The 57058-nt window shown below is 56.0% G+C and carries 53 protein-coding genes (1 of these 53 cut by a window edge); 29 read left to right on the plus strand and 24 right to left on the minus strand.

All coding sequences use genetic code 11. From position 1 onward, the window contains the following. The 9 genes from LOS15_RS16610 to glp form a co-directional block, all read left to right on the plus strand. Positions 1-745: the final stretch of a 4Fe-4S binding protein gene (locus LOS15_RS16610; RefSeq protein ID WP_263067177.1), read on the plus strand. The gene continues 980 nt to the left of window position 1, outside the view; 745 of the gene's 1725 nt are visible here — the last part of the coding sequence; the start codon falls outside the window, past its left edge; the stop codon is at positions 743-745. Positions 746-749: 4 nt separating this feature from the next. After that, positions 750-1364 (plus strand): molecular chaperone, encoded by a 615-nt coding sequence (locus LOS15_RS16615; RefSeq protein WP_263067179.1) that lies wholly within the window; start codon positions 750-752, stop codon positions 1362-1364. A gap of 30 nt (positions 1365-1394) precedes the next feature. After that, positions 1395-1598, plus strand: a complete 204-nt coding sequence (locus tag LOS15_RS16620) for a twin-arginine translocation signal domain-containing protein (protein WP_263067181.1) — start codon at positions 1395-1397, stop codon at positions 1596-1598. A gap of 24 nt (positions 1599-1622) precedes the next feature. After that, entirely contained in the window at positions 1623-4475 is a 2853-nt protein-coding gene (locus LOS15_RS16625; RefSeq protein WP_263067183.1) for a molybdopterin-dependent oxidoreductase, read from the plus strand. A gap of 64 nt (positions 4476-4539) precedes the next feature. Next, positions 4540-5154 carry a formate dehydrogenase FDH3 subunit beta gene (gene fdh3B, locus LOS15_RS16630; RefSeq protein ID WP_263067185.1) on the plus strand — a complete coding sequence of 205 codons (615 nt, stop codon included), beginning with the start codon at positions 4540-4542 and terminating at the stop codon, positions 5152-5154. An 11-nt stretch (positions 5155-5165) separates the two neighbouring features. Continuing rightward, on the plus strand, positions 5166-6266 hold the full coding sequence (locus tag LOS15_RS16635; protein WP_263067186.1) for a formate dehydrogenase subunit gamma: 1101 nt from the start codon (positions 5166-5168) through the stop codon (positions 6264-6266). An 86-nt stretch (positions 6267-6352) separates the two neighbouring features. Further along, complete coding sequence (locus LOS15_RS16640) at positions 6353-6679, plus strand: DUF1244 domain-containing protein (protein WP_263067187.1); 327 nt, start codon at positions 6353-6355, stop codon at positions 6677-6679. 3 nt (positions 6680-6682) lie between these two features. Then, the gene (gene moaB, locus LOS15_RS16645; RefSeq protein WP_263067188.1) at positions 6683-7201 is read left to right on the plus strand and encodes a molybdenum cofactor biosynthesis protein B; all 519 of its coding nucleotides are present in this window, start codon (positions 6683-6685) and stop codon (positions 7199-7201) included. Then, complete coding sequence (glp, locus tag LOS15_RS16650) at positions 7194-8399, plus strand: gephyrin-like molybdotransferase Glp (protein WP_263067189.1); 1206 nt, start codon at positions 7194-7196, stop codon at positions 8397-8399. Before moaB ends, glp begins: the two co-directional genes overlap by 8 nt. Here the strand turns inward: glp and LOS15_RS16655 are convergent. From LOS15_RS16655 to LOS15_RS16705, 11 genes are all read right to left on the minus strand, one after another. Then, on the minus strand, positions 8382-8819 hold the full coding sequence (locus LOS15_RS16655) for a hypothetical protein (RefSeq protein WP_263067190.1): 438 nt from the start codon (positions 8817-8819) through the stop codon (positions 8382-8384). The genes glp and LOS15_RS16655 overlap by 18 nt on opposite strands. A 1-nt stretch (position 8820) precedes the next feature. Further along, positions 8821-9354 carry a chemotaxis protein CheW gene (locus LOS15_RS16660; RefSeq protein WP_263067191.1) on the minus strand — a complete coding sequence of 178 codons (534 nt, stop codon included), beginning with the start codon at positions 9352-9354 and terminating at the stop codon, positions 8821-8823. Beyond that, positions 9344-11023: a diguanylate cyclase gene (locus LOS15_RS16665; RefSeq protein ID WP_263067193.1), complete on the minus strand. Its 1680-nt coding sequence runs from the start codon at positions 11021-11023 to the stop codon at positions 9344-9346. Before LOS15_RS16665 ends, LOS15_RS16660 begins: the two co-directional genes overlap by 11 nt. Positions 11024-11108: 85 nt before the next feature. Next, positions 11109-11465: a response regulator gene (locus LOS15_RS16670; protein WP_263067195.1), complete on the minus strand. Its 357-nt coding sequence runs from the start codon at positions 11463-11465 to the stop codon at positions 11109-11111. A 48-nt stretch (positions 11466-11513) separates the two neighbouring features. Further along, positions 11514-13619 carry a response regulator gene (locus LOS15_RS16675; protein WP_263067197.1) on the minus strand — a complete coding sequence of 702 codons (2106 nt, stop codon included), beginning with the start codon at positions 13617-13619 and terminating at the stop codon, positions 11514-11516. A gap of 1 nt (position 13620) precedes the next feature. Continuing rightward, positions 13621-15051, minus strand: a complete 1431-nt coding sequence (locus tag LOS15_RS16680) for a CheR family methyltransferase (protein ID WP_263067198.1) — start codon at positions 15049-15051, stop codon at positions 13621-13623. Next, positions 15048-16112, minus strand: coding sequence for a chemotaxis-specific protein-glutamate methyltransferase CheB (gene cheB / locus LOS15_RS16685; RefSeq protein ID WP_263067199.1), 1065 nt, complete (start codon positions 16110-16112; stop codon positions 15048-15050). The genes LOS15_RS16680 and cheB overlap by 4 nt, the downstream gene beginning before the upstream one ends. Before the next feature lie 12 nt (positions 16113-16124). Then, positions 16125-18137 carry a methyl-accepting chemotaxis protein gene (locus LOS15_RS16690; RefSeq protein ID WP_263069772.1) on the minus strand — a complete coding sequence of 671 codons (2013 nt, stop codon included), beginning with the start codon at positions 18135-18137 and terminating at the stop codon, positions 16125-16127. Between the two features lie 229 nt (positions 18138-18366). Beyond that, positions 18367-19533 carry a glutathionylspermidine synthase family protein gene (locus LOS15_RS16695; RefSeq protein ID WP_263067201.1) on the minus strand — a complete coding sequence of 389 codons (1167 nt, stop codon included), beginning with the start codon at positions 19531-19533 and terminating at the stop codon, positions 18367-18369. Between the two features lie 20 nt (positions 19534-19553). After that, positions 19554-20159, minus strand: coding sequence for a DUF1190 domain-containing protein (locus LOS15_RS16700; protein ID WP_263067203.1), 606 nt, complete (start codon positions 20157-20159; stop codon positions 19554-19556). A 12-nt stretch (positions 20160-20171) separates the two neighbouring features. Then, positions 20172-20585 carry a DUF350 domain-containing protein gene (locus LOS15_RS16705; protein ID WP_263067204.1) on the minus strand — a complete coding sequence of 138 codons (414 nt, stop codon included), beginning with the start codon at positions 20583-20585 and terminating at the stop codon, positions 20172-20174. Positions 20586-20975: 390 nt separating this feature from the next. Between LOS15_RS16705 and LOS15_RS16710 the strand changes: the two genes are divergently transcribed. From LOS15_RS16710 to mtnK, 8 genes are all read left to right on the plus strand, one after another. Then, a complete protein-coding gene (locus LOS15_RS16710) occupies positions 20976-22265 on the plus strand; it encodes a sensor histidine kinase (protein WP_263067206.1) in 1290 nt (429 codons plus the stop codon). A gap of 46 nt (positions 22266-22311) precedes the next feature. Then, positions 22312-22707 (plus strand): response regulator, encoded by a 396-nt coding sequence (locus tag LOS15_RS16715; protein ID WP_263067207.1) that lies wholly within the window; start codon positions 22312-22314, stop codon positions 22705-22707. 12 nt (positions 22708-22719) lie between these two features. Continuing rightward, complete coding sequence (locus LOS15_RS16720) at positions 22720-23517, plus strand: YaiO family outer membrane beta-barrel protein (RefSeq protein WP_263067209.1); 798 nt, start codon at positions 22720-22722, stop codon at positions 23515-23517. Continuing rightward, the gene (locus LOS15_RS16725; protein WP_263067211.1) at positions 23507-24640 is read left to right on the plus strand and encodes a HEAT repeat domain-containing protein; all 1134 of its coding nucleotides are present in this window, start codon (positions 23507-23509) and stop codon (positions 24638-24640) included. The genes LOS15_RS16720 and LOS15_RS16725 overlap by 11 nt, the downstream gene beginning before the upstream one ends. Beyond that, a complete protein-coding gene (locus LOS15_RS16730; protein ID WP_263067213.1) occupies positions 24640-26064 on the plus strand; it encodes a glycosyltransferase family 2 protein in 1425 nt (474 codons plus the stop codon). Before LOS15_RS16725 ends, LOS15_RS16730 begins: the two co-directional genes overlap by 1 nt. A 42-nt stretch (positions 26065-26106) precedes the next feature. Then, positions 26107-26685 carry a YgjV family protein gene (locus LOS15_RS16735; protein ID WP_263067214.1) on the plus strand — a complete coding sequence of 193 codons (579 nt, stop codon included), beginning with the start codon at positions 26107-26109 and terminating at the stop codon, positions 26683-26685. Positions 26686-26789: 104 nt separating this feature from the next. Next, positions 26790-27056, plus strand: coding sequence for a DksA/TraR family C4-type zinc finger protein (locus LOS15_RS16740; protein WP_263067216.1), 267 nt, complete (start codon positions 26790-26792; stop codon positions 27054-27056). A gap of 126 nt (positions 27057-27182) precedes the next feature. Then, a complete protein-coding gene (gene mtnK, locus LOS15_RS16745; protein WP_263067217.1) occupies positions 27183-28442 on the plus strand; it encodes an S-methyl-5-thioribose kinase in 1260 nt (419 codons plus the stop codon). Positions 28443-28506: 64 nt separating this feature from the next. Here mtnK and LOS15_RS16750 read toward each other — a convergent pair whose 3' ends face one another. Genes LOS15_RS16750 through mtnB form a run of 3 tightly spaced genes read right to left on the minus strand, consistent with a single transcriptional unit; the run spans position 28507 to position 30394 of the window. Further along, on the minus strand, positions 28507-29055 hold the full coding sequence (locus LOS15_RS16750) for a 1,2-dihydroxy-3-keto-5-methylthiopentene dioxygenase (RefSeq protein WP_263067218.1): 549 nt from the start codon (positions 29053-29055) through the stop codon (positions 28507-28509). Positions 29056-29091: 36 nt separating this feature from the next. Then, positions 29092-29778, minus strand: a complete 687-nt coding sequence (gene mtnC, locus LOS15_RS16755; RefSeq protein ID WP_263067219.1) for an acireductone synthase — start codon at positions 29776-29778, stop codon at positions 29092-29094. 34 nt (positions 29779-29812) lie between these two features. Beyond that, positions 29813-30394 carry a methylthioribulose 1-phosphate dehydratase gene (mtnB, locus tag LOS15_RS16760; protein WP_263067220.1) on the minus strand — a complete coding sequence of 194 codons (582 nt, stop codon included), beginning with the start codon at positions 30392-30394 and terminating at the stop codon, positions 29813-29815. A gap of 112 nt (positions 30395-30506) precedes the next feature. On the opposite strand from mtnB, the gene mtnA reads away from it, so the two are divergent. After that, on the plus strand, positions 30507-31526 hold the full coding sequence (gene mtnA, locus LOS15_RS16765) for an S-methyl-5-thioribose-1-phosphate isomerase (RefSeq protein WP_263067221.1): 1020 nt from the start codon (positions 30507-30509) through the stop codon (positions 31524-31526). A 143-nt stretch (positions 31527-31669) separates the two neighbouring features. Here the strand turns inward: mtnA and recQ are convergent, their stop codons facing one another. From recQ to LOS15_RS16795, 6 genes are all read right to left on the minus strand, one after another. Next, positions 31670-33487, minus strand: coding sequence for a DNA helicase RecQ (gene recQ, locus LOS15_RS16770; RefSeq protein ID WP_263067223.1), 1818 nt, complete (start codon positions 33485-33487; stop codon positions 31670-31672). Between the two features lie 62 nt (positions 33488-33549). Further along, on the minus strand, positions 33550-34392 hold the full coding sequence (locus tag LOS15_RS16775; RefSeq protein ID WP_263067224.1) for a carbohydrate ABC transporter permease: 843 nt from the start codon (positions 34390-34392) through the stop codon (positions 33550-33552). Next, complete coding sequence (locus LOS15_RS16780; protein ID WP_038478503.1) at positions 34389-35273, minus strand: carbohydrate ABC transporter permease; 885 nt, start codon at positions 35271-35273, stop codon at positions 34389-34391. Before LOS15_RS16780 ends, LOS15_RS16775 begins: the two co-directional genes overlap by 4 nt. 63 nt (positions 35274-35336) lie before the next feature. Continuing rightward, positions 35337-36620 carry an ABC transporter substrate-binding protein gene (locus LOS15_RS16785; RefSeq protein ID WP_263067227.1) on the minus strand — a complete coding sequence of 428 codons (1284 nt, stop codon included), beginning with the start codon at positions 36618-36620 and terminating at the stop codon, positions 35337-35339. A 10-nt stretch (positions 36621-36630) separates the two neighbouring features. Then, on the minus strand, positions 36631-37770 hold the full coding sequence (locus tag LOS15_RS16790; protein ID WP_263067228.1) for an ABC transporter ATP-binding protein: 1140 nt from the start codon (positions 37768-37770) through the stop codon (positions 36631-36633). 113 nt (positions 37771-37883) lie between these two features. Beyond that, positions 37884-39302: a sigma-54 interaction domain-containing protein gene (locus tag LOS15_RS16795; protein ID WP_263067229.1), complete on the minus strand. Its 1419-nt coding sequence runs from the start codon at positions 39300-39302 to the stop codon at positions 37884-37886. A 316-nt stretch (positions 39303-39618) separates the two neighbouring features. Between LOS15_RS16795 and speB the strand changes: the two genes are divergently transcribed. The 6 genes from speB to LOS15_RS16825 all read left to right on the plus strand — a co-directional run bounded on the left by speB (position 39619) and on the right by LOS15_RS16825 (position 47228). Continuing rightward, entirely contained in the window at positions 39619-40569 is a 951-nt protein-coding gene (gene speB / locus LOS15_RS16800) for an agmatinase (RefSeq protein WP_263067230.1), read from the plus strand. A 105-nt stretch (positions 40570-40674) separates the two neighbouring features. Continuing rightward, positions 40675-42057 (plus strand): YjiH family protein, encoded by a 1383-nt coding sequence (locus LOS15_RS16805; RefSeq protein ID WP_263067231.1) that lies wholly within the window; start codon positions 40675-40677, stop codon positions 42055-42057. Between the two features lie 10 nt (positions 42058-42067). Beyond that, on the plus strand, positions 42068-43711 hold the full coding sequence (locus LOS15_RS16810) for a 5-guanidino-2-oxopentanoate decarboxylase (protein ID WP_263067233.1): 1644 nt from the start codon (positions 42068-42070) through the stop codon (positions 43709-43711). Then, on the plus strand, positions 43701-45011 hold the full coding sequence (locus LOS15_RS16815) for a purine-cytosine permease family protein (protein ID WP_263067235.1): 1311 nt from the start codon (positions 43701-43703) through the stop codon (positions 45009-45011). The genes LOS15_RS16810 and LOS15_RS16815 overlap by 11 nt, the downstream gene beginning before the upstream one ends. Further along, positions 45008-45742 (plus strand): MBL fold metallo-hydrolase, encoded by a 735-nt coding sequence (locus LOS15_RS16820; RefSeq protein ID WP_263067237.1) that lies wholly within the window; start codon positions 45008-45010, stop codon positions 45740-45742. Before LOS15_RS16815 ends, LOS15_RS16820 begins: the two co-directional genes overlap by 4 nt. Before the next feature lie 13 nt (positions 45743-45755). Continuing rightward, positions 45756-47228 carry an aldehyde dehydrogenase family protein gene (locus LOS15_RS16825; protein ID WP_263067239.1) on the plus strand — a complete coding sequence of 491 codons (1473 nt, stop codon included), beginning with the start codon at positions 45756-45758 and terminating at the stop codon, positions 47226-47228. 20 nt (positions 47229-47248) lie between these two features. Here the strand turns inward: LOS15_RS16825 and LOS15_RS16830 are convergent, their stop codons facing one another. Beyond that, positions 47249-48208, minus strand: a complete 960-nt coding sequence (locus tag LOS15_RS16830) for a hydroxymethylglutaryl-CoA lyase (RefSeq protein ID WP_263067240.1) — start codon at positions 48206-48208, stop codon at positions 47249-47251. Between the two features lie 10 nt (positions 48209-48218). After that, complete coding sequence (locus tag LOS15_RS16835) at positions 48219-49424, minus strand: CaiB/BaiF CoA transferase family protein (RefSeq protein ID WP_263067241.1); 1206 nt, start codon at positions 49422-49424, stop codon at positions 48219-48221. A gap of 150 nt (positions 49425-49574) precedes the next feature. Between LOS15_RS16835 and LOS15_RS16840 the strand changes: the two genes are divergently transcribed. Beyond that, a complete protein-coding gene (locus LOS15_RS16840) occupies positions 49575-50489 on the plus strand; it encodes a LysR family transcriptional regulator (protein WP_263067243.1) in 915 nt (304 codons plus the stop codon). On the opposite strand, the gene LOS15_RS16845 is transcribed toward LOS15_RS16840, so the two are convergent. Continuing rightward, complete coding sequence (locus LOS15_RS16845) at positions 50470-51237, minus strand: SDR family NAD(P)-dependent oxidoreductase (RefSeq protein ID WP_263067244.1); 768 nt, start codon at positions 51235-51237, stop codon at positions 50470-50472. The genes LOS15_RS16840 and LOS15_RS16845 overlap by 20 nt on opposite strands. Before the next feature lie 274 nt (positions 51238-51511). Here LOS15_RS16845 and LOS15_RS16850 point away from each other — a divergent pair, with 274 nt between their 5' ends. From LOS15_RS16850 to LOS15_RS16860, 3 genes are all read left to right on the plus strand, one after another. Beyond that, positions 51512-52492, plus strand: coding sequence for a TRAP transporter substrate-binding protein (locus LOS15_RS16850; RefSeq protein WP_263067246.1), 981 nt, complete (start codon positions 51512-51514; stop codon positions 52490-52492). Positions 52493-52572: 80 nt separating this feature from the next. Then, positions 52573-53115 (plus strand): TRAP transporter small permease, encoded by a 543-nt coding sequence (locus tag LOS15_RS16855; RefSeq protein WP_263067248.1) that lies wholly within the window; start codon positions 52573-52575, stop codon positions 53113-53115. Next, positions 53112-54407, plus strand: a complete 1296-nt coding sequence (locus tag LOS15_RS16860) for a TRAP transporter large permease (RefSeq protein ID WP_263067250.1) — start codon at positions 53112-53114, stop codon at positions 54405-54407. The genes LOS15_RS16855 and LOS15_RS16860 overlap by 4 nt, the downstream gene beginning before the upstream one ends. A gap of 144 nt (positions 54408-54551) precedes the next feature. Here LOS15_RS16860 and LOS15_RS16865 read toward each other — a convergent pair whose 3' ends face one another. Then, positions 54552-55493 carry an exopolyphosphatase gene (locus tag LOS15_RS16865; protein WP_263067252.1) on the minus strand — a complete coding sequence of 314 codons (942 nt, stop codon included), beginning with the start codon at positions 55491-55493 and terminating at the stop codon, positions 54552-54554. A gap of 320 nt (positions 55494-55813) precedes the next feature. Between LOS15_RS16865 and LOS15_RS16870 the strand changes: the two genes are divergently transcribed. Further along, entirely contained in the window at positions 55814-56983 is a 1170-nt protein-coding gene (locus LOS15_RS16870; protein WP_263067253.1) for an MFS transporter, read from the plus strand. Positions 56984-57058: the final 75 nt, after the last annotated feature.

Genomic DNA, 57058 nt, shown 5'->3' on the forward strand with positions numbered 1-57058 from the left:
AGCCAACGGGGCTGCGGAAGTGCGCATCCATTTGCACGACGAGATGCCCTCCCGCTTAAGTACGTTTCTAGCTGACCAGCTGGCTCAGGCGCACCGTTTGCTTGAAGCGCTCGGCCATGACACTGCCCGCATTCGATTTATTGCGCCAGACGACCGTGACGCCCGCGATGCGCTACCTGCCTTGATGCCACTGACCGATGCGGCGCTTAGCTTACCGGAACCTGATAAGCGCCTGCGCTTGAATCGGGTGTTGGAGCATTTGGCTGCTCTTGGAACACCTAGCGGCGAGCGCCACACGATGCCAAGCGGTGCAGCCTATGGTGCTATCGAGGTAGATAGTGCGGCCTGCACGCTCTGCTATGCCTGTGTCAGCAACTGTCCGACGCCCGCGTTAAGTGCGGGAGGTGACACTCCCTCGCTTAGCTTCCGCGAAGCGGACTGCGTGCAGTGCGGCTTATGTGAAAAAGCGTGTCCTGAAGACGCCATACGCCTGCTGCCCGGCTTTTTGGCTTCTCCAGAGCGGCAAACGCGGCATATTTGCCATGAAGAAGCGCCGTTTGAGTGCATTAGCTGCGGCAAACCCTTTGCAACGGCCAGTACGGTAGCGGCGATTAAACAAAAGCTTGCCCATCACCCCTACTTTGCGGGGGAGGCGATGGCGCGTTTAGAAATGTGCGAAGACTGCCGAGTGAAGGACGTTTGGAAAACCATGATCCGCGATCCTAACGCGCAATTAAAGGTGTAACGCCATGAGCGATGTAATGCCCACGCTGAGTGACTCAGAGGCACTGCGAGCGGATATTTATCAGCTGGTTGCCCGCTTGTTGCGTCAAGCGCCTGACGCAGAACTGTTGGCGTGGTTGGCAGCGCTTGAGATTGACCCGGATGGTAGCCGCCTCGCGGAGTGTTGGGCCGCGCTGGCCAGTGCTGCTAGTGCCAGTACCTCTGAAGCGCTACAGCGTGCCCATTTTCGCCATTTGGTGGGGGTGATACAGGGCGAAATAGTGCCCTACGGTTCCTGGTACCTCAATGGTGAGTTAATGGAGGCGGCGTTAGTCGCGCTGCGTCGCGACCTGCGCGTACTAGGCTTCGAGCGTCGTGAGTCAATCCGCGAGCCAGAAGATCATTTGGCCGCTGTATGCGAAGTGATGGCCATGCTGGTGGCCTCGCAAAGCCAAGAGCAAGCCTATTTTTTTCAGCAACATATCAAGCCCTGGGCCGGTAGCTGTTTTGCTGACCTTGCCAAGGTAGACACCGTTTTCTATGCAGCGCTTGGGCAGTTAGGTGGCGCTTTTATGGAAAGCGAGCAGGCGAGCTTGAGCGATCAAGCGGCCTATCAGCCGGTTCGTATTGTTGAGCCATAAAAAGAAAGGGCATGAAAGAGGAGAACCCCCATGCAAACGTCACATAACTCTGAGCGCCGCCGGTTTATCAAAACCATAGGATTGGGAACCGCTGCTGCGGGCGCAGCTGCCGCGGTGGGCCATGTAACCTTAGCCCAAGCTGATAACAACAAGCCGGTGGCGCACGAAAAAGCGTCAGTCAATTACCGTGAGACTGACCATATTCGTGCTTACTATGCGTCGCTGCGCGACTGACGGCTCAACGCCAGGAGAATTGCCATGCGTCTAACTCGCAAAACAACATCCCCCAAAGCCTCCGGGCTGGGCATTTCCCGCCGCCAGTTTTTGCAGCGCACCGGCGCCGCCACAGGAGGCGTGGCGGCTGTCGGCTTTATGGGCGCGCCGATGATGCAGCGCGCTGAGTCGGCAGAAAAGACCCCGGTGCTGGATTCGCCGGTGGAAACCAAGCGCACGATTTGCTCGCACTGTTCGGTAGGCTGCGGCGTTTACGCTGAGGTTCAAGAAGGCATCTGGACTAAGCAAGAGCCCGCGTTTGATCACCCGATTAACCGCGGTGCCCACTGTGCCAAAGGGGCGTCGCTACGCCAGCACGGCCACTCCACCCGCCGCTTGAAGTACCCAATGAAGCTGGTGGCCGGTGAGTGGCAGCGCATGAGCTGGGATGACGCGGTCAACGAAATTGGTGACAAGCTACTTGAGCTGCGCGATGAACACGGCCCGGATAGCGTTTACTGGCTAGGCTCGGCGAAGTTCAATAACGAGCAGGCGTATCTGATGCGCAAGCTGGCCTCCATGTGGGGCACCAATAACACTGATCACCAAGCGCGTATCTGTCACTCCACCACGGTAGCGGGTGTGGCCAATACCTGGGGCTATGGAGCGATGACCAACTCGCTCAACGATATGCATAACAGCAAGGCGATTCTGTTCATTGGCTCTAACCCGAGTGAAGCTCACCCGGTGGCGATGCAGCATATCTTAATTGCTAAAGAGCGTAATAATTGCGACATCATTGTTGCCGATCCGCGCTTTACCCGCACGGCGGCCAAAGCTAATAAATATGTACGCCTGCGCCCAGGTTCCGACGTGGCCTACATTTGGGGGCTTTTGTGGCATATCTTTGAAAACGGCTGGGAAGATAGCGAATATATCAGCCAGCGCGTTTATGGCATGGACGAAGTCCGTGCTGAAGTGGCCCAATTTACCCCGAGCGTTGTTGAAGACATCACCGGCGTGCCGGAAGCAGAGATGTTCGATGTGGCCAAGCGTCTGTCGGACAACCGCCCAGGCTGCGTTGTGTGGTGTATGGGTGGCACCCAGCACACTACCGGTAACAACAATACCCGTGCTTACTGTATTTTAGAGCTGGCGCTTGGCAATATTGGTAAAGCCGGTGGCGGAGCTAACATTCTGCGTGGGCATGACAATGTACAAGGTGCCACTGACCTTGGCTTGGGCTGTGATTCCTTACCGGGCTATTACGGTTTGGCTGAAGGCGCTTGGCAGCACTGGACTAGCGTATGGGACGTTGACTATGAGTGGCTGAAAGGGCGCTTTGACGACACCGAATATGCCGACGGTAAACCTATGTATACCAGTGGTATTACGGTATCCCGCTGGGTGGATGGCGTGCTGGAAGAGGATGAAAACATCTCCCAGCGCACGGCGCTAAAAGCCATGTTCTACTGGGGCCACGCGGTTAACTCGCAAACCCGCGGCGTCGAAATGCAACAGGCGATGAAGAAACTTGAGATGATGGTCATTGTTGACCCTTATCCCACAGTTGCCGCCGTTATGCATGACCGTTCCGACGGCGTTTACTTACTGCCTGCAGCAACCCAGTTTGAAACCACGGGTAGCGTAACGGCCACCAACCGCTCTATTCAATGGCGCGATCAGGTCATTGAGCCGCTGTTTGAGTCAAAGCCTGACCACGAAATCATGTACTTGTTCGCCCGCAAACTGGGCTTTGGCAATGAGTTCGTCAAGAACTTCGAGATGAACGGCAACGAGCCGCTGATTGAAGATGTTCTGCGCGAAATCAATCGTGGAATGTGGACGGTGGGTTACACCGGCCAAAGCCCCGAGCGCCTCAAAGAGCACCAGAAAAACTGGCACACCTTCAGCTTTGAAAACCTGCGTGCCCAAGGTGGCCCCGCTGACGGCGACTACTACGGCTTGCCATGGCCCTGCTGGGGAACGCCGGAGTTTAACCATCCAGGCTCGCCCAATCTGTATGACACGAGCGTGCCGGTCATGGAAGGCGGCATGGGTTTCCGCGCCCGCTTTGGTATTGAGCGTGACGGCGTCAACTTGCTAGCTGAAGGCTCTGCACCGGTAGGCGGCGAGATTGACGATGGTTACCCCGAGTTTACCGACCAGCTGCTTAAAGATTTAGGCTGGTGGGACGACTTGACCGACGTCGAGAAACTAGCCGCTGAAGGTAGAAACTGGAAAACCGACCTCTCTGGCGGTATTCAGCGGGTAGCGATTGGCCGAGGGTGTGCGCCGTATGGCAACGCAAAAGCACGCGCCGTGGTGTGGACGTTCCCAGATGCTGTGCCGAAGCATCGCGAGCCGCTTTACACTACGCGACGTGATCTGGTTGAACGCTTCCCCACCTGGGACGATTTCGATTCCATCATGCGTCTTCCTACGCTGTATAAAACCATCCAGGATCGCGATAACAGCGCTGACTATCCGATTATTCTCACGTCGGGCCGATTGGTTGAGTACGAGGGCGGTGGTGAAGAGACGCGCTCCATGTCGTGGCTGGCGGAGCTTCAGCAGGAGATGTTTGTTGAGATCAATCCGGCTAATGCCAACGATCTAAGCATCAAAGATGGCGATGATGTCTGGGTTGAAGGTGCAGAAGGCGGGCGGGTAAAAGTTAAAGCCCTCATCACGCCTCGCGTTGATCGTAACGTTGCGTTTATGCCGTTCCACTTCGGCGGCATGTTCCAGGGTGAAAGCCTGCGCGACCGTTACCCGGACGGCTCTGATCCGTACATCATTGGTGAAGCCGCTAATACCGCCACCACGTATGGCTACGATCCGGTGACACTGATGCAAGAGACCAAGTGCACCATCTGCCGCATTGAGCGGGCTTAAGTCCCGACCGACCTGACAGTACTGCCGGTGTAGGCAAAGCCCACACCGGCAAGAGGAGAAGACCATGGCTCAAATGAAATTTATGTGTGACGCCGAACGCTGCATCGAATGCAACGGCTGCGTCACCGCGTGTAAAAATGCCAACGATGTTGAGTGGGGTATTCAGCGTCGTCGCGTGGTTACGCTGAACGACGGTGAAGCGAGTGAAATGTCTATCTCAGTGGCCTGTATGCACTGCGACGATGCGCCATGTATGGCAGTTTGCCCAACCGACTGCTTCTACAAAACCGATGACGGCATCGTGCTCCACGATAAAGACCTGTGCATCGGCTGTGGCTACTGCCTGTATGCCTGCCCCTTTGGTGCGCCCCAGTTCCCGCAACAAAACGCGTTTGGTGAGCGCGGCAAGATGGATAAATGCACCTTCTGCGCTGGCGGCCCTGCTGAGAGCAAAGAAGAGGAGTATGAGAAGTACGGCTCTAACCGTATTGCCGAAGGCAAGCTGCCCCTCTGTGCAGAGATGTGCTCCACCAAGGCGCTACTGGCGGGCGATGCCCAAGACGTGGCCGACATCTTCCGTCAGCGCGTGGTGCACCGTGGCCATAAAGACGGTGCCTGGTCCAACAACCCTCAGGCCAGTGCCGATAACCTAGCCTACGATGCTGCCCGTAAAGGGTGAGGAGGCGTGTCATGAACCTGTTGACTGCACAGGCACCCGCAGGGGTGCCGCGCTCAGGTAAAGGGCTCGCCCTGGGCATTTGGCGCCTTTTGGTGGTAGCGCTCGTACTGATGCTTAGCCTTGGTTTCACCCAGTTGGCGGTGGCCCAGGCGGATACAGACCGTGAAATGGTGACCGCTGCTCCTGGTATCAGCGCAGATCAGTGGCGTCAGGTGCGCAGTGGAGAAACGGGACCTAACTACCGCGACTCTCGTTTTGACAGTAACTACAATCTGATTAATTCGAGTGGTGAAACCTGGCGGCAGCTCCGTAACCGCTGGGTGTCGCCGTTTGGTTTAATTGCGATCGTTGGAATGATCGCGGTGATTGCGCTGTTCTACTTTATCGTTGGGCGAAAACATCTCGATGAACCGCGTACAGGGCGTAAGCTCTTTCGTTGGTCGCTACTAATGCGTTCGCTTCACTGGACAGTCGCTACCCTGTTTATCACCTTGGCGCTAACAGGGTTGAATCTGCTGTTTGGTAAGTTCGTGTTCCGTACGCTGTTTGGCGACGCCGTTTGGGCGTGGATGATCTCAGCGTCTAAAGTGCTGCATAACTACCTTGGCCCGATATTTGGTGTGCTACTGGTTGTGCTGTTAATCAGCTTGCTGAAAGACAACATTCCCAAGAAACATGACTGGGTATGGTTTAAAAAGGCAGGAGGGCTCACGGGTAAGCACCACCCTGATGCCGGGTTTGCTAACGGTGGTGAGAAAGCATGGTACTGGCTGTTGGCAACCGTCGGTTTGGTGGTGGTGGCGAGCGGTTTTGTCCTCGACTTCCCCAACTACGGCCAGGGCCGCGATACCATGCAGTGGGCAAACATTATCCATGCGGTGGGTGCGCTGGGTTTAACCGCCGTGGCACTTGGCCATATCTATATTGGTACGGTGGGAACCGAAGGGTCGCTTGAAGCTATGACCACGGGTTACGTCGATGAAACCTGGGCGAAAGAGCACCACAACCTATGGTACGAAGAAGTTAAAGACCAGGCGATTAGCGAAGAAGAGGTTGCCGCACGCAAGTCAGGTGACGGTCACGACGAAGCAGCCGCTTCTCGACCAAGCTAAAATGCGCTAAGTAACGCCCTTCGACACCGCCCATGGGCGGTGTCTTTTGTTATGCTGCCCGTAACACGCTTTCAAGAGGAATTGCTATGTCAACGTTTGACGAACTGGATACCGCTACGCGTACTGAGCTTGAAGCCGCCGCGTTTCGTCGCTTGCTGAAGCATCTAGACGACAATAAGGATGTTCAGAATATCGACCTGATGATCCTGGCGGATTTTTGCCGTAACTGTCTCTCTAAATGGCTGGTCACGGCGGCAGAGGAGCAGGGTGAAACGCTGGAGATGGAAGCCGCCCGTGAGTACGTTTATGGCATGCCCTACAGTGAGTGGAAAACGCACTATCAGGGCAAGGCTACGCCCGAACAGCTAGCGGCACTTGAGGCGCGTAACGCTCAGAAAAAAGCGAAGGAGTAGCTGATGGAAAGCATGGTGGGGTTAAACGTAGCGGTGTTGACGGTATCGGATACCCGCACTGAAGCGACCGATCGCAGCGGTCAGGCACTGGTAGAACGACTCACAGCCGCAGGCCACTCGCTGGCTGAAAAGCGCATTGTGCAAGATGACGTATATCAGATTCGTGCAGTGGTTGCTCAGTGGATTGCCGACCCCGACGTGCAGGTAGTGCTGACCACGGGGGGGACTGGCTTTACCGGCCGCGACTCCACCCCTGAAGCTGTCTCGGTGCTGCTCGATAAACGTATCGAAGGCTTTGGCGAACGCTTTCGTCAGCTAAGCGGCGATGAAATCGGCAGCTCCACGATTCAGAGCCGTGCGCTGGGTGGGTTTGCCAACGCCACTGTCGTGTTCTGTTTGCCCGGCTCAACCGGTGCCTGCCGCACGGGCTGGGATGGCATTCTGGCGGAACAGTTAGATAGCCGTCATAAGCCCTGCAACTTTGCTAACTTGGTGATTCCAGGCCGGGGGCAGCATGGCTGATTTACAGCCGATTGAAACGGCTCTTGAAGCGCTGCTAAAAGACGTAAACCCGCTCGACGCAGAGAGTATTGCGTTGGAGGCGGCTGCGGGCCGGGTGCTGGCGGAAGCCGTTACTGCACAGCTGGATGTGCCGCCGTTTGATAATAGCGCCATGGATGGTTATGCCCTGCGCGCTGTGGATGCGGGGCAGTGGCTGCCAGTGAGCCAGCGCATCGCGGCAGGCACCCCGGCACAAGCGCTGGCGCTGGGTAGCTGCGCGCGTATTTTTACCGGTGGCGAGATTCCCCCTGGGGCCGACTGCGTGGTGATGCAAGAGCGCGTCGAGGTGGACGGTGGGCGCGCCTTGATGCCTGCAGATATTCCCGCGGGGGATAATGTGCGCCGCCAAGGGCGCGACGTTAAAAGTGGCGCTGTGCTGCTGAGTGCCGGTGTGCGGCTGGAAGCGGCGGCGCTGGGCCACTTGGCCGGCCAGGGGATAACGCAGGTAAATGTGCGCCGTCGGCCCCGCGTGGCGCTGCTCTCCACCGGCGATGAGATTATTGACCCTGGCACGCCGTTAAAGCCCGGGCAGCTCTATAATTCAAACCGACCGATGCTGAAACGGCTGCTGGAAAATTTCGGCGCTGAGGTGGTTCAGCTGGTTAGCGTGCCGGATAACTACGCTCAAACCGTTGCGCTATTACACCAAGCTGCGGAGGAAGCCGATGTGGTGATTAGTACTGGCGGCGTTAGCGTGGGGGAAGAGGATCACGTTAAAGCGGCGCTTGAGGCGTTAGGCCAGTTGGATATGTGGAAGCTGGCGATTCGCCCTGGTAAGCCGCTGGCGCTGGGTCGTTTACCCCGCAAAGAGGGCAGTCAAGCACGCTTTGTAGGGCTTCCTGGGAACCCTGTGTCTAGTTTTGTGGGGGCATGGCTCTTCTTGCGGCCCTTGCTGGGCGCAATGCTGGTCTGCCCGGCACTGACATCACTGCCAGTGGTGACTGCGAAAGCCGGGTTTGCTACCTCTACAGGCCCACGGGAGCACTATATGCGCGTGACGCTGACATTCGCGCCCAGCGGGGTAACGGCAGCAGCCTTTGAGGATCAGAATTCCGGCGTGCTCTCTTCGTGTATTAACGCGGATGCCTTGGCGGTGATCCCGCCCAACAGCGACATCGCTAAGAATGATGCGATTCGCTGCTTATGGTTGGCGAGCTAAGGGGTAGGAAGGGAGAGGCATCAGCTTGCGCCCGTCCAGTAGCAGCACGAGTTGCTGCTGTTCAAACGTGAAGCCGCATAGTGCCGCTGCAAAACGTCGGGAAAGCAGTAGTTTAGGTAGTGGATAAAGCGTATTGGCTGGCAGTTTTTGCAGCGTGATGTCGCCGCTGACCCCCAATTGCCACGTGCTGTTTGGTTCGCGACCGGCCTGCGTGTGGGGGAGGGTGAGCCAGCAGCTAGGCGGTGGCTGTGGAGCGCTACTTTCATAGAGCAGCGCGTGGGCATTCGTGGTGTGCAAGGCGACTGGATGATCGGTCATGGCGAGCACATGGCACGCTTCTATAGCCGCGCGGTAAGGGCCGACGCAAAATAGCACCATCGCCACCTGGGGCTGTAGGGAGGACTCTTGAGGCTCACGCACCTTAGCCTAACCCCTGCTGGTAAGCACTGAATAAAGTTTCTGGGTTGAGCAGGGCAACGGCTTGTCGATCATCAATCGGCCACAGCGCGCTCACATAGGGGCGTAATGTGCTCGAAAGCGTATCAGGCGGCGTTTGCAGCATACGCTGGATGACGTCGCACACATCGTCTAACTGCTCTATACGCACGCCGCTACTCATGCCCGCTGCGCTGACTAATAAAATCATGCCGTTAGCCGGTTGCTCCGGTGCAGAAAGGCCGAGCAGCTGATGCAGGCTAATCACAGACTCAATGTTGCCTCGCAGGTGCAAGACGCCTTCCGTGGAGGCGGGTAACCCGGGTACGTAATAAACGGGCTGGTCGCTGGGTAAAATTTCGCTGATGGCGCTGCCGGGGAGTGCAAACCGCTGGCCGCTGAGTCGAAATAAGACAAGCTGCTGAGTGGGCTCTTCAACATCGACCACTGTCTTGTCATCGCTTTGTGACGCTAGTGCTTCCTCCAACGAGGCTCGATTGTCTGGGTTATCAGCGCTCATCGGCTGGCTCCGTCGATATCACTATCTGATTACGCCCTTGGTCTTTGGCAAGATAGAGCGCTTGGTCAGCGCTTAAGCGCATCGACTCGGTAGAAGGCTGCTCGGGGAAGCTGCTGATACCTGCGCTGAAGGTGCAACGAAATCGAATGTCACCGGCGTGGAAATCGACCAGCGCAAAGTCTTCGCGCAAACTGTTGATTAACGGGGCGGCTTTTTCTGCGTTGACGCCTTTCAACAGGACAACAAACTCTTCGCCACCGTAACGGCCAATAATGTCGGATAACCGTAGACGGCTTTTTAATAGCCTTGCCAACGTGATGATGACTTGGTCGCCCGCTAAATGACCGTGGGTGTCGTTAACCTGCTTGAAGTGATCGATATCGATCATTGCCATTGCGTGTTCGCTATTTTCCCGGTGCGCCTGGGCAAGGGTTTTATTGATCAGCTCAGTGGTGGTGCTGTGGTTATACAAGCCTGTCATGCTATCGCGGGTCATTAATGAGCGTAGCAGGCGCAGGCGTTCAGCACGCAGGCGTACGGCAGAGACCAGTTCTTCGGGTTGCACAGGTTTAGTGAGAAAAGCTTCAACACCCGCAGACATCGCGGAGATCTGTTTTTGACTGTCGGTTTCACTCGAGAGATAGATGATCGGTAGCCCCAGGTACTCCGGCTGCTGACGAATAATGGTCGCCAGTTCTTCCCCTGAGCACACCGGCATATACACATCGACCAGCAGTAAATCAGGACTAAAGCGCTCCATCGTGGTGAGTGCATCGGCAGGATGATGCACTTGTTGAGCCATCATACCGCCCTCTTCAAGTAGCAAGGCGTGGTAAGCGGCGACTTCAGGCTCGTCATCTACCACAAGCACCTTGAGCGGCTCTTCTACAGCTGGGGCGGTGAGTTCGTCTACCGCCAACATAAGATCCAGTGGTTTGACCGGCTTGATGAAGTAACCATTGCAACCTGCGCGAGCGGCGCTCAGTCGCGAATGAAAATCGCTGTGGGCGGACAGAACGATCGCTGGCAGGGGCTGGTCAGTTAACTTGTTCAGGCTGGCCAGGGTTTCCGTGCCAGCTGTTTGGCCCTGGGGAAACTGCACATCCATAATGACTGCATCAGGGCGACGCGTGAGCACGGCGTTAAAGAACGTTTCTGTATCGAGGAAATGCACCACCTCATGGCCAAAACAGCGCAAGTGATGAATCAGTTGATCGACCTGTTCGGGCTCATCGTCGCAAAGATAAATTAACCGCTGGCGCTTGTTGCGTAATGGCTCAACTGGGTTGGTAAGCTCGAAGCTGTGCACGGCCGCCAGCGCTTTCTGTTGGCCACTGTGTGAACACAGGTGCTGCTGCTCACGCTTTAGCTGAAGCAGCAGTTGGCTAATATAGGTGTCGAGATCCGTGCGAGGCAGCGACGCAGTGAGCGCCTCTTCTGCTTGGTCTGCCAGAAGGGCAAGCCGTTCAAAGCCCAGCGATCTCCCGGTTCCTTTCAGGCTATGAAAGAAGCGGTGCAGCTCCGGGGCAAGTCGCGTTTGCTCTTCCGCCGACGTGCGGCTCTGCTGCCACAACTCAGCGGTTTGCGCTAAGCGGTTCGGAAGCTGCTCAATAAAACGCTCACGCAGCTGATTGAGCTTTTCGTGCAGCGAGGGGGCGGGCTGAGACATCAAACTACCTACGTGATTGGTCGAAAGCGGCGATCCGTTCCATTTTATCCATTCCATCGCAACGAACACTGTTTAGGAGCATGCCTTAGCCATCGAGCGCCTGTTTTACGGCGGCAGCTAAGGTATCTGCCAGCTCGGCATCTTTGCACAAACAGGCCGTTAGGCCCGGCGTTTGCTGTAGTGTTTCACTCGGGGTATCTCCGGTAAGTAAAATAAACGGTAGATGGTTGCCTTGCTCACGCAGCATTGCAAGAAGTTCGGTGCCGCTGACCAAGGGCATGTGCATATCGCTGACAATCAACACGATATCGCTGTGCGTGTCTAGTTGCTCGACGGCGTCCATCGCGTCATGAGCCAGAAGGGTGTTATGCCCCTGAGACTCAAGCAGTGCCGCCGTCATTTCCCCCGCAAGCGGATCGTCGTCTATGACTAGAATATGCATCCGTATCCTCTTGATGGTTATGGATGGTTATGTAAGTGGGGCAGGCCGTTAGCCCAGCAGGGCCTGTAGCGTCTCTACTAAATTGTTTTGATCAAAACTGCCCTTGACGATATAGGCATCAGCACCGACCTCAATACCGCGCCGTCGATCCGTTTCTTTCTCACGGGAGGTAATGATGATAATGGGCCGATAACGATAAATCTCATTTTCGCGCAGTCGGGCAGTCAGCGCAAAGCCATCCATAACCGGCATCTCGATGTCGGTAAGCACCGCGTCAAACGGTTCCGCCAGCGCTTTGGCTAATCCCTCGCGACCGTTTTCGGCCAGGGTGACGTGATAGCCCCACGCTTCCAGCACATCTTTTTCGATTTCGCGGGTATTCAGTGAGTCGTCGACCACTAAAACGCGCTTTGTGAGGGGGGTTAGGCGCTGATCGCTACTCTTGCGTTGGGTATTGTGCTGGCTAGCCTCCAGCAACGCGGGGATGTGAAGTAGGCTCACCAACGCATTTCGCCCTATGGTCACCATACCTGAGACCAGTGGTAAGTGGCGTAGATGCGCAGGCAGCGGCTTGATCACCATATCGCGTTCGTCAATCAGAGCATCAATCATTAAGGCAAGCTTCTGATGGCGAAGGTGGACAACCAGCAGTAGCGTGTTCTCAGTGACGGGCATCGTTTCTGGTAACTCAAGCAGCTGCGCCAGTGAGACAACGGGAACAAACTCGTTGCGTAAAATCAACGTTCGCTGACCAGCGGCGTCAATGAAGGATTCCGATGCACACTCCACCAGCTCTGACACGTATGGTGCGGTTACCCCGAGGGTGACACCGCTAACGCTGATCAGCAGCACCCGCATCATCGCCAACGACAGCGGCAGGCGCAGCGTAAAGCGAGTGCCGCGGCCGTGATCACTGGCAAGCTGCAAGTCGCCGTTAAGCTCGTCCACCACGGTGCGTTTAACGACGTCCATGCCCACGCCGCGCCCTGAAAAGTCGGTAATCATGCTTTTGGTCGAGAAGCCGGGTAGAAAAATAAGTTCTAGGGTCTCCTGCTCACTCAGAGTGTTCAGCTGCTCCTCACTGACCAGCTGTTTAACGAGTGCTTTTTGACGCACCGTGTCCAGTGCAATACCGGCGCCGTCGTCATGCATCTCTACCACCACCCAGTCAGCATCTTGCCACGCTTCAATCACCAGCTGTCCACGAAGCGCTTTACCCGATGCTTGGCGCTCAGCGGGCGGTTCTAAACCGTGATCCAAGGCATTACGCAGCAGGTGAATGAGCGGGTCTGACAGGCGGTCAATCATTTGGCGGTCCAGCTCGATTTCACCGCCGCGCACACGGCAATCAACCTGTTTGCCCAGTGAGTGAGCCAATTCACGGGACATATGCGCGAGCGGGTCGAATACCACGCTGAGCGGCAGCATGCGCATTTGCAGCGCTCGGTCGTGTAGGTCGCTCATCAGCGCGTCGTGACTTAACACGCTGTCTTTCAGCTCTCGGTGAAAGGCATGAAAGGGGGACTGCTGAGCCGCAGGAAGCGTGGTGCTTAGCGCTCGCGCTTGCTCTACGAGGGTGTGTAAGTGGTGGTGCCCCGAAAGCACTTCCCCCATCAAGCGGATAACATCGTCAAGTCGATCCAAGCGTACCCGCACGGTATCGCTGAGACGTAGCTCGGTTTCGGGTGCCGCCACGGTTGAGGGAGCAGGCGCCGGCGCCGGTGAATCCGCAAGGGGAGAGGGGGACTGAGGGGCGGTCTGCCCGCGAGCCGCTTGTTCCAGGGCGCTACACAGTGACTCATCCGCTGCGGGCAAGTCGTCGCCTGTCGCCCCATCAGCGAGCTGGCTGACGAAGTCAGAAAGCCCGTCAACCGCCTGGCGGAGAAGACTAGTTACCGTCGGCGACGTGTCGAGCGTGCCATCGCGCAGTGCACTGAGCAGCTCTTCGGTGCTATGCGCCAGGGCCGTAATGGGCGTCAGTTTCAGCATGCGCGACGAGCCTTTCAGCGTATGTGCCGCGCGAAATAGCTCGTTGATCTGCTCCCGATCAGCGTCACCCTGCTCTAATGCGTTGATGCCTTCGCGTAGACGCGGCAGATGGTCGGCGGCCTCTTCCACAAAGCGCTGTACAAAGCGGCGAATATCCAGCGCCATATCAAGTCACTCCCTGTGTGGCGCCGGTAGCTCCCAGCGTGCTGTTAACCGCGTCTAGATAGCGCTCAGCAAGAAAACGCGCATCACCGGGGGGGAGCGGTGGGGCGATAGTGGCTAATCCTCCGCTGGAAGCGGGGGCGGTGGTTAACAAACGTACTACGGCGGCATAGCGCTGCCGACGCTGCAATGGATCGTCGCTCAGCTCGCCTTGGCGATATAGTTCCGCTAAATAGAAGTGCGCCGGCCAGCACTCTGGGGCGGCGTAAATGGCCCTTTTAAAATAGTCGTGGGCGCGCTGAGGCTGCTGCTGCCAACGGGCAACTAGCCCGCTTAGCACCAGGGCGTCGATAGACCACGGCTGTTGCTTAAGCAGCGTTTCAAGCAGCGTAGCGGCGTCGTCAAACGCATTTTGGTTTAGCAACTGGTGGGCGTTATGCAGTGGGTGGTCCATGCTGCCCGCTGCGGTAGTGTCCGACGCAGCGTTTAGCGCCGCTTGTTCAGGCGGCGTAGCGGGTGCTAAGCCAGTGCTATGGGGGGGCTCTTGCGTTTTTCCAGCGCTTTCATCGTGATCAAAAAGGGCATCAGGCGCGGCCTCCACCAAGGCCGAGGAGAGTGGCGATGGGGGCGCGGGGCGCTGTGTATGGCGAAAGTAAAAAATGCCCTGATCTTCGACCAGTTCAAACACACCGAGATCGTTGCCCAAAGTTTCGGTGATGCCGCAGAGTAAGATGCCATTCGGCGCTAGTAACGGGCTAAGCTGCTGATGAATACGCCGTCGCGTCTGCTGGTCGAAGTAGATCGACACATTGCGGAACAGAATGACATCAAAAGGGCCGCCAGGAGGGCTCTCGTTGGCGTTAAGGAGGTTAAACGGGCAAAAGGTGACCCACTGACGTAGCGATTCGTGCAGCTTGAAGCGACCCTGGAAAGGGCTAAAGTAACGCGCTTTGAAGTCAGGCGAGAGGGCGCGAAACGCCATGCCGCCGTACACCGCCTGACGCGCCTTGGCGAGGATGTGATGATCGAGGTCGCCGCCGGTGAGCGTAAACAGTGTCTTGGCGCGCTCGCCAAAGCGTTCAAATAGCATCATCGCTACGCTATAGGGCTCTTCACCGGAAGAGCAGCCAGCGCTAAAGATAGAGAGCGGCGGCTCCTGTGCGGCTAAACGTTCAGGTAAATAGGTGTTGATTAACCACTCCAGGGCATCTGGTTCGCGACAAAAATAGGTTTCGTTGACCGTTAATTGGCTGACAAAGTGATTGAAAAGCGCCGTGTCGCGGGTTAACTGTTTGAGAAGCTGAGGAGTGTCGGTTATTCCTGTCGAGGCTTGTAGGTTAGTGACCGCTCGGAAAAGCCGGGCTTCGGCCAACCCTTCTAGGTGTAAACCGCAGCGCTGGTGTACCAGGGTTTTAAATGAGGCAAGCGCGCTCATGCGAGAGGCTCCGGTCGGCTTAGATAGCCGCGTACATACCACAAGAGTCGCTCCGCTAGGCTGTCGAGTGGTAGCTCATAGTGAATAACGCCCGCTCGAACGGCTTCCTGGTTCATACCGTAAATCACCGAACTGGCTTCATCTTGTGCCAATGTAGTGCCGCCTGCCTGATAAATAGCGCGCATGCCGTTCACGCCATCGCGGCCCATGCCGGTCAAAATAATACCAATGGCATCTCTGCCATACACCTGGGCAATGCTCTGTAGTAGAGCATCACAGCTAGGGTGATACAGAGCGTTTTCAGGGCTGGACTGAAGCTGAAACCGGTGGTGGTGGGAGATGCACAAATCACGCTCTGAAGGGGATAAGTAAATGTGCCCAGGGCGGATTTGCTCGCCCTCTTTGCCCACACTGACCGGCATGGCGCACAGTGAGGCTAGCCACTGCGCCATGCCATCGATAAACCCATGACTAATATGCTGGGCGATGATAATGGGTATTGGAAAACCGGCGGGTAACGTTCGCAGCAGGCGTACTAAGGCTTGCGGGCCACCGGTTGAGCAAGCAATGGCGATCACATGCTGGTAGTCCCTCTGCACGTCCGGTGGAGGAGCGGGCAAGTTAGGTAGGGTGGCGCGGGGGGCATGTGTTGTGGCGCGTCGCCTGAGTCGTGTGATTACCGCGACGCCGGCAAGCAGACGAACACGCTCTAAAAAGCGCTCGGCGTCGGCCCCTTCTAGTGTGGGTTTAGGCATGACTTCTAGGGCGCCCACCTCCAGCGCTTGATACGCGGTTTCTGCATCAGAGCGGTCACTCACTACCAGTATGGGGACGCCCTTGCTGTACATGATCTCTTCGATAGCGCTTAAACCGTCCATTACCGGCATGTTGAGATCCATGGTGACCAGCTGAGGCGCAAGGCGTTTGGCCAGTTCAACCGCTTCACGGCCGTTCGTGGCTTCGCCTACCACCTCAATGTCCTCCGCTCGGCTAAGGATATCGCGTAGCACCTCGCGGGCTACTTGGCTGTCGTCGGCAATGACTACCCGAATCACACTCATCCGGTATCCTTATCAGCGGTCTTGATGGGTAAGGGTGAACTCCTTCACCAGCGCGTTAAGCTCAGCCGACATTTGAATCATATCTTGGCTGATATCGGTAATGCTGCGCACCGAGTGTGCGTTGCGTGAGCTGGCGGTATCAATGTCGCGCAGCGCCATCACCACTTGGCTACTGGCGGTTTTTTGTTGCTGGGTAGAGAGCGAAATCTGCTGGGCGGCGCTGCTGGTTTGACTGGCCGCTTTAAGCAGCGCGTCCAGATCTTGGGCCGTGCTCAGGCTGGCTTCAACGCCCTGCTCGATGGAAGCGGCACCTTTCTCAGACGCCACCACCAAACGATTGATCGCCGTCTGGATATCGTCGGTATGTGCTTCAATTTCTTGGGTCGAGTCCGTGACGCTGTCGGCTAAACGACGTATCTCGCTGGCAACGACTGAAAAGCGCCGCCCCGACTCCCCCGCGCTTGAGGCTTCCAGTGCGGCATTGAAGGCGATCAGCTTTGTCTGGGCGGCCAACGTGTTGATCAACTCCATGACTTTGTTAATCTGCTTGGATTTCGCTCCCAGGGTCATGATCTCGGTCAGACTCTGCTCGCTGTCGCTGCGTATGTCCTGCATTTTTGACTGTAGCAGCTGCATGGCCGCGCTGCCTTTACGACTGCGTTCTAACGTCTGGTTGGCCACGTCGACGACCGACTGGGAGTGGTCAGCGATTTGCGTGGATGAGGTAGAAAGCTCTTCCATGGTGGAAGTGATTTCAGCCACGGAAGAGGCCATCTCTTCAACGGCGGCCGCCATGGTTTGGCTTGCTTCATTATCAATATCGCTGCCGTGCACGCCGGAAAGCCCCGCCGTTTTTGCCAGCCGGTCGGCGACGTGCGTTAACGCCACCGCGTTCTTGGCCACCGCCGCGATAGCACGGGAGAGGCGTTCAAGGAGTTCGTTGGTTTGATGGGCTAGGTCGCCAAGCTCGGAATTATCGTCGGTACTGACGCGCCGCGAGAGGTCCAAACTGAGGGTGATATCTTTTAGCTGGCGCTGAAAGTCAAGCAGGGGGCGCGTCAGGCTGCCCGTCAGCGGGTAGAGAATCAGCAATCCGATAAGTAAAATGAGCAGCCCTAATCCGCTAGACTCTAAAAAGCGTTCCCGAGTGGAGGTCAAATAACTCTCTTTCTCGACTTCCACCATGAGGTAGCGCTGCAGTTCGGGTAGCCAGCGAGTACTGATTAACAGCGTTTGGCCATCGCGCTCAATCTCTTGTACCTGGAGGTATTCATCAGGCCGCAGGCGCTGCGACGTTTGGTCTGGTAAGAGCTCGGACGTGGTGATGTCCCCATCGCTGCGAATGAGCAGCTCTCCTTCTGCGCTGATTAGGGAGGCGCGTCCGGTGTCACCCAAGCGGAAGTCGTTAATGAGGGTGGCCATTTGGGAGAGATCCAACCCCGCGCCCGCCACTATTAATGGCAGGCCGTTGGCGGTGTTAGCCGTGCTACGGTAGTTAACGTATACAAAAGCATCGTCAGGTGAAAACGTATCGCTATCTAAATTCAACTCGTAGGCGTTCTCGCTTTCAATAAAGCGGTAGTACCAATCATCCTCACTGCCGGGCGGCTGGATAATACGCTGCAGAAGTTCGCCATTGCGCAGTTGAATATAGTAGCCCCGCCCTTGGTATTGAGCGGCGATAAACAGCAGTTCGGTGTCTATCTGCTCCATCAAGCGCCCAAGGTAACGGGTAATGTCAGCTTGGTCTGCTTCAGGCAATCCGTCGCGAACCCACTCTTCAATAAAGTAACTATTGGCCAAGCTTTGGGAAATAGCGAGATTTTGACTGAGATTGAGATTGATATGTGCGGCTAGCCCCTCGACCTGGGCCGGTAACTCTTCGTTAATCAGGTAATTGAGTCGCGCTTGGCCGTAGGAGCGCGCTTGAAGATAGAGTGCCAGGAGCATGGCGAGGGCGAGGACGATGCCAAAGGAGAGAAATAATCGAAGCCGTAAAGGTAGAGATTTCCAGCGCGCCATCATGTTTGCCATTGCTCCAAAGTAAACGGTGGCCCTGAAGCCGCAGCGGCATGTAGCTTTAACGCTGTTAGGTAACGCTCAGGGTAAAGAGGGTGAAGGGGAGTGCCCCCACTACTTATGAAAGCGACTTGTGAACGTCGTGCTTATCACCGTGCCCATCAGTAGTACCAACGATTTCAGCCTTTTTAATGCGTAATGTCTAGTGCTAATCAGTTGAATGGGGTACGCCTATTTATACGATCGCGTGGGGAATAAAGCATGACGTGTCTTTGGTAATGCGCCCCACATCCTCACGAATGCCCATGCCGCAGGCACGGTCACCCACTACCCAACTGCCGACTAACGCGTGCTTATCACCAAAGCGAGGCAGGCTGTGGTAGGCCTGGCGTATCCACGGGCTGTCGGTGTAGGGGCCGCCGACAGTCTGTTGCTCACCTGAAGGCGTGATTAAGCTTATATTGCTGCCTTCCCGTGAGAAGAACGGCTTACGCACCCATCCTGCGGCGAGTGGGGCGCTGGCATCGTCCTCGAAAAACGCTGGCAGCAGATTGGGGTGGCCTTCAAAGCGTTCCCATAGCAGTGGCAAAATGCCTTTGTTAGACAAGATTGCTTTCCAGGGTGGCTCGAACCAGTGGGTGTCGAGCAGCGGCAACTGCCTGCCAAATGTATCGTCAGCCATCTCTTCCCAGGGGTAGAGTTTGAAAATAGCGGTAATCGGCTGATGGTCTAAATCGACAAAATGACGAGCACCTGGCTGTAGACCGATGTCATCGGTATAAATAAACGGCGCATTAAGCCCTGCCTGTAGCGCAATGTCCTGCAAGTAGCTGACCGTTGCCCGCTCTTCATCGCTGCCTTTTACACAGGAGAAGTAAAGAGTACGCCCTTCCAGCCGGTCGCCTAAGTGCGCCATGGCGTTAATTAGCCGCTCTTGAATCGAGTTGTACTGGTCAGCTTGCCGGGGAAGAAGGCCCTGCTCAATGGCTTGCTCAAGCCACACCCACTGGAAAAAACCCGCTTCATAAAGCGAGGTGGGCGTATCGTAATTCAGCTCTAACAGCTTAGCTGGGCCGTTACCGGAGTAGGCAAAGTCCATTCGTCCATAGAGGGGCGGCTGACCCGCTTTCCAGGAGTGATGAATGGTGTCCCACATAAATTCAGGAATCGCTAAGCGCTGCATTAACGCATTGGAGTGGCAGACCTTGTCGACCAACTCCATGCACATTTCATGCAGCGCTTCAGTAGGGGACTCAATGTCCTGTTCAACCTGCTCCAGGGTGAACTGGTAATAGGCGTCCTCTTTCCAGTAAGGCGCACCATCAATGGTGTGAAAATGAAACCCTAGCTCGTTAGCTAGGGTTTTCCACGCTCTACGTTCGGGTATATCGACCCGCAGCATAGCGGCTCCTCAGCGACTGGTTATGAGCCCCAAGAGGCTGAGCGTGTGCCTAGGCCTCGGCGCGTCGTTGCTTGGCGATTCTGAACTACTGAGCTACGCATGGCCTCATTGCGCTGGTTAACGCGCTGCGTTGCCTGGTTGGCGGCGGCGTTCCAGTTGCCTTGGTTCTGGCGATTACGGTAAACCGGCTCTTGATACACCCGCTCTATAGAGCGGCCACGGTTAGTGTTGGATAGCATGCTGCCCATCATGTAACCCATCATGGCGGGCATAAACCAGCTGCCGCCCCCGCCGGTAGCTTCGGCTTGCTCCTCGTTAGGTGCCGTGCAAGCGCCTTCACCGTGCTCTGCTTCGCAGGCCTCTAGTGTGTCAAAACGGGGAACTGACTCTAGCGATGCAGCGTGAGCATCTTCGCAGGCGCTGCGGGTATAAACGTTGGCGGCCACGCACTCTTCAACGCTTTGAAAGCTTCTGGGTTCATCGAAGCTGACCTCGGTCACGTGCTCATCAGGCGCTGGCTCAACACACGCGGTTAAGCCAAAGGCGCTGGTGCCCATCATTGCCAGGGTCAGGCGGGCGCTGCGCTTGCGACGGGGTAACTGTGCCGGGTGGTTATGCGTATCCAATGTCACTCTCCTTTACCACGTCATCGAGGCTGCGTTGATCAAGCCGACCGCAATAGAAATGCTGCCTACTAGAGTGCCGTAGGCTTGGTGGCCTTCGTTAATATGCTGGGAAAGGCTTTCGCCCTGCTGGCGTAGAAACAGCTTCAATCCGAAGAAGGTGGCTAACTGAACACCGAAGGCAATAATGCCCCAAAGGATAAAGTCGATATAGCTGACAGAGTTCGCCATGGCGCTATAGAGCGGAATGGTAAAGCCTAAAATAGAGCCACCGTAGGCGCGTGCGGCCGCGGCGTTGCCTTCACGTATTAGCGTCCATTCGTGGTGAGGCGTAATGCGGCTGTAGCAGTACATAAAGGCGACTAGCAGCCCAAGAGCGCCTATTAAGTAGGCAAGAAAATGCGGTAACCCTTGTAAGTAATGCAACATAGCGACGCGCTTCCCTATAACTAGATGGACGATGTGTATTGTGACATAGCTGAGCCACGCTGCGGTAAAACCCCATCAAGTTTGTTTAACACGCTTAATTAGGGCTTTTGATGATGCTAGACACTACGCTTGTGCTCCCTACCTAGGGCGTAAAGGAGGGTACACTGCTCCGCTTAGGTAATGAAAACAGGGTTAAAGAGTGATAATAAAGGATGAGGCTGCTATAAGGGGTAAAGAGGCTTAGACCGTTAATTGCATTAAATAGGAGTTCTATTGTCGACATACCTTCTCCCTCCATTGCTACGCCGCTTCCAACTTCTCGCTCTTATAGTGGTAGCTTTCGTTTTAGTCGCAATGGGCTGGCAAGGCGTTCGAGTTCAAGAGGCGCTGTTGAGCTCGAATGCCGCTGTCCACAAGCACCTTGAGAGCATTACGCTCATTCAGGCGTTTAAAGCGACATTACTGGACTTAGAAACCGGGGAGCGTGGATATGTGATTACCGGTCAACCCGCTTATCTATTGCCCTATCAGCGGGCGCGCGCTCAGTTAGTCCAAAAACGAGAGCAGTTAGCGGATATTTCAGCTGCCGATGAGCCCAGTAACGAACTTTTGGAAGACGAATTTACAGCTTTGCTGACTCGGCGGATCCAAATTGCCGAAGCCAATATCATGGTACGTGAAACCGATGGCTTAGAAGCGGCTGCCCTCAGGCTATTAGCCGCAGGGGGGCGGCAAACCATGGATCGATTGCGCAGCCATCTTAATGCGTTAGAACAAAATGAGCGTGAGCTGCTAAGTGCCCAAACTCAACACGCGACCCGTCAAGCACAACGGTCACGTTGGGTGTGGGGCGGCGGCGCTGCTGCTGTAGCGCTGCTGCTGATCATCACCAGTGTGTCTATTATCACTCAATGGCGCCAGCGCCAGCGAGTCATGACCATGCAGCAAACGTTCATATCCACGGTAAGCCACGAGCTACGCACACCATTAACGGTGATTTTGGGCGCTTTAGGCATGTTGCAAAGCGGTATGGGAGGCACACTGAACCAAGATGCACAGCGTTTGATCACAATAGCAAATGATAATGGTAAACGTTTAAAGCATTTGATTGATGACATTCTCGATATTGAGAAACTCGAAAGTGGACAACTAACGTTTAACTGGCAGCAATTGCCACTTAAGTCGCTGATAGAGCAGTCTGTACTCCTCAACCAGCCTTACGCAGAGAGTTTTTCTGTTTCGTTGGTGTTTAAGCACGTATCAGCTAATGATTCTGTTTTGAAAAATGCCTTAACGAAAGCATTAGATGAGCATGACGAGGTTGAAGTAGACCCAGAGCGCTTTGCCCAAGTCATGGCGAACTTGATTTCCAATGCGTGTAAACACTCTTCACCAGAAGGTCAGGTTGAAATAACGGCGGGGCAGGTAGATAGCCGCTGGTTTGAAGTAAGCGTTTGCGATCATGGCAGTGGAATACCGTGGTCGTTTCAGCCCCGCGTGTTTGAACGCTTTGCTCAGGCGGATGGGACCGACAGGCGCCGAGCAGGTGGGACGGGACTAGGGTTGGCAATTACGAAAGCTCTGGTTGAGGAAATGGGGGGACGCATTGGCTTTCGATCCATACCCTTTGAAGGCAGCTGTTTCTGGATTCGCTTACCCAGAGTGGTATCGGTAAGCTGATATAAGCGCTTACTTAACAATGTACAAACGACGCTAAGAGGGTCATATGTCATCAACAGCAGCGACTATTTTACTGGTCGAAGATGAAGAGGATATTGCTTTTCTTTTGCGCTTTTTGCTGGAGCGTAACGGCTACCAGGTTGAGCATGCTGAGGAAGGTCGGCAAGCGCTGGAGCGTATTACTCATGGAGCAAGCAGCAGCCAAGTTCCGGATCTAGTGCTTTTGGATATGATGCTTCCTTATCATGATGGTTTGGAAATTCTTGCCCGACTGCGGTCGCAGCCAGTTTGGGAGGACGTTCCGGTGGTGATGTTAACCGCCAAAGCGAGGGAAGCGGATATCGTGCGAGCGCTAGAGTTAGGCGCAGACGACTATGTCACAAAGCCGTTTCAGCCGGATGAGCTGTTAGCGCGTTTACGCCGTTTTTTGCGTAAACGTTAAAGAGGAGAACTGATGACATACGCTAACCGTTTGCTTAACTTGAATATTTGCTTTGGCAAGGGCCTAGCACTGTTTGTAGCTTTAGTGGTAGTCACAGCACCTTTTGCTGAGGCCGATGAACGCCGTACTGAGCTGGAAGTGTCGCAGCGCTACGAGCATTTAGATAATGGCTTCTCTGCCTGGCAGGCCCAGCGTCTTGATGCCCAAACCCGCACTCTGAATGGCATTACTTGGTACGGTGCCGCGCTGCGAGAACGACGTTACGGTAGTTGGGATCAAGGCGTTGAAGCGGGAGCCGCGATTCCTATAGGTGCCTATTGGGTTGTTCAGCCAGAAGTAGCTAAGGCATTTGACGGTGATTTTCTCCCTCGCTGGTACGCCGACTTACGTGTGCAGCGCGTGCTTACTAACGGCTGGGTCGCCAACACTAGCCTGCGCCGCACGCAGTACAATGACTCCCAGGTAGATCGCCTAGCACTCGGTGGCGAGCGCTATTGGGGTAACTGGCGAGGCGCTTATACGTTGAATATCAGCGACGTTGATGGTGCAGGCACGCCGATAGGGCATGCCGTGGCGTTAGACCGCTATTACAATGACACGAGCTTTATTGGCCTACGAGGCAACCTAGGGCGTGAAGAGGAAGCGCTACCCAATGGCAATGTGTTCACCAGTTCTGTATCGGGTGTTGGTGTGCGTGGCCGACACTGGTTGGATGATGATTGGGCAGTTTCCTGGGACGTGGGGTGGCTGAGCCAGGGGAATATTTATGACCGCTATGGAGTACAAGTAGGCATTCGTCGTGCTTTCTGAGGTGGTCGCGCTGTTTGAGCTGTTCGTCGCGGCGCTGAGGCAACTGACCGTTTTACCAAGTGATCCCGCCCTGAGGCTTGCTGTCTACAGCGCTATTGCCTTAGCAGTGTTAACGCTGGTCGTGATGTTTAATGTGCTGGTGTTGTCTGAATTGGCTGGACGGCGTCAGCGAAGGAGAGCGGCCTTTAATGCTCGCTGGCGCCCGCTACTGACGGCATGGAGCCTGGGTGAGCGCGTGGATTTACCGCCGCTCAATTCACACCGTGATGAGGAGCGCTTTTGGCTGCTGTTGATGTGGGTTAATTTGCAGCGCCAGCTGCGCGGTGGCACAAAAGAAAAACTAAATACATTTTTTGGCCACTTAGCGTTAGATACCTACGTAGCATCGCTTTTAGACAATCGCCGAGCGCACCGTAGGCTGTTGGCTCTGGCTTGTTTACGGCACGTGGGGGAAGAGCGCCACTGGATGTCTGTGGCGCCACTCGTTACTTCTTCTAATCCAGTAGAAAGCCTCGCAGCGGCAGACGTATTGGTCGCGATGAATCCTGAGCGCGCCATGCGCTTTTTAGTGCCGTTCTATATTCAGCGAAAAGACTGGGCGTACCTGCGTTTTAAAGCCTTATGCAAGCAGGCGGGCCGCACAGCAGCGGGGCCGCCATTGCTAACTGCTTTAGAGCAGTCTCCACACCCTCGTATTGTGGCACTACTTGAATGGGTAGCCCCCTCCAGTGCGGCACAGTGGGCACGGCGCAGTTTGCTGCAGCTACCTGCTTCAATGGAGTTAAGCCGTGAGCAGCGTGATGCGGTATGTGCATCGCTGCGTTGCTTAGCAGAGTTGCATAGCGCGCAAGATCGCGAACTAATTGAACAAGCGTTCAATCATCCGTTGCCGCAGGTGCGAGTCGAAGCGGTGTTGGCGCTCAAGCGTCAAGCCAATGAGGCTGATGAGGCGCAGTTTATGCGCATGCTTAGCGACCCTAGTTGGTGGGTACGACAAGCCGCTGCTGATGCGCTGGTTGATTTACCAGGCATTAATAAACCACGCCTTAACGCTCTATCTGAGGGTTTACAAGATCGTTATGGTCGCGATGCCCTACGTCGTGCCATCGCGGAGAAGCGCTAATGGAAATTTGGCAAGCAGTGACCGGGGTTGATTGGGTGTGGTGGGGCCAGGTAGGCTTCATCGGCTACTTTGTACTGTTAAATGGCGGTTACTTAACCCTCAACGTGCTGTCGATGATCAGTCTCCGCCGCTATATGCGCCAGCGGGCTGAGCTGGGTGAAACAGTTCCGTACCTTGGTGTAGAGCCTGCCGTCTCTATTCTAGTGCCCGCGTTTAATGAAGAGGCAACGATCCGCACATCAATCCTCTCCTTAATGCAGCTTCAATACCCGGAGTTTGAAATTGTCGTCATTAACGATGGCTCTAAGGACAATACTCTGGCCGTCTTAAAAGAGGCGTTTGAGCTAGAAGAGTATCCTGAGCCACTTCGGCGAAGCGTGCCTCACCAAGAAGTGCTTGGCGTATACCGCTCGCGCCGCTATGACCATCTGAAAGTGATTGATAAGGCGAATGGGGGCAAAGCTGATGCGCTGAATGCTGGGATTAACGCCTCCCGCCATGCGCTTTTTTGTGCGGTTGATGCCGACTCGATTTTGCAACGAGACAGTTTGTTGCGGGTAGTGCAGCCCTTCCTGGAAGATGAGCGCACGGTGGCGGCTGGTGGAACGGTGCGCATTGCTAATGGTTCCAAGGTGCAAGGCGGCTATCTTTTGGAGGCGGGTATCCCCCGTAGCCTGTTGGCACGTTTTCAAATTGTTGAATACTTACGTGCCTTCCTCTTTGGCCGTTTAGGCTGGTCACCCATGAATGCCGTGCTGATTATTTCAGGCGCCTTTGGTTTGTTTAACCGTGAGCGTGTGATGGATGTAGGCGGCTACAGTACCACCACGGTAGGCGAGGATATGGAGCTAGTGGTGCGGCTGCACCGCTATCACCGAGAAAAGCGCCTGCCTTATCGTATCCACTATTTACCAGACCCTATCTGCTGGACAGAAGCACCGGAAGATCTCACTACATTAGGCAAGCAGCGTAGCCGCTGGCAGCGCGGCTTGGCAGAAAGTTTGTCGAGGCATACCAAGTTGGCGGTCATGCCCAGAGGTGGCGCACCCGGCAGGCTGGCGTGGCCCTTTATGGCGCTTTTTGAGTGGCTTGGGCCATTAATCGAACTGGGTGGCTATCTCTTTATGGTCGTCGGTTTTAGCCTAGGCATCATTTCGCCACTTGCGCTTACGGTCTTTATGCTGGTGGCCATCGGTATGGGTATTCTTCTCTCGGTGAACGGTCTCCTGCTTGAAACGCTTTCGTTTCGGGTCTATGCAAGACGTCGCGATATGTGGCGGCTGTTTATGGTTGCTGTGATTGAGAATTTTGGCTATCGCCAGCTAAACACCCTTTGGCGCTGCCGTGGCTTATGGCAGTGGTTCTCAAGGCGGAAGCACCAATGGGGAGCGATGAAACGCAGCGGACAGTGGGGGCAGCATTAGCCATGACGCTTACATGCGTTAAAAGTATCCAGAGTGTATTCAATGTTAGATAACCTAAGCCATAGTGCTATTGCCGGTCAGTTCTTTGGCTTGGTGGCGCTGGTAATATGCGTGGTGGCTTTTGCCAGCAAAAATGATGATCGCTTGTTGGTACTGCTGATCTCCGCCAATGTGGCGTTTGCGCTGCAGTTTGTATTTTTTGAAAGCTGGACGGCGGCAGCGCTTACGGTGTTAGTGATTGTGCGCATTGTACTTGCTAGGCGCTATCTAGGAAGCAAAGTTGTTATGTCGGGCGTGCTGCTGGCCAGCGGTATTGCTGCCGCTTTAACGTGGCAAAGCTGGGTCGATATGTTACCCATGATGGCCATGGTAATAGGCACGGTTGGTATGTTTTTACTGCGTGGCATCGCCATGCGGGTATGCCTAGGGCTGGCCGCCTTAGCTTGGATGCTGAACAACCTGTTGATTGGCACTGTCGGCGGTACTATTGCAGAAGGGCTGATTGTGGTCACTAACATCGTCACGATTATTCGCTTGATGCGGGCTAAACGAAGATATCCTGACGTATTTGAAAACCCCGAAGGGCTAGCCCCGATTACCAAAAATGATCACCCGATCTAGTCGGTTCATATCGGCCCTCGTCGCTCTCTTTTTTCGGCCCGCGTTAAGCGTAGGCGCTACTGCTATGCTGACAGTGTGCGAATCACGGAAAGAGGAGTTAGGCCATGGCCGGTGGATGGGCAAAAGATGGCGCCGAACAAGAACAGATTGAGAGCACGGTAGATGACGCGGTGCAGCGTGCCCGTAGCCAACTGCCCCGTGGCGAGAGCCTTGAAGTGTGTGAGGAGTGTGGTGACCCCATACCCGAGCCGCGCCGTAAAGCAATTCCTGGGGTTCGTTTCTGTATTGTTTGTCAGGCAGCGTTAGACAAAAAACAGTCAGGTTTTAGTGGCTATAATCGGCGCGGGAGTAAAGACAGCCAGCTGCGTTAACGCGACCCGCCTTTACTAATTAATAGCGATGGCGACAGCGCCTTTGTTACCCTCCTCAAATTAACGCCTTTACGTCCTGCTTTAGGGCATGCCTGCACGCAAAAAATCTATGAGGAATGACCTTTGGTGACTGATCAACAGTACTGTGCGCTCAGTGTTGAGACACTTTCCCAGCGGCTAGGTGGCGTGGATGACGTCGCGAGCCGGGTAGGGGGCAATTCGTCAACCTGGCGAGTTCGCGAAGTGGGCGATGGCAACCTGAACCTTGTGTTTATCGTTTCAGGCAGTACCGGCAGTGTAGTAGTGAAGCAGGCGCTGCCTTATGTGCGCATGGTGGGCGAAAGCTGGCCGCTGCCGCTTTACCGTGCCCACTTTGAATATTATGCCTTAGTGCGTCAGGCCCAGCGTGCGCCGGGTATTGCGCCTGAGGTGCTTTATTTCGACAAACCCCAAGCGCTGATCGTCATGGAGTACCTCTATCCGCACACGATTCTGCGCCGCAAGCTGATCAACGGTGAGCGTGTTACTCAGCTTGGTGAAACCATCGGTGAATTCTGCGCGCGCATGGCGTTTCGTGGCTCGGAACTATCACTGAGCAGTCCTGAGAAGAAGCAGGATGTGGGGCTGTTTTCAGGCAATGTCGCCATTCCTGCCATCACCGAATCATTGGTGTTTACCGACCCCTATTACGGCGCTGAAATGAACCACCATACGCCGGAGCTTTCGCCGGTAGTGGATGAGCTACGCCGTAATGCGCGGTTAAAAGCCAAGGTTCAGCGGCTGTTGATGAAGTTCACTGCTAACACCGAAACCATGCTCCACGGTGATCTTCACTCCGGCTCCATTATGGCCACGGATACTGACGTACGGGTCATTGATCCTGAGTTCTCTCAGTACGGGCCGATGGCGTTTGACCTGGGCATGGCGGTGGCTAACTTCCTAATGGCTTATTTCAGCCAACCGGCTCATCGCCCGGAAGATGAGTGTGAGGCGTATCAGGAATGGATTCTTGAGGTGATTGAGGCGTGCTTTACCCGCTTTGACGCCGAATTCCGCCATCTATGGCAAACCGAGCGCACCGGTATTCTGTTTCCCAAATCGCTATTTGAAGAGCAGGGCAATAGCGCCGACGACGCCTGCGATGCGCTGCTGGAGGAGATCCGTCTGGACGCACTGGCCTACTGCGGGATTGAAATGCACCGTCGCGTACTGTCGCTGGCTCATAACGCCGACTTTGAAGAGATTAAAGACACCGCGCTGCGCGCTAAGCTTGAAGCACGCAATGTGCTAATGGGCCAAGCGCTGATTCTAGAGCCGGAAGCCTACAGCGATCTTAGCGCGCTGGCAGAGCTAGCCCGGGCGTATAACCAGCAAGAGGTGCTGTAACAACAAATCATTTAATCGCAGCTTTAGCGGTCTCGCGCTAAAGCTGCGTTTTACGATTCACCATTCACAGTTGGTCAATACGATCAAACTTCCCGGCGATATCGCTCTCTGTCCAGTGCGGTACCCAGCCTTCCACGTTATCGAAGAAGCGTAGCGCGGTGAATTCCGGCGCTGGGCCCATATCGAACCAGTGGGGCGTATTGGCAGGCACGCTAATCAGGTCATTGCGAGAGCACAGCACCTGATACACTTTGTCTTCAATATGTAAGCAGAACAGCCCCTGGCCTTTGACGAAAAAGCGCACTTCATCTTCGTGATGGCGATGCTCATTTAAGAACTTCTGACGCATGGCGTCTTTGTCGGGGTGTGAGGGCACCATATGCAGCACATCGACGGTTTGATAGCCGCCCAGGGCTTTCACCCGGTCAATATCTTCTTGGTAGAGTGCCAAAATATCTTCCTGGGTGGCGTCAGCGGCGATCTCTCCTGGCGTGGCCCAGCGCTCAAACAGCACGCCCACCTTGTTTAGCTCGGCGGTAATCTGCTCGCCGTCAGCGGTGTCCACTAGAGCATCGTTAGGGTTCTGATCGGCAAATACTTTCAGTTGCGACATCAAAAAATCTCCTTAAAAGTGACGGGCCGTATAAGGCTACAGGGCAATCTCATCAAAGCGGGTGACGCAGGCGTGAACATTGCCCGCCTGGGTGCCTTCGCGCACCAACTGCAGCGTCTGCATGCCCGCCTGCTTGGCGGAGTCTAGTTCTTCAACCACATCTGATAAGAACAGTACTGCCTCCGCCGGTAGGTCAAGCTCAGCCACAATGCGCTGATAGGCGGCAACGTCACGTTTATGTCCGATATGAGTATCAAAGTAGCCGCTGAATAGGGGGGTCAAATCGCCCTCGTCGCTATAGCCAAACAGCAGTTTTTGCGCTTGCACCGAGCCTGACGAGTAGATGTATAGCGCTTTGCCTGACGCTTTCCAGTGACGCAGGGTGGGGGCCACGTCGCTATACACGTGGCCTGTAAAGTCGCCGCGCTGATAACCATCCGCCCACACCATGCCCTGCAAGGCTTTTAGCGGCGTGACTTTTTGGTCGGTCTCGATCCAGTGCAGTAGCTGGGCAATGACGGCGTCCAGTGAGGCATCAGGCTCGCCCATTTCACGGCGCACGGCATCGACCTGCTCGGCAACGGCTGGCGCCTCTGCGCTAGCGCGTAGAAAGTCGGGCAACTTGGCGTGGGCGTAGGGAAACAGCACCTTATGCACGAAACTGATATCCGTGGTGGTGCCTTCAATATCGGTCACAATCGCGCGTACAGCTGGGTTACTCATTTAAGACTGCTCATTCAAGACACCTCATTTAGGATCACCGATTCTCTTCGAGAACACAGGCGAGTAAAAACTCGATGGCTTCCAAGTGGCGGCGACAGCTGGCGATACTATCGCCCACGGCGTAAATGCCGTGCCCTGCCACTAAAAAGCCCCAGGGCATGGGCCAGCCGCTGCGTACATGCTCGGCTAGTTCTTCCATATCCTGGGAGTTGGGCACCACCGGTAACGTAATGGTAGCGTCGTGGGTGACATTGCCCGCTAGCGCCTTTTGCATCTCAAAACCGCTTAGCTTTATGCCCTGGGGGAAGCGACGTGAGAGCACCGTGCTGGCCACGGTGTGAGTGTGCAGCACGCAGTGAATGGTCGGGTCTAGCCGATACAGCGCGGCATGTAGATCGCTTTCTGCGCTCGGCTTGCCGTTGCCTTCAAGCATCTTGCCATCCAGGTTGCAGAGCAACAGATCATCGGCTTGAATGCGGGTTTTATCCCGGCCAGAGGCAGTCACCCAATAGCCCGTTTCAGTCCGGGCGGAAAAATTGCCGCCGGTGGCGGGCGTCCAGCCCTGCTGCGCCGCCCATGAAATGGCATCCAGCAGTTCATTTTGTAGCGTCATCATAGGATCAGTGTCGCCTCTTCTAGTGGTCGCCATTCTATATGATAAGCTTCGCGCCTGATAAGCCGTGCTGTTGTTCTGCTAGTCAAGTTCAAGTGCTCAAGGAGTTCATCGAATGCCTCAACTTCAATCACGCAGTTTGCGGGTTAATGCCGACCACCTTGAGTATTTGGATCAAACCCAACTGCCCCAAGTAGAACAGTGGGTGCGCTGTGGCTCGCCTGAAGCGTGGCAGGGCGCGGTTAAAAATCTCGCTATTCGCGGCGCGCCGCTGATTGGCTTGAGCGCAGCCTTTGTGCTGGCGCAGTATGCCGCGCGCCATCCAGGCGGTGATTGGCAGTTGGTAAGCGACCGCTTACGCGCCACTCGCCCCACGGCAGTTAACTTAATGTACTGCTTAGATGCCATGGAAGCCTGCTTTGAGCGCGGCGCCAATGCCCTGACCGAGCGTGCCGCCGCGCTGTTTGCCGAAGACCGGGCGCTATGCCAGCGTATGGCCGAGCGGGGCGCTGATCTTTTACAGCCGGGCGAGCGGGTGCTGACTCACTGCAACACCGGGGCGCTGGCCACCGCAGGGGTGGGTACCGCGATTGGCGCGCTTGCAGTCGCCAAACAGCGCGGCGTTGAGCTGCAGGTGTATGTGGATGAAACACGCCCATTGCTGCAGGGTGGCCGTTTAACCGCCTGGGAAATGGCGGATTTGGGGATTCCCTATCAGCTGATTGCTGACAGCATGGCCGCCAGCCTAATGGCGGCGGGCAAAGTAGATAAAGTGATGGTGGGCGCTGACCGCATCTGTGCCAACGGCGACTTTGCCAACAAAGTGGGCACTTACATGCTGGCGGTGATCGCTCACTATCATCAGGTGCCGTTCTATGTGGTGGCCCCCTACACCACGGTAGACCCCGCCTGCGCCACCGGTGCAGATATTCCCATTGAACAGCGCGACGCTGCCGAAATACGTGGCGTTGCTGGCGCCTTTGGGGAAGTGGTGTGGGCGCCTGAAGATGCACCCGTATGGAACCCCGCCTTTGATGTGACGCCTGCGGAGCTTGTCACCGGTTGGGTGATGGACACAGGCGTGTTTGATGCGGCTGCTATCGCGCGTGGCGAGCATTGCCAGGGGCGGGATTAACCGTATCGGTAGACGCTAACCCAATGGCGTTAGCGCATATAGCCAAAATGACGCCCTTGCCTTGTTTTCGGCAGTACTGAAGGACGCAGCAAATCAGCGTGCTACACGGCGCTACCGCCCGTGGTCTTGCTGGTTTAGCTGCTTCATTCGGTTTTCTGGTGCGCCAGAATAACGGCCAGAAAGCCTTCACCGTAATCCGCAAGTTTACGTGTGCCAATGCCCGAAATCGCGCCCAGTGCCTCCATGTTTTGGGGGTTCTGTTCGACCAGTTCAGCCAGGGTGGCGTCGTGGAAAATTACATAGGCGGGCACGCCCTGGGCCTCGGCCAGTTTCCGACGGTGCTGGCGCAGGGCTTCCCAAAGCTCGCCATGGGGCAGCGTGGCCGAGGCCCCTTTGCTGCCCCGCCGGGTGGCCTTGGCCTTGCTTGGTTTGCGCAGGGTAAGCGAGTGTTCGCCGCGCAGCACCGGCTTGGCGTTGGCCGTGAGCTTAATGCCGCCGTGGCCCTCCATGTCCACACTTAAATAGCCGCTGGCAATCAGTTGGCGAAAGAGCGCTTTCCACTCGTTAGCCGAGAGTTCTTTGCCAATACCGAAGGTGCTGAGGCGGTCGTGGCCAAAACGGGTGATCCGCTCGTTATGTTTACCTAGTAGTACATCCACCAGATAGGTCACGCCGAAGCGCTGCTCGGTGCGGTAGACGCACGACAGCGCCTTCTGCGCCGCCACGGTGGCCTCCCAGGTCTCGGGCGGGGTCAGGCAGTTATCGCAATTGCCGCAGGGCGAATTCAGATGATCGCCAAAGTAATGAAGCAGCGCCTGGCGGCGGCAGCTGATGATTTCGCAAAGCCCCAGCATGGCGTCGAGTTTCTGCTGCTCAATGCGCTTTTGCTGGTCGGCAGCGCTGGAGTCCTGCTGCATCTGACGCAGCGTGATCACGTCCTGAAGCCCGTAGGCCATCCAGGCATCGGCGGGCAGTCCATCGCGCCCGGCGCGGCCGGTTTCCTGGTAGTAGGCTTCAATGCTCTTGGGCAGGTTAAGGTGGGCGACAAAGCGCACGTCCGGTTTGTCGATGCCCATGCCAAAGGCGATGGTGGCCACCACGACCACACCATCTTCACGCAGAAAACGGGTCTGGTGGTGCTGGCGCTGCTCGGGGGGCAGCCCGGCGTGGTAGGGCAGCGCGGTTAGCCCCTGACGTTCCAGCCAGGCGGCGGTCTCCTCCACCTTGCGCCGGGAAAGGCAGTAGACGATACCCGCCTCGCCGTCGTGGTGCTCGCGGATAAAGCGCAGCAGCTGTTCCTTGGCGTTACCCTGATTTTCGGCGATATGGTAGCGGATGTTGGGCCGGTCAAAGCCGCTGTTGTAAAGCGCCGCCTCCTGGAGCTGCAGATGCTCCATGATATCGCCTCGGGTGGGCACATCGGCGGTGGCGGTTAGGGCAATGCGCGGCACCTGGGGAAAGCGCTGATGCAGATGGGAGAGCTGGCGATACTCGGGGCGAAAATCGTGGCCCCACTGGGAAACACAGTGGGCTTCATCAATGGCGAACAGCGCAATCTTGGTCTGCTCCAGCAACACCTGCATACGCGCCGTGGCCAGCCGTTCCGGCGCCACATATAAAAGATCCAGCTCGCCCGCTCGCAGGCGGTTTTCCACTTCGACCGCCTCATGGTAATCAAGACTGGAGTTAAGGTAGGCCGCCCTAACCCCGTTTTGCTGAAGTGCCGCCACCTGATCCTGCATCAGCGCGATCAGCGGCGATACCACAATCGCGGTGCCTTCGCGCAAGAGTGCCGGGATCTGATAGCACAGCGACTTGCCACCGCCGGTGGGCATCAGTACCAGCGCATCGCCCCCAGCCATTACATGCTCGATGATCGCCTGCTGGGGGCCGCGAAAGCTATCGTAGCCAAATACTTCCTGCAGTACCTTGAGGGCTGCTGGATGGGGGGCGCCGTGCATCAATGCTCTCCTTGTCTCGTGCTTGAGGGAGAATTGTCGCACGAAAATTCAAGGGAGTTTGCCTAGCGAATCCCCGCTCTTAAAAACGACTGCACGAACTGGCGTTGGAAGAGCAAAAAGGCAATTAGCAGCGGGGCGATGCTTAACAGCGTCGCAGCGCTAACGGTCGCCCAGTTAACGCCGGTTTCGGGCGCGGAAAATACCCCTAACCCTACCGTTAGCGGGCGGCTCTCTACCGAGTTGGTCACCACTAATGGCCAGATAAAGTTATTCCAGTGGTGGCTAATCGAGGCCAGCCCGTAAGCAAGATAGGTAGGCTTGGCTAGCGGTACGTACACCTTCCACAAAATTTCCAGCCAGTTGCAGCCTTCGATACGCGCGGCGTCTTCCAGCTCCCTTGGAATGGTTTTAAACGTTTGGCGGAGCAGAAAAATACCCAGGGCGCTAGCCACATAAGGTAAGCCAATCCCGGTGATGGTGTTGATCAGCCCCAGCTCACTAGCGATGCGGTAGTTCTCGACAATCAGCACTTCTGGGAACACAAAGAGCTGAATCAGCACCAGCATAAACAGAACGTTTTTGCCGGGAATTGGAAAGCGCGCAAAGGCAAACGCTGCCAGGGTACAGATCACAAACTGGCCAATCACCACCCCTGTTACCAGCGCAAAGGTGTTCAGGTAGTAGCGGGTAAAGGGCGCTTGAGACCAGGCGTTAGTGAAGTTCTCCAGCGTCAGCGGGGCAAAGAGCGCAAAGTTCACCATAAACTCGCTGGGGTGGAAGGCGGCCCAAAAGGCGTACAGCAGCGGAAAAATCCAAATAATCGCCAGTAGCCACGCGGCCACGGTTTCCAGCGCGGGAATTGAGAAGAAGCGGGAGCGGGGCGCATAGGAAGTGGTCGTATTCATTGATAGTGCGTCCTGCGATCTAAAATCGTGAACTTAAGCGTGGCCACTACCGCGAGCACTAGCAGAATCACCACCGTAATGGTGGCTGCCGTGGTGCGGTCAAAGAACGAGAAGGCATTCTCGTAGACGTAGTAGAGCAGCAGGTTGGTGGCGTTGTTGGGCCCACCCTTGGTCAAGATAAATAGGTGATCCACGACCCGTACCGAGTTAATCAGCGCATTGATGAGCACAAACAGCGTGGTGGGCATGAGTAGTGGAAAGGTGACGCGCCAAAAGAAGCTCCAGCGGCTAGTGCCTTCTAAATCAGCCGCCTCTTTTAACTCGGGTGGCATACTCTGTAGCGCCGCCAAGTAGAAGATCATAAAAAAGCCGGCCTCCTTCCACACCGACATCACGATCACCGAACTTAATGCAAGGTTTGGATCGCCAAGCCAGTTCACCCCAGAAAAGCCCAGCATACCGAGCAGTTTATTGAATAGGCCAATTTGCGGCGCATAGAAAAACATCCAGATATTGGCGGCAGCGATCATGGGTAGAATCGTCGGCGTAAAGTAGGCCATGCGCACAAAGCCCCGACCGCGAAGCTTGCCATTGACGAATAGCGCCATACCCAAAGCCAGCGCGATAGACGTAGGAATCGTACCGACGGCGTAGATTAAGTTGTTACGCGCTACTTTCCAAAACGTCGGGTCATCGAACAACACCTGATAATTTTCAAGGCCTACGAATTCAGTGGGTGCACCGCGAAAGCCGGGTAAAAACAGACTGTTAATGACCGTCGTCACGGTCGGTAAATAAGCAAAAGTCGTCAGCAGTACTGCAGCGGGCAGTAGCAGAAGCGCGCCATAGAGCTGCATTTTGCGGTGGTTGGTGAATGACATAGTGAAGTACCGCACGTTGGAAAAGCCGGGGCATGCCCCGGCGAACAGTAAAATGGCTAACGATTAGCGGGCGTAGCGGCGTAACACGCTATCGGCCTCTTGCTGCGCCTGGCTAAGCGCTTCTTGCGCTGTCATTTGGCCGGTCAGCGCTGCTTGCACGGCGTTATCCAAGGCGCGGCGAATGCGGCCACCCTGGTAAGTGGAAAGCTCTGCTGTGCCGTGTTCAAGCTGGTCGCGGGCGACCGCGGCAGGTGGGAACTCTTCCACATAGCCTTGCAGCGCGTCGGTTTCGTAGGCGGCGGGGCTAACGCCCATATAGCCGGTTTCAATCGACCAGGCGGCAGCTCGCTCGGGAGCGGTCATCCAGCGGATAAAGGTCATCGCTGCGCGCTGCTCTTCTTCTGTCGTATCTTCAAAAATGTAGAAGTTACCGCCGCCGGTGGGGCTGCCGCGCTGGGTTTTCATCGGCAGCATAGCGACGCCAAAATCAAAATTGGCTTCGCTGCGCACCGCGGTCAGGTTGCCCGTGGTGTGCCACATCATGGCCGTGGACTCTTCTAGGAAGTTCTGGCGCAGCGTGCCCCACTCAATGGTGCCGTCGGGCATGGCATTGTGCTCGGTGGCTAGCGATACCCAATACTCCAGCGCTTCAACCGCTGCGGGGTCGTCGAAGTAGACCTCGGTGCCATCTTCGCTCATTAGCCGGTGGCCGTTCTGAAAGGCAAAGGCCTGGAACATCCAGTAGGGGTAGCCGGTCGATGGCACCATCACGCCCCACTGCTCGCCATTGGAGGCTTCGCGCACGGTAGCGGCCATCTCGGCCATCTCTTGCCAGTTTTCTGGAGGTGTTTCGGGATCTAGGCCAGCGGCTTCAAAGGCGTCTTTGTTCCAGAACAGTACGATGGTGGAGCGCTGGAAGGGGATGCCGTAGGTTTTGCCATCCAGTTGGCCATTTTCCATCAGCCCTGGGTAGAAGCCATCGAGCCATTCGCGCTCTTCATCAGTTTCGACCAGGTCATCAAAGGCGACGATGGCGTTCTGCTCAATCAGCTCGTACAGATCGATGGAGAACATGACCGACAGCTGCGGCGTTTCACCCGCTTCCATCGCCGACATGGCGCGCACGCGGGTGTCGTCGTAGTTACCGGCGTAGATGGCTTCTACATCGATATCCGGGTATTCGGTCTCAAACTCTTCAACCAATCCATCGACCACATCGGTGAGCGCACCGCCCACGGCAACGGGATAGTACATGGTGAGTACAGTGGGGTCGTTGGCGGCAGCTTGACCGGCGCTTAGCAGGCCAGCGGTGAGTGCAGAAAGAGCAAAGGGGATACGGGCACGCATGGGAAACACCTCAACGTTGGGGTTGGAGCTGCGGGTGGGGCGAAGCGCTTTCCGCTGACAGTGCAGCGGCAGGTAATAATGAGTACGCGGTGAGGTCATCACGGCGTAGGCCGTGCTCATCGAATAGATGAGCGGCCTCGGCTGGCCAGCCGATTCGACACTGCTGGCCAGCCAGCCTATGGCGGCCACTGAGACGAACCCGCAGGGTGTGATCACCGATCGCCAAGTGGACGATGGTATCGGCACCCAGGTATTCATCGCTGACCACCCTCGCGGGTACGCCAGTCGTTGAGGAGGTGCTTAGTGCGATATCCTCCGGGCGGATGCCTAACTGTCCACCGACGGCCTCTAATGGGGCCACCGGTGTGTTCGGTTCGCGGACGATAACGGCATCCTTCTCGCCTGCTTCCAGCGGCAGTAGGTTCATGGCTGGGCTACCAATAAAGCTGGCGGCAAAGGCGCTGGCCGGGCGGTTATACAGCTCGTCAGGCGTGCCGTCCTGCACGATGCGGCCGTGCTGCATCAGAATGACGCGGTCGCCCATACTCATCGCCTCGACCTGATCGTGGGTGACGTAGATCACGGTCATGTTCAGGCGGCTTTGCAGCGCTTTGATTTCCCGGCGCATATCGCTGCGCAGCCGTGCATCCAGGTTGGAGAGTGGCTCGTCCATCAGGCAAATAGGGTGTTCGGAGATAACCGAACGGGCCAGTGCCACCCGCTGGCGCTGACCGCCGGAAAGTTGGGCAGGTTTGCGGTGTAGGTAGTCGGTGAGATCCACCAGCTCGGCGACTTTGGCCAGCCGCTGGCGCTGCTCGGCTTTGGGCACCTTGCGGCTGCGTAGGCCAAACACGATATTGTCCGCCACGCTTAGGTGCGGAAATAGCGCGTAGGACTGAAACACCATGCTCAGCCCTCGATCCCCAGGCGGCAGGCGAGTGACGTCGCGCTCACCAATGTGAATACGTCCGTCGCTGGCCTCTTCCAACCCTGCGATCATGCGCAACGTGGTCGATTTACCGCAGCCGGAAGGGCCGAGCAGAATGACAAATTGCCCAGGCGTGACATCGAAGGAAATACTATCGACAGCAGTGGTCGCGTCCCAACGTTTGGTAACGCGTTCCAGGCGGATACCCGATTGGTTTGACATAGCACACACATCACCGGCTGTTGGTTGTTATTGGTTCAGCTTGTGTTGAAGGTGTTGCACTAGCATGACACTTACATGGATGGTTTATGACAGCCGCTGTGTCAAGCAGAAGATCACTTGGCGACTTTAATGCCATAACGCTGAAGCCTGCGCACCACACTGGATTGGCTGATGCCCAGCCGCTCCGCGATGGCGTAGGTGCTGGGGAGCGAGCTGCATAGCTCTTCAAGCGTTTCCCGTTCCAGCCGTGCTAGGTAGTGCTTGAGGGTTTCTTTGGGTTCGAGTGCTTTTATCGGCTTGGCTGGCGAGGCGCTCGGTAAACTGGCGGGGTGCTGCTCGGTGTGGGGAAGCGCGGCGGGCACCTCGATTTGATCGGTAGAACTGGAAAGCCAGGCTCTCTCCAACCAGTTTTCTAGCTCGCGAACATTGCCCGGCCACTCGCTGCCCATCAGTGTCGACCAAACGCGGGTGTCGAGGATTTTTTGTCGTCCATAGCGCTGGTTAAGCTGGTTTAAACAGGCTTCAACTAGATCAGGGATATCCTCCCGGCGGTCGCGCAGCGGCGGCAGGGTGACTGGGATCACATTGAGGCGGTAGTAAAGATCTAAACGAAAAAGGCCGCTCTCTACCTGTTTGCCCAAATCCTGATTAGTGGCCACCACCAAGCGAAAATTGACCTTGCGTGAGCGGGTGTCACCCAGCCGGGTTAAGCTACCATCCTGAATGACCTTGAGCAGTTTGGTTTGCATTAGCAGCGGCAACTCGCCTATTTCATCCAGAAACAGCGTGCCGCCCTCGGCCTGCTCTAACAGCCCGGCTTTTCCCTGCCGCGCAGCACCGCTAAAGGCGCCGGGCTGGTAGCCAAACATCTCAGACTCAAATAAATTCTCAGGAATCGCCGCACAGTTCACGTCAATAAAAGGGCCGTCACAGCGCTGGCTCCAGCGGTGTAGCTGTTTCGCAAAGGCGGTTTTACCCACGCCCGATTCACCCAGCATCAGCACATTGGCATCTGAAGGGGCAACGCGCTTAAGCAGCAGCGCAATTTCGCGCATCACGCTGCTGCGCACCTGCAAATTGTCCAGGGCGTCATCGAGCGCCTGCTCTTCGGCATCTGGGGCTGCTTGGCTGCGCTTTAAGTGTTCGCTAAAGCGTTTTTGCAGTAGGGCGTATTCGTCCTGCAATAACTGCAGGTCGGTTAAATCCCGCGAGCGGCTGATAATGCGCTCCAGCTTGCCATCAACGAATACGGGGTAGGCCTCTGCGATAACGCGACGACCCGTGCCGGTGATTTGCATGAGCTGAGCGGGCTTACGAGTGCGCATCACTTCCAGAGTAATCGATGGTTTAAGCACGCCGGCGGTTTGCAGTTGCTGAACACTGCTGGAGAGCAGCTCTTCCCGCGAAACGCCGTAAACCGCTTCGGCCCCAGGACTAATATCGACTATTTGCCCATCGCCACTAACGATAAAGAAGTGGTCGTTGGCGGTCGCCACAATGGTTTGCAGTACGCGCTTGTCTATTTCACTCATTGTATTTCTCAATGCTCTCATTCTAGCTCTTTCGTTCTAGCTCTTTCGTTCTAGCTCTCTCATTCAGTGCTAATCACCTGATTCAATTGTTGCTGACGTTTTGAATTGAGTCATTTATGAATTATTGATGCATAGGTGAATTAAATGAGCGCTAAAGTGATTCATTTTTGCATCATTTGGCGGGTATGCCTACCTGTTTAGGGCATCTACGACTTGGCACGATCTGTGCACTGCTTAAAGGAGATGGCTAAGGCAGAGTCTTAGTAAAGATGCGTCAACCACGCTAAAGCGTCACAACAAATCCAAGGAGATGTTTATGTCGGAGTTTAATCAGCCCCTGGGTGGCAACACCATGCCACGCTTCGCAGGCCCCGCCACTATGATGCGCTTGCCTACCCAAGAAACCGCCAAGGGATTAGACGCGGCATTTATTGGCATCCCCATGGACATTGGCACTTCAAACCGCCCCGGTACGCGGCTTGGGCCGCGTCAGATCCGCGATGAGTCGCGCATGCTGCGTCCCTACAACATGGCGACCCGCGCGGCACCGTTTGAAAGCCTACAAGTGGCTGATATCGGCGACGTACCCATCAATACCTTCCACCTGCCGAAAAGCGTCGACATCATCACCGCCTTTTACGACGACGTGCTGAAGCACAACTGTATCCCCTTAACGCTGGGCGGTGAGCACACGCTGACGCTGCCGATTCTGCGCGCTATGGCCAAAAAGCACGGCCCGGTGGGGCTGATTCATATTGATGCCCACGCTGATGTGAACGAGCACATGTTCGGCGAGCCGATTGCCCACGGCACGCCGTTTCGTCGTGCCCAGGAGGAGGGCTTGTTAGCCCAGGGTAAGGTGGTGCAGATAGGCCTGCGGGGTACCGGCTACGCCGCTGAAGATTTTGACTGGTGCCGCGATCAAGGCTTTCGCGTCGTGCCCGCCGAGGAGTGCTGGTACCGCTCGCTAGCGCCGTTGATGCAAGAAGTGCGTGAACAGATGGGCGATATTCCGGTGTATATCAGTTTTGATATTGACGGCTTAGACCCTTCTGTTGCCCCCGGTACTGGCACCGTTGAAATGGGTGGCCTGACGTCTGCTCAAGGCTTGGAAATTGTGCGAGGTGCCGCTGGCTTGAACATTGTGGGTGGCGACTTGGTAGAGGTATCACCACCTTACGACCCCAGCGGTAACACCGCGCTAATGGGCGCCACGCTGCTATATGAAATGCTCTGTGTACTACCGGGCGTCAAGCGCAGCGATTAACGCCGACCGAATAGTTAACCCATAAATAGCTATCCAATAAAAAAAGCGCTGACCTAACAACGCCGCCAGCCCACCTCCAATAATCACTTCCAATGGGTGACCCCTATGTCCTATAGCAATGTTAAATCGGAACAGCCGAGCCCGACGGCACCGATACCTCCCGCGCATTTACTAAAATTTTTGATCCCCTCCATCATCGGGGTATTGCTGTTTTTAGTTCCCTTCCAGGTCGGGGACTCTATCAATATTGGCATGGGGATGATGGCCGATGGCTTGCAAACGCTGTTAGGGTCAGCGCTGCCCGCCATTGCGGTGATCATTCTCTGCCTCTCGGTGGTGGTGACGCTATATGCCAAACTCACCAAACCTCGCTGGGCACAAAGTGGCCCCTTTCACGATATGTTCGATGTGGGGGCCATTTGGGTAGCCATGCGTGTGTTAGGCGCGATTTTTGTCATCATGACCTTTTTCCAGTTTGGGCCTGAGTTCGTCACTGCCTCCTTTACCGGTGGAGTCATGCTTAATGACTTGGCGCCGGTGCTGCTGACGTTCTTCTTTTTTGCTGCAGTGCTGCTGCCGTTTTTGGTCGAATTTGGCTTTATGGAGTTTATCGGCACCATGGTGCGTAAGCCGTTTCGGGTGATTTTTAATCTACCCGGGCGTAGTGCTATCGATGCCACCGCTTCGTGGATGGGCTCGGGTACCGTAGGCGTTCTGATTACCGCTCAGCAGTATGAGCAGGGCTACTACAATGGCCGCGAAGCCTCAGTGATTGCGACCAACTTCTCTGTCGCGTCCATTGCTTTCAGCCTATTGGTGGTCAATTTCGTCAACCTCAACCACCTGTTCGTGCCGTTCTACTTTACCGTTGTTGTGTCTGGGTTAATCGCCGCGGTCATTGTCTCGCGGATTCCACCGCTGTCGCGTAAATCCGATGACTACTATGAGCCGGTTGGCTGTCAGTTGAGCGAAGAGCGTACTGAAAATGTGGGCCTGTTTCGCTATAGCCTGTTGCAAGCTACACGCCGTGCAGGCAATGCGCCTGGGCCTCGCCAGTTAGCACGTATTGCGCTCCTCAACGTGATTGATATTTTCCTGACGCTGCTACCGCTGGTATTTGCCATTGGCACTGTGGCGCTGATTTTGGCCGAGTTTACCCCGCTGTTTACCTGGCTCTCTTATCCCATGGTGCCGGTATTGGAACTGCTGCGTATCCCTGAAGCACAGGCGGCAGCCCCGGCGACGCTGGTGGGCTTTGCCGATATGTTCCTGCCGGCGGTGCTGGCGACCAATATTGAAAGCGAGCTAACCCGCTTTGTGATTGCCTGCCTTTCCATGACCCAGCTGGTGTATATGTCGGAAATCGGTGCGCTGCTGCTCAAGTCGAAGATTCCCATCAAGTTCTGGGAGCTGGCGGTCGTGTTCTTACTGCGCACCGCGATTACGCTGCCGATCATCGCCTTTATGGCCCATACGTTTTTCTTCTAAGGGGCCATTTATGAAGAGTAACCAGACGATGACCTGCGCTGAGCTACTTATCCGCTTGCTGCGCGATACCTACGGCGTCCGCGCGCTGTTCGGCATTCCTGGGGTGCATACGGTAGAGCTTTATCGCGGCCTGGAAGGCAGCGATGTGCAGCACGTCACCCCGCGCCATGAGCAGGGCGCAGGGTTTATGGCCGACGGCTATGCCCGCGCCAGCGGCAAACCGGGGGTGTGCCTGATCATCACCGGGCCGGGAATGACTAATATCGCCACCGCCATGGGCCAAGCCCTGGCGGACTCAATACCTATGCTGGTGATCTCCAGCGTGAACCGCCGCGATACATTGGGCTTAGGCCAAGGGCGGCTGCACGAACTGCCCAGCCAGCAGCAGATGATCAGCGGCGTAGCGCGGTTTAGCCACACGCTGCTGGATGCCAATACGCTTCCCGAGGTGCTGGCGCGCGCCTTTGCCATGTTCAACGGTGCACGTCCAGGCCCAGTGCATATTGAAATCCCCATCGACCTGTTTAATGCGCCTGTTAGCGTGCCGACTAGCGGGCAGGTGACAACGCTATACCGCGCGGCCCCTGATCCTGAAGGGCTAGCCGAAGCCGCCCACTTGCTACACGCGGCAACGCAGCCCCTGGTGCTGTTGGGCGGCGGCTGCGTATCAGCGCCAGACGCCGCCAGGGCACTGGTAGAGCAACTGGATGCGCCCACGGTGACTACTATCAACGCCAAAGGGCTACTAGGACGCAACCACCCGCTGGATTTGGGTGCCAATGCCGCTCTGCCCGCAGTGCGTGAGCTGGCGGCTAGCGCTGATGTGATTCTGGCGGTGGGTACCGAGCTTGGCGAGACCGACTACGACGTTGTGTTTGACGACGGCTTTCATCTCCATGGCACGTTGATTCGGATCGATCTTGACCCTGAACAGCTGGTGCGCAACCAGCGCACAACGCTTGGGTTGGTGGGCGATGCCGGGCGCAGCCTTGAACAGCTGTTGGCTCACTTTCCAGACACGTTGCAGCGCAACGGCGTTGAGCGAGCTGCCGACGTCTTGAGCACGCTAAATCTGCAAAACGATCCTGCTTTTAGTGACTTCGTGCCGCTCTACAACACCCTGGCTGAACACCTGCCCGAGGCGATTTTGGTGGGTGATTCTACCGCGCCAGTGTATGCCGGGAACCACCTGGTCAGCCAACCCGCGCCACGGCGCTACTTCAATGCTTCCACGGGCTACGGCACCTTGGGCTATGGGCTGCCGGCGGCACTGGGCGCTCAGCTGGGTCGCCCTGATCTACCGGTGGTCGCCTTGGTAGGCGATGGCGGGGTGATGTTTACCCTCTCTGAGCTTGCAACGGCAGTAGAAGAGCGGCTGCCAATCGTCATCGTGCTTTGGCACAACGCCGGTTACGAAGAGATTCGCCGCTATATGGATGCCAACGGCGTTGCGCGCATAGGCGTGGATATTCAGGCGCCGAATTTTCTCACCCTGGCCGAAGGCTTTGGCTGCCCCGGTATGTTGGTAGAAAGCCCTGCCGAGTTGGCTAAAGCGCTCGCCAACCGTGCAACAAATGGGCCGTTACTGATCGAGATAGACGCTGCTGCCTGGCAGAAAAACCTGATAACAACAGGGGATAACAATGAAAAGTAATCACGTCGTAGGTCAGGACACCCTCTCAGCGGATAACGTAGAGCACAGCCTCGGGCTGCCCGGCACCTTTGCGCTATGGCTCGGCGCCAATGTGGTCGTTACCACGATTCTTACCGGTATGTTTTTAGTCCCTGACTTAACCTTTCAGCATGCCATGCTGCTGATCGCAATAGGCTCGGCGATCGGCATTATCCCGCTGGTGTTGATTGGCGTAATGGGCCAGCAAACCGGTATGACCACCATGGTGTTGGCGCGGGGAACCTTCGGTAAAAAGGGCGCCTTTTTCCCCGCCTGGGTGAACCTGTTGGCGCTAATTGCGTGGAGCTGGATTCAGGCCCTTTTGGCGGGAATGAGCCTCGACTACGCGGTTGAAAGCCTGACAGGCTACTCCAACGTGGCGCTATTTACGGTGCTGTGTGAATCGCTAGTCGTGCTTATTGCGCTTCGCGGGCACCTGGGCATCGAAAAGGTCGAGAAAATCGCGGCGCTGTTGATGGTGGGGTTATCGGCAGTGGTGCTGTTTGCGCTTAATCGTCATTACGACCTGCCGAGCATTACGCAATTAGAGCCGGAAGGCGTGCTGGGTGGTGGCGTGATCTTCGATATCGTTGTGGCCACCGCTTTTTCCTGGATACCGCTCGCGGCGGATTACAATCGGCACTGTCGTACGCTGAAGGCAGCCGTTGTCGGCACCTGGGGCGGCTATGTGACGGCCACCTTGATTGCCATGGGGCTGGGCGCAACGGTCTCGGCGCTATCCATCGCCGAAGGCATGGAGCAGACCTACGATCCCACGGCCCTGCTAAGCGGTTTCGGGTTTGGGTTGCCAGCGGCGCTGGTGATTTTCTTTTCGGTGCTGACGACGAATGTCATGTGTGTCTACAGCGCGACGCTTTCCTTCATGAGCGTGCGTCCTAAAGTACCGTTTTGGAAGCCAGCGCTAATCATTGGCGTCGTGTCCGTGATCGGTGCACTGATCCCGGGTATTCTCGATCAGTTTCAGAATTTTCTACTTATTATTGGCAGCGTCTTTATCCCCGCCTTTTCACTGATGATCGTCGACTATTTCCTGTTGGGCCGCCAGCGCTACACCTCGGCTCAGTTGATACAACAGACCGATAGCCTTCCTGCCTTTAACTGGCTGGCGTTGCTCAGCTATGCGGTGGGGGCACTGTTGGCCTACTACTGGAACTGGGTGGCACCGTTGGACTTTGGGGCCTCGCTGCCCGTGTTTGTGATCACCGGCGGTCTTTATTACGTTGTCAGTAAAGTGGCTATCACCAAGCAGGCGACGGCATGAGCTTAACGCGTATTAACGAACACCAGTGGTACCGTACCGCCCCCATGGCGGACGGTATTACCTTGATCGACGAGCCGTGGATTAAGCCGTTTTATCGCTGCAATATCTGGCATGTTCAGGGCAGCAAGCGCGGCATGGTGGTGGACTTTGGTTTAGGCGCCGTTCCATTACGCCAACACGTCGCGCTGCTTAGCGAGCGTCATCTTTTGGCGGTAGCGAGCCACACGCACTTTGATCATATCGGTGCAGCCCATGAATTTGGTTGCTGCCATGTGCATGCCGCCGAGGCAGAGATTCTTACATCGCCTGATAACGCGCGAACTCTGGCAGAGCAGTTTCTCAGCGACGATATGTTCGAAGCGCTGCCCCCAGCGCCATACTCCCATGAACGTTACCGCATTACCGCGCCACAAATGGTGAGCCCATTAGAGGATGGTGAGGTGCTTGATTTAGGCAATCGCCAGTGGGAGGTGATTCATACCCCGGGGCATTCCCCCGGCGGTATCGCCCTGTGGGAAGCGGCGACCCAAACGCTGATTTCGGGTGATCTGATCTACGATGGCCCGTTGATTGAAGATCTCTGGCATAGCGATCTCACCGATTATGCCGCCAGTATGCGACGGCTGAGAGAGCTGCCGGTTCGCACCGTGCACGGCGGACACTTCCCTAGTTTTAGCGGCCAACATCTCAAGCAACTTATTGATGACTGGCTTCGCCAACACAACCTTTAAAGGAGTTACCAAAGTGCCTACTTCTTCACGTGCAGAACATGCTTCGCTGTTAGATAAACAGTTCATCAACAACCAATGGGTCGCCACTAAAGGCACCCGATTGCTTGACGTAATGAATCCTTATCACGAAGAGCGCATTGCTCAGGTAACTGCGGGCGACGCTGCCGATGTCGATGCCGCGGTAAAAGCTGCCCAGCAGGCGCAGCCCGCTTGGCAAGCGCTGGGCGGTGCCGCGCGCGCTGGGTACCTCAATGGGTTTGCTGATGGCCTGGAAGCCCGCCGGGATGCGCTGATCAAGCTTTCCGCGACCAATAACGGTAAGCCGCTCGCTGAAGCGGGCATTGATCTAGACGATGCGATTGCTTGCTACCGCTACTACGCAGGGCAGGCCAAAGCGCTAGATGATCGCCAAGGCCAGCTCGTCAGTGTGGAAATGGAGGGCGTAGAGGCCCGCTGCTACCACGACCCGGTCGGCGTGGTAGGGTTGATTGCTCCGTGGAATTTTCCGCTGGTGACCAGCGCTTGGAAGCTGGCACCTGCATTGGCGGCGGGTTGTACCGCGGTGCTCAAGCCCTCGGAAGTGACGCCGTTGCCCGAGTTAGTGCTAGCCGAGATTGCTCTAGATATCGGCCTGCCCGCTGGCGTGCTCAACCTGCTGAATGGCGACGGTGAGGGCATCGGTGCGCCGCTGACCAATCACCCCTGCGTGGATAAGATCTCCTTCACGGGCAGTAACCGCGTTGGCGAAGCGGTAATGCAGGCTGCTGCCGCTCGTACGGCCAGTGTGTCGCTAGAGTTAGGCGGCAAGTCACCCATTCTAGTCATGGAAGACGCTGACCCTGCCCAGGCCGCTGACTGGGTAATGGCCGGTATCTACTTCAATGCTGGGCAAATTTGCTCTGCGACTTCGCGGTTATTGGTGCACGAAGACGTAGCAGAAGCACTCTATACTGCCCTTGCCGAGCGGATGGATGCGCTAACGCTAGGCGACCCGCTTGCTGAAGGCACCGACTTGGGCCCGCTGACCAGTGCCAAGCAGCGCGATGCAGTGCAGCGCTATTTAGACCTTGCCGAACAGGAAGGTCTTACCGTCGTGCGCGACAGCAAACACCGCACGCTGCCCGCCCAGGGCTACTTCCTCGCGCCCACGCTTTATCGTGACGTGCCGCTAGAGAGTGGCTTATGGATAGAGGAGATTTTTGGCCCAGTACTTTGTGGGCGCAGTGTGGCCAGCGAAGCCGAGGCGATTAAACTCGCCAACGATAGTGTCTATGGCCTAGCGGCAACGGTGATTAGCGGCGACCCAGAGCGGGCAAAACGCATCTGCCGAAAGCTCAAAGCCGGCAGCATTTGGTACAACAGCGAGCAATTAGTGCTACCCGAGACCGGCTGGGGCGGCTTCAAGCGCAGCGGTATTGGCCGTGAACTCGGCCCTTGGGGGTTAAGTGCTTACCTGGAAGTGAAGCATGTGGTTGGGCCGAGTTAGCGCCTGCTGGGCATTAACATTTAGGCATGAATGTCTGGCATCGCATAACGCCGGGTCGCTTTCCCGGCTTTTACCACCTGCCCCGGCACGTCGTGGCCGATAAGGTCGGGGAGGGTGGTGGCAACTTCAAGCAGCACATCCAAATCGACGCCGGTAGCCACGCCCATGGCCTCAAACATATGCACTAAGTCCTCGGTGCATACATTGCCGCTAGCACCGGGGGCGAAGGGGCAGCCGCCTAGCCCACCTAGCGAGGCGTCGAAGCGGGTAATGCCCGCCTGCCACGCCGCCAGCGCGTTGGCTAAGCCCATGCCGCGCGTGTTGTGGAAGTGCAACGTAAACGGCGTTTCTGGCCAGCGCTCAAGCACCGCTTCGCAGAGGTGTTTGACCTGGGCGGGGTTGGCCATGCCGGTGGTGTCGCATAGCGTGATGCCCTGGATGCCAAGGCCGATTAGTTGCTCAACCAGTTCCATCACCCGCGCGTCGGGCACTTCGCCTTCAAACGGGCAGCCAAAGGCCGTCGAAAGTGAGGCGTTGATAAACACGCTGCTACCCTGAGTCGCTTCCAAGCGGTTGCAGACGTCTAAGATCGCCGCAAATTGCTCAAGGGACTGCTCCGGCGTCATGCGCAGGTTGGCCAGCCCGTGACTATTGCTGGCGGACATCACCAGATTGATCTCATCCACTTGGCAGGCCAGCGCCCGCTCGGTGCCTTTGACGTTGGGTACCAGCACGGTGATATCGACGCCTTCTCGGCGCTGAATGCCGTTTACCACCTCAGCGGCATCGCGCAGGCTGGGGATGGCTTTAGGCGACGTAAACGATGTGGCTTCAATACGCCGTAGGCCAGTGGTGGAGAGCGCGTCAATCCAGCGAATTTTCTCTTCTGTAGGCACAAAGCGCGCTTCAATCTGCAGGCCGTCTCGGGGAGCGACTTCGTTGATCTCAACCTGGTTGGGGCAGGGCGTTGGCTGGCTCATGATGTGTTCCTCAAATAATGCCCGCTTGGCGCAGTTTGGCGCGGGTTTCGTGGTCGATTCCCAGCTCATCCAATACGTCGTCGGTATGTTGACCGAGCTTTGGGCCACCGTTTCCGAGTCGCCCAGGGGTGGCGCTAAGCTTAGGCAGCACGCCGGGTACTTTGAGCGGTTCGCCGTTGGGGCGGGTATAGGTTTGAATCATTTCCCGCGCTAGGTAGTGAGGATCAAAGGCAATATCTTCAGCGGTATAGGGAAAGCCTGCGGGCACGCGGGCGTCATCGAGCACCTGTAAAATAGCATCGCGAGAGCGCTCTTCGGTCCATGCCTGGATGGCGGCATCAATCAGCTCGGCTTGCTGGCTGCGCCCATCGTTATGGGCCAGCGCCGGGTCGTTGGCGAGATCTTCACGGCCAATCACACCCATTAAGCGCTTGAAGATGCTATCGCCATTACCGGCAATCAGCACGTAATCACCGCCCTGGCAGCGGTAAGCGTTGGAAGGCGTAATACCGGGCAGGGCGCTGCCGCTGGGTTCGCGCACCTGGCCGCTGGCATCGAACTCCGGCAGCAGGCTCTCCATCATTGCAAACACCGACTCATAGAGTGCTACGTCGATTTCTTGCCCCAGGCCGCTGCGGTTGCGCTCCTGAAGTGCTAACAGCGTACCAATAACGGCATACAGCGCGGAAAGCGAGTCGCCGATGCTGACTCCCACGCGCACGGAGGGTTCACCCGGCTGACCGGTGAGGTAACGCAGCCCGCCCATGGCTTCGCCAATCACGCCGAAACCGGGTTTGTCGCGGTAAGGCCCGGTTTGCCCGTAGCCAGAAATATGTACCATGATCAGCCGTGGGTTGAGTTTGGAGAGCACCTCCCAACCCAGCCCCCAATGGTCTAGCGTGCCGGGGCGAAAGTTCTCCACCACCACGTCTGCCTCGGCGGCGAGCTTGCGTACCAGCTCTTGGCCCTCTTCGCTGCGCAAATCCAGCGCCACCGAACGCTTGTTGCGGGTTTGCACATGCCACCAGAGCGACGTGCCCTCTTCGATCATTCGCCATTTGCGAAGTGGGTCGCCGGTGCCGGGCGGTTCGATTTTAATCACATCGGCACCAAATTCACCCAGCAGTTTGGTGGCGAAGGGTCCCGCAATCAGTTGGCCGAGCTCAAGTACTTTTAAGCCTTGTAACGGAAGCTGGCGCGCTTCGGAAGCATTCATTCAGGCTTTCCTCTACTTATCGTTATCATCATTAATCATCAGCATGCGTGAGTGGTTCAAGGGCGACAATTAGGCAATCGGTAACAAAGGGTTCGTCGGTGGCGAAGGTATTAGCTACCATAGTGAGCTTGCTTTCAGGGAGTCCGTTTCATGCGCCGCTTCGATTTTGTCACTCTCAAGCTGTTTATTTCTGTGGCGGATGAAGGCCGCCTGACAGCCGCCGCCGAGCGTGAACACTTGGCACTCGCCGCAGTGAGCAAGCGGATTAGCGACCTGGAAGCACTGGTCGGTACTACGCTGCTTTACCGCCGCCCCCGTGGCGTAGAATTAACCCCCGCCGGGCAAGCCTTTTTGCACCATGCTCGGCGTATTCTGGATAACATCGAGCGGCTCCACGCCGAGTTAAGCGAATACGGCGAAGGCGTGCGCGGTCATGTGCGTATCCACTCCAATACCTCGGCCATCATTGCGTTTCTACCTCAGGATCTCAGTGCTTTTTCGCGTCTTTACCCTGAAATCAAAATTGATCTGCAAGAACGGGTCAGCAGTGAAATCATTGCCGCCGTGCGTGATGGATTAACCGATATCGGCATTTTCGCCGGCCACGTGGCGGCACCGGACCTTCAGCAGCTCTCCTATCGCCATGACCGATTAGTCCTCATGACACCCCTCGATCATCCCTTGGCTGAGCGAGAAAGCATCGCCTTTAGCGAAGCGCTCGCCTTCGATTTTATTGGCCTGCAGCAGGATACCTCGCTGCAATCACTGTTGAATGAACAGGCCAACTTGGCGAGCAAAGCGCTGCGCATGCGTATTCAGGTGCGCAGCTTTGACGCCATTTGCCGCATGATTCACCACGGTATGGGTGTTGGCGTGCTGCCTGAGCAAACCATTTATCGCGATCTCGGCGATTTACAGCTCAAAAGCATCCCGCTTAGCGATCCCTGGGCTATGCGCGAGCTGGTGATTGGTATGCGCCGCTATGCGTCACTGCCTGTTACGGCTCGGCACTTGGTTGACCATCTCATTGAAGGACAACCCCAGGTTAGTCCCGCAGTATCGTAGGCGCTGACCACTGTTGGCAAAGCGGCATAACCTCTAAGCGAGTGATATTAACGTGGGGTGGGAGTGAGGCCACATGCAGCGCCTGCTCGGCAATGTCTTCGGGCTGTAGCGGCTGGGCTCCTTCGTAATAGTCATCGGCGGCGCTGCTGTCGCCTTTCATGCGCACTAGGGTAAATTCGCTGGCCGTCATGCCGGGGGCTAAATCGGTCACCCTTACGCCTTGAGGGCTAACATCGCAGCGCAGGTTGTAGCTAAACTGCTCCACAAACGCTTTGGTAGCGCCGTAAACATGGCCGCCGGGGTAGGGCGTATGGGCGGCGATTGAGCCCAAATTAATCACCGTTGATCCAGGTCCAGCTGCTATTAACTGGTCAAGTAAATGGCGAGTCACTGTCACTAAGCCCTTCACATTGGTATCAATCATGCGGTACCAGTCATCAAGCTCGGCGTTTTGCGCCGGGCCTTTACCCAACGCAAGCCCCGCGTTATTGATTAAGGTATGCACGTGCTGGAAGCGCTCAGGCAGAGCGGCAATAACACTTGCAACGGCGTGTGGGTCGCTCACGTCTAACTGGGCAGTGTGCACTGGCACATGCTTTTCAAGGCTGGCTTGAAGGGCGTCCAGCCGCTCCTGGCGGCGGCCGGTGAGCACTAGCGCCCAGCCTGCTTGGGCAAAACGATGGGCGCAGGCTAAGCCTATACCTGAGGTGGCGCCGGTTATAAAAGCGACGGGGGCGGCTTCGTGCATGGTGAATGCTCCTAAGATGAATTGTTATTGGAAGGCAGCCTGATGGTCTATTGAGAAAGCCTACGGCGGCGTTAGATATTCATCTTTGGTCGTATGTCAGTAAATGGTTGGGCAAAATAGCGCGTTATAGGGGCGTTTCTAGCCATCGTATTATACGAAGCCTGCCTTCTTGAACGTCGATTTGAGCCCTTGGGATGCTTGTTTCAATATCAAGCAAGCGTTACTAAAGCAATTACAAGCGCCACATCCAATAATAACTGTGGAGTGTCATCCCATGCAGAAACAACTGTTTGCCACGCTGGCTACCCTTGGAATGCTAACGGCGGCGCCCTTCGTCCTAGCAAACCCTATCGAAATTCAAGTTAACAACACCATGAGTGAAGGCGGCTCGGAAAGTGCCGCTGTAGAGCGCTTTGCCGAATACCTGGAAGAGCAGGCCCCAGGCCGCTTTGATGTTCGTCCCTTCCTGGCCGGTTCATTGGGCGGCGAGAACGCGATTTTGGAACTGCTCAATCTGGGGCAAACCCAGCTCTCTATCACCGGCGGTAACTGGCGACAGCAGTATGCGCCGGAGTATGACGCCATTACCGTGCCCTTCGTCTTTGCAACCTGGGACGAAGTCGATGCCTATATGGAAAGCCCCTCTGGTCAGGCGCTGATTGAACAGGCAGAAAGCCAGGGCGGCCTCAAATACTTCGGCACCCAGCACCGTGGCCCACGCCATATGACGGCGAACAAGGCGATTAACACACCGGAAGACTTGCAGGGCTTCCGTCTGCGCTTGCCTTCCCTGCCGGTATGGCTGGAAGTCTGGGAGGAGATTGGCGCCCAAGTGGTGAACGTGCCCGCGCCGGAAATTTATCTGGCCATGCAAACCCGTCAGGTGGATGGCCACGAAAATTCCCTCTCTTCGCCTTATACCCGCCGCCTTTGGGAAGTGCAGGATCATATTATTATGACCAGCCATGTGCAGTTTCCGTGGAACTGGGTGGCAAGCTCGCGTTGGTGGGAAGGCCTTGAAGCGGACGATCAGGCGTTGATCGAGGAAGCTATTCATGTCGCCCGCGAGCATGGCACGGAGCGGGAGCGTGAGCTGGATGAGTACTACCTGGAAGCGCTGCAAGATGAAGGTATGACGATTATCGAGCCGGATATCGACGCCTTCCGCGAAGCCGCTTTGCCAGCCATTGACCGTGTGATGGCCGAAATGGCCGATGGTGTTCGTGAAGATGCGCTGGGCAACCAGAGCGAGTAACACGCGTTTTGGATGAACAACGGCGGCCTATTGGGCCGTCGTTGTTTTTAAAAAAAGACCTCAAAGTAAGGAGTCCTGCTGTGGAAGACTCTGTTGCACCCAGTAAGGGGGCAGATCGAATCGCTTTCTATGCACTGCGCGGGGTCACTCGCCTTTGTGACGGGGTTGGCGTGGCGTTAGTGGCGGCCATCCTGCTGTTAATAGTATCCGCCGTTATTGCTCGCGACTTACTGGGGGTAGGCATGCCCTGGACGGAAGAAGTGGCCTCTATGCTGGCCATCTATGCTATTGGCTTTGGGTCAATATCGGCCTGGGTGCGTAGCGAACATCTGGTAGTGGATTTGTTTAGCCACAAACTTTCAGGGCTAGGTAAAAATGTTCAATACCGGCTCACCGCGCTCATTTCCTGCGGTTTTTTTGTGCTCGCAGCCTGGGGTGCATGGATCATGTCAGACATGAGTGCCAACAATAAAACGGTCTCGTTGAGTATTAGCTTTAGCTACCTCTACTACGGGGTGTTTTTCAGCTTTGCGGTCATGGCGCTAATCGCCGTGTGGCAAACCCTGCGGGGCCCCGTGGCTTGGCTGGAAGCGCCGAGTGAAGAGGAGTTAACCAGGTCATGACCGAACTCGTGATTTTTGTCGGCGGCCTATTAGTTCTAATGGCCATTGGTTTGCCTGTGGTGGTCTCCATCGGCGTTACCTCGTTTATTGCACTCACGGTCACCGGTAATGGTGGGTTGCCCGTTGAACTGCTTTCGCTTCGAATGGTGCAGACGCTCAATAACTTTACGCTGCTGGCGATACCGCTGTTTATTTTGGCCGCCAATATTATGAACATTGGTTCTACCACCACGCGGATTTTTGATTTTGCGACCGCTCTGGTGGGCTTTACCAAGGGCGGACTTGGTCACGCTAACGTGGTGGCCAGTTCTATCTTTGCGACGATGTCCGGCACTGCGGTGGCTGATGCTGCCGGGCTGGGTAGCATCGAAATCAAAGCCATGAAAGAGCGTGGCTATGCACTGGATTATTCCACCGGTGTGACGGCGGCCTCCAGCGTGATCGGGCCGATTCTACCGCCCAGTATTGCGCTCGTAGTTTACGGCTGGCTGGCCAATGTGAGCATTGGCGGACTGTTTATGGCGGGGCTACTGCCGGGGATTTTGATGGCGTTGCTGCTGATGGGGATGACCGTGCTGCTGGGTGCGACTGGCAAGGTCGTCATGCCTAAGCCCACACCCTTCGATGCCTGCGAAGTCGCGCGCACCGGTAAGCGCGCCATCCTGCCATTAATGATGCCGGCGATTATTGTCGGGGGTATTTGGGGTGGCTTCTTTACGCCCACAGAAGCTGGCGCGATTGCCTCGCTCTACGCGGTCATTTTAGGCGGGCTGATCTACCGTGATTTGAACTGGCGAGATCTTTACAGCGCTTTCCGCCGCACCTTGATGTTTAGCGCGGTGATTCTGCTGATTATTGCCGTTTCCAGCTTTTATGGTTGGATACTCGTGCGTATGGGGATTCCCCAGGCATTGGCAGGACAGGTTGCCAGCATTGATATGCCTATGTTTGCACTACTGCTCTGCTTTGCGCTGTTCTTCCTGCTGATCGGCTGCTTTATGTCGGTAATTGAAAGCATTCTGATTTTCACCCCCATTGTAGTGCCTGCCGCGCTAAGTGCCGGGTTAGACCCCGTCCACTTCGGCATCGTGATGGTGATCACGCTCTCGGTAGGGGTAATAACACCGCCGTTTGGCACGGTGCTATTTCTGATGGTGGGCATTACTCGGTTGCGCTACGGCCAAGTCGTCAGGGCGATCGTGCCTTTCTTACTGCCGATTATTGCCACCATTTTGCTGTTGATCGCGGTGCCAGGGCTGGCCACCTGGCTACCCAGCGTGATGGGTTATTAGGCGTTATTACCCATGGTTTGCTCTTCGCCCCAATCAATGTATTTATTGATTAAGGGCGAAGACGGGGGGGGGCGAAGACGGGGGGGGGGCGAAGACAGAGGTCGAAGAAATAGCCTTTAAAACCCGTTCGCCTTAAAAGGCACGCTACCCATCGGCATTAATACGCTCAATAATCTCAGAAAGTGTGCTTTCGGCATGATCGTTCTCGATTTGGCAGGTGCCGGCATTAAGATGGCCGCCGCCGCCGTAGCTTAAACACAGCTCGCCAACGTTGGTGTTGCTTGAGCGGTTGAGAATCGATTTGCCGATTGCCAGCACTGTATTCTGCTGTTTAAGCCCCCACATAACGTGAATAGAGATATTGCACTCGGGGTACATGGCATAAATCACAAAGCGGTTGGTAGCGTAGATGGTCTCTTCGTTACGTAGATCTAGCACGACCACGTTGCCATGCACCTTCGCACAGCGTTTGATTTGCTCCTTGGCTAACTGCTCATGCTCACGGTAAAGGGTTGTCCGTTCGTGCACGTCATCCAACGCCAGGATTTCATCGATGGTGTGTTCGCGGCAGTAGTCAATCAGCTTCATCATTAGCTGATAGTTCGAAATACGAAAATCACGGAAACGACCCAAGCCCGTGCGTGCATCCATGATGAAGTTAAGCAGTACCCAGCCTTGGGGGTTGAGAATCTCATCCTTATTGAACTGGGCCGAGTCACCCTTATCCACGGCCTCCATCATATCGTCCCAGCGCGCGGGGAAGGCATCATGGCCGCCGTAATACTCCCAGACCACGCGAGCAGCGGATGGCGCATCGGCGTTAATGATGTGGTTGTCTGCCCGCTCCACATTACGCACGGTTTCGCTTAAATGGTGGTCGAAGGCCAAGTGGCAGTCGGGTACGTAGGGTAAATTGGTAGTGATATCGTTGGCATTGATATCAATCTTGCCATCCTGCATATCTTTGGGATGTACGAAGGTGATGTCATCAATAAGGTTGAGGTGCTTGAGCAGTGCGCCGCATACCAAACCATCAAAATCGCTGCGGGTCACTAAACGAAACGTGGGTGCTTGCTGCGTAGACATTATTTTTCTCATGACAATGAAGGTTAATAGAAGATACCAGTAGTCACTAAGGGTTAAAACAAACCTGCTAGGCGAGTTGTCGCTTGCCTCAACGTTTTAGCCACTGTAAATCGGTCATTTTTGCTGCTTGTTAGCGTTCGTCCCCCGGTTTGTGGGGAGGCAGGCCATTAATCACATTAATATTAGTCAAGACTTATAAGAGTAAGGCAGCAGCAGGTATGCTATTTCACTTGTGTTACGGGTATAGTCCCCCCTCCTTATGTGTTGGCTGCGGTATTCGCAGTGTTTTATAAGCCGTGTAAAAAAGAGAAGAGACAGAGATGGAGCAGGAACAAGCGCCGCGCTGGTGGGCGGTGGTCGCCGTGATGATCGGCATTTTTCTATTGGTGACGGCGGAGCAGCTGCCCATTGGGCTGCTTTCTCAAGTGTCGTCTTCAATGGGGGTGACGCCGGGCATGGCGGGGTTAATGGTCACGGTGCCTGGCGTGGTTGCTGCGTTTTCAGCGCCTTTACTACCCGTCGCTGTGGGGCGCTTAGATCGACGCATCATGCTTACGGTACTCATGATTGTGATGGTAATAGGCAGCTTACTCTCGGCATTTGCTAGCAGTTTTGGTCAGCTACTGGCCGCCCGTGTGCTGGTGGGGCTAAGTATTGGTGGCTTTTGGGCCGTTGCAGGCGGTATCGCACCTCGCTTAGTGCCTGAAGCAAAGGTACCCAAAGCGATGACGATGATTTTTGGTGGTGTTGCGGCAGCATCGGTGCTTGGTGTGCCGTTAGGCACGCTGCTGGGGGACTACAGCAACTGGCGAGTGGCCTTTGGGGCGTTAGGGGGCTTTAGTTTATTAACGGCGATTGCGCTGTGGTGTTGGCTGCCACCTTTACCGCCACGAGAGCCTGTGCGTCTTCGCGTGCTCGCCAAGCAGCTGAGTAACCGAGGGGTGCGCGTTGCCGTATTAACGACCGCTTTTGTGGTGGTGGGGCACTTTGCGGCTTATACGTTTATTAGCCCTATTTTGCAGGAGATTAGTGGTGTTTCACAGCGCCATGTGGGCAGCTTACTGCTGCTTTACGGGGCGGCGGGTATCCTGGGTAATATTGCGGCGGGCATATTTGCCGGGCGGCACCCTTACCGTGCCGTGCTGGCTATTCCTAGCCTGCTGCTTATCGTCGTGGCTGCGTTCCCACTACTGGGCGTTCAACCGAGCAGCGGCGTTATGTTGCTGATGGTGTGGGGCGCGGTATTTGGCAGCGTCTCGGTCAGTATTCAGACCTGGATCATACGCACAGCGCCAAACACCGAAGCGGCCACTGCGCTAATGGCTTTTACGTTTAATATGTCGATTGGTCTTGGGGCCATGGTCGGTGGACAGATAGTGGATGGCACTAGCTTACCCATCGCTATGTGGATGGCTTCTGGCCTGTTCTTAGTGGGAGCATTGTTAGTGCTGAGGACGCCAAGCAGCGTGGTCGGCGTAAAAACGCGCTGATTTATAGCCGCATTATTTCGCGAAACTAAACATTTAATCATTAAAAAAGCCCTGGTCGTTTTGAACGGACGAGGG

The organism is Halomonas sp. 7T, assembly GCF_025643255.1.
Taxonomy (GTDB): domain Bacteria; phylum Pseudomonadota; class Gammaproteobacteria; order Pseudomonadales; family Halomonadaceae; genus Vreelandella.

What these genes read in the sequence shown, in the direction of transcription:
- LOS15_RS16615 (WP_263067179.1), top strand. Translation starts at nt 750, where the DNA reads ATGAGCGATGTAATGCCCACGCTGAGTGACTCAGAGGCACTGCGAGCG.
- LOS15_RS16620 (WP_263067181.1), top strand. Translation starts at nt 1,395, where the DNA reads ATGCAAACGTCACATAACTCTGAGCGCCGCCGGTTTATCAAAACCATA.
- LOS15_RS16625 (WP_263067183.1), top strand. Translation starts at nt 1,623, where the DNA reads ATGCGTCTAACTCGCAAAACAACATCCCCCAAAGCCTCCGGGCTGGGC.
- fdh3B (WP_263067185.1), top strand. Translation starts at nt 4,540, where the DNA reads ATGGCTCAAATGAAATTTATGTGTGACGCCGAACGCTGCATCGAATGC.
- LOS15_RS16635 (WP_263067186.1), top strand. Translation starts at nt 5,166, where the DNA reads ATGAACCTGTTGACTGCACAGGCACCCGCAGGGGTGCCGCGCTCAGGT.
- LOS15_RS16640 (WP_263067187.1), top strand. Translation starts at nt 6,353, where the DNA reads ATGTCAACGTTTGACGAACTGGATACCGCTACGCGTACTGAGCTTGAA.
- moaB (WP_263067188.1), top strand. Translation starts at nt 6,683, where the DNA reads ATGGAAAGCATGGTGGGGTTAAACGTAGCGGTGTTGACGGTATCGGAT.
- glp (WP_263067189.1), top strand. Translation starts at nt 7,194, where the DNA reads ATGGCTGATTTACAGCCGATTGAAACGGCTCTTGAAGCGCTGCTAAAA.
- LOS15_RS16660 (WP_263067191.1), bottom strand. Translation starts at nt 9,354, where the DNA reads ATGAGCGCTGATAACCCAGACAATCGAGCCTCGTTGGAGGAAGCACTA.
- LOS15_RS16665 (WP_263067193.1), bottom strand. Translation starts at nt 11,023, where the DNA reads ATGTCTCAGCCCGCCCCCTCGCTGCACGAAAAGCTCAATCAGCTGCGT.
- LOS15_RS16670 (WP_263067195.1), bottom strand. Translation starts at nt 11,465, where the DNA reads ATGCATATTCTAGTCATAGACGACGATCCGCTTGCGGGGGAAATGACG.
- LOS15_RS16675 (WP_263067197.1), bottom strand. Translation starts at nt 13,619, where the DNA reads ATGGCGCTGGATATTCGCCGCTTTGTACAGCGCTTTGTGGAAGAGGCC.
- LOS15_RS16680 (WP_263067198.1), bottom strand. Translation starts at nt 15,051, where the DNA reads ATGAGCGCGCTTGCCTCATTTAAAACCCTGGTACACCAGCGCTGCGGT.
- cheB (WP_263067199.1), bottom strand. Translation starts at nt 16,112, where the DNA reads ATGAGTGTGATTCGGGTAGTCATTGCCGACGACAGCCAAGTAGCCCGC.
- LOS15_RS16690 (WP_263069772.1), bottom strand. Translation starts at nt 18,137, where the DNA reads ATGATGGCGCGCTGGAAATCTCTACCTTTACGGCTTCGATTATTTCTC.
- LOS15_RS16695 (WP_263067201.1), bottom strand. Translation starts at nt 19,533, where the DNA reads ATGCTGCGGGTCGATATACCCGAACGTAGAGCGTGGAAAACCCTAGCT.
- LOS15_RS16705 (WP_263067204.1), bottom strand. Translation starts at nt 20,585, where the DNA reads ATGTTGCATTACTTACAAGGGTTACCGCATTTTCTTGCCTACTTAATA.
- LOS15_RS16715 (WP_263067207.1), top strand. Translation starts at nt 22,312, where the DNA reads ATGTCATCAACAGCAGCGACTATTTTACTGGTCGAAGATGAAGAGGAT.
- LOS15_RS16720 (WP_263067209.1), top strand. Translation starts at nt 22,720, where the DNA reads ATGACATACGCTAACCGTTTGCTTAACTTGAATATTTGCTTTGGCAAG.
- LOS15_RS16730 (WP_263067213.1), top strand. Translation starts at nt 24,640, where the DNA reads ATGGAAATTTGGCAAGCAGTGACCGGGGTTGATTGGGTGTGGTGGGGC.
- LOS15_RS16735 (WP_263067214.1), top strand. Translation starts at nt 26,107, where the DNA reads ATGTTAGATAACCTAAGCCATAGTGCTATTGCCGGTCAGTTCTTTGGC.
- LOS15_RS16740 (WP_263067216.1), top strand. Translation starts at nt 26,790, where the DNA reads ATGGCCGGTGGATGGGCAAAAGATGGCGCCGAACAAGAACAGATTGAG.
- LOS15_RS16750 (WP_263067218.1), bottom strand. Translation starts at nt 29,055, where the DNA reads ATGTCGCAACTGAAAGTATTTGCCGATCAGAACCCTAACGATGCTCTA.
- mtnC (WP_263067219.1), bottom strand. Translation starts at nt 29,778, where the DNA reads ATGAGTAACCCAGCTGTACGCGCGATTGTGACCGATATTGAAGGCACC.
- mtnB (WP_263067220.1), bottom strand. Translation starts at nt 30,394, where the DNA reads ATGATGACGCTACAAAATGAACTGCTGGATGCCATTTCATGGGCGGCG.
- mtnA (WP_263067221.1), top strand. Translation starts at nt 30,507, where the DNA reads ATGCCTCAACTTCAATCACGCAGTTTGCGGGTTAATGCCGACCACCTT.
- recQ (WP_263067223.1), bottom strand. Translation starts at nt 33,487, where the DNA reads ATGCACGGCGCCCCCCATCCAGCAGCCCTCAAGGTACTGCAGGAAGTA.
- LOS15_RS16775 (WP_263067224.1), bottom strand. Translation starts at nt 34,392, where the DNA reads ATGAATACGACCACTTCCTATGCGCCCCGCTCCCGCTTCTTCTCAATT.
- LOS15_RS16780 (WP_038478503.1), bottom strand. Translation starts at nt 35,273, where the DNA reads ATGTCATTCACCAACCACCGCAAAATGCAGCTCTATGGCGCGCTTCTG.
- LOS15_RS16785 (WP_263067227.1), bottom strand. Translation starts at nt 36,620, where the DNA reads ATGCGTGCCCGTATCCCCTTTGCTCTTTCTGCACTCACCGCTGGCCTG.
- LOS15_RS16790 (WP_263067228.1), bottom strand. Translation starts at nt 37,770, where the DNA reads ATGTCAAACCAATCGGGTATCCGCCTGGAACGCGTTACCAAACGTTGG.
- LOS15_RS16795 (WP_263067229.1), bottom strand. Translation starts at nt 39,302, where the DNA reads ATGAGTGAAATAGACAAGCGCGTACTGCAAACCATTGTGGCGACCGCC.
- speB (WP_263067230.1), top strand. Translation starts at nt 39,619, where the DNA reads ATGTCGGAGTTTAATCAGCCCCTGGGTGGCAACACCATGCCACGCTTC.
- LOS15_RS16805 (WP_263067231.1), top strand. Translation starts at nt 40,675, where the DNA reads ATGTCCTATAGCAATGTTAAATCGGAACAGCCGAGCCCGACGGCACCG.
- LOS15_RS16810 (WP_263067233.1), top strand. Translation starts at nt 42,068, where the DNA reads ATGAAGAGTAACCAGACGATGACCTGCGCTGAGCTACTTATCCGCTTG.
- LOS15_RS16815 (WP_263067235.1), top strand. Translation starts at nt 43,701, where the DNA reads ATGAAAAGTAATCACGTCGTAGGTCAGGACACCCTCTCAGCGGATAAC.
- LOS15_RS16820 (WP_263067237.1), top strand. Translation starts at nt 45,008, where the DNA reads ATGAGCTTAACGCGTATTAACGAACACCAGTGGTACCGTACCGCCCCC.
- LOS15_RS16830 (WP_263067240.1), bottom strand. Translation starts at nt 48,208, where the DNA reads ATGAGCCAGCCAACGCCCTGCCCCAACCAGGTTGAGATCAACGAAGTC.
- LOS15_RS16835 (WP_263067241.1), bottom strand. Translation starts at nt 49,424, where the DNA reads ATGAATGCTTCCGAAGCGCGCCAGCTTCCGTTACAAGGCTTAAAAGTA.
- LOS15_RS16840 (WP_263067243.1), top strand. Translation starts at nt 49,575, where the DNA reads ATGCGCCGCTTCGATTTTGTCACTCTCAAGCTGTTTATTTCTGTGGCG.
- LOS15_RS16845 (WP_263067244.1), bottom strand. Translation starts at nt 51,237, where the DNA reads ATGCACGAAGCCGCCCCCGTCGCTTTTATAACCGGCGCCACCTCAGGT.
- LOS15_RS16850 (WP_263067246.1), top strand. Translation starts at nt 51,512, where the DNA reads ATGCAGAAACAACTGTTTGCCACGCTGGCTACCCTTGGAATGCTAACG.
- LOS15_RS16860 (WP_263067250.1), top strand. Translation starts at nt 53,112, where the DNA reads ATGACCGAACTCGTGATTTTTGTCGGCGGCCTATTAGTTCTAATGGCC.
- LOS15_RS16865 (WP_263067252.1), bottom strand. Translation starts at nt 55,493, where the DNA reads ATGTCTACGCAGCAAGCACCCACGTTTCGTTTAGTGACCCGCAGCGAT.
- LOS15_RS16870 (WP_263067253.1), top strand. Translation starts at nt 55,814, where the DNA reads ATGGAGCAGGAACAAGCGCCGCGCTGGTGGGCGGTGGTCGCCGTGATG.